General features: G+C 35.4%; 48 protein-coding genes, 1 tRNA gene, 4 pseudogenes and 1 riboswitch. Of the genes and pseudogenes, 11 read left to right on the top strand and 42 right to left on the bottom strand.

Features of this window, described 5'->3' with window-relative positions:
* Positions 1-654 precede the first annotated feature (654 nt).
* A complete protein-coding gene (locus JOC48_RS18210; RefSeq protein WP_204501848.1) occupies positions 655-906 on the bottom strand; it encodes a hypothetical protein in 252 nt (83 codons plus the stop codon).
* Positions 907-1,243: 337 nt separating this feature from the next.
* Here JOC48_RS18210 and JOC48_RS18215 point away from each other — a divergent pair.
* Positions 1,244-1,822, top strand: a pseudogene (locus JOC48_RS18215) (transposase); the annotation flags it as partial.
* A gap of 557 nt (positions 1,823-2,379) precedes the next feature.
* On the opposite strand, the gene JOC48_RS18220 reads toward JOC48_RS18215, so the two are convergent.
* The 4 genes and pseudogenes from JOC48_RS18220 to JOC48_RS18235 form a co-directional block, all read right to left on the bottom strand.
* Positions 2,380-3,624, bottom strand: coding sequence for a hypothetical protein (locus tag JOC48_RS18220; protein ID WP_204501850.1), 1,245 nt, complete (start codon positions 3,622-3,624; stop codon positions 2,380-2,382).
* Positions 3,625-3,955: 331 nt separating this feature from the next.
* Positions 3,956-4,201, bottom strand: a complete 246-nt coding sequence (locus tag JOC48_RS18225) for an N-acetylneuraminate synthase family protein (RefSeq protein WP_338024347.1) — start codon at positions 4,199-4,201, stop codon at positions 3,956-3,958.
* A 461-nt stretch (positions 4,202-4,662) separates the two neighbouring features.
* Positions 4,663-5,581: pseudogene (locus JOC48_RS21800) on the bottom strand (IS4 family transposase); the annotation flags it as partial.
* Between the two features lie 106 nt (positions 5,582-5,687).
* Positions 5,688-5,900 (bottom strand): annotated as a pseudogene (locus JOC48_RS18235) (transposase domain-containing protein); the annotation flags it as partial.
* Between the two features lie 88 nt (positions 5,901-5,988).
* Between JOC48_RS18235 and JOC48_RS18240 the strand changes: the two are divergent.
* A complete protein-coding gene (locus JOC48_RS18240) occupies positions 5,989-6,162 on the top strand; it encodes a transposase domain-containing protein (RefSeq protein WP_338024348.1) in 174 nt (57 codons plus the stop codon).
* Between the two features lie 667 nt (positions 6,163-6,829).
* Here the strand turns inward: JOC48_RS18240 and JOC48_RS18245 are convergent.
* From JOC48_RS18245 to JOC48_RS21390, 7 genes are all read right to left on the bottom strand, one after another.
* Positions 6,830-8,002: a polysaccharide pyruvyl transferase family protein gene (locus JOC48_RS18245; RefSeq protein WP_204501852.1), complete on the bottom strand. Its 1,173-nt coding sequence runs from the start codon at positions 8,000-8,002 to the stop codon at positions 6,830-6,832.
* A 522-nt stretch (positions 8,003-8,524) separates the two neighbouring features.
* Positions 8,525-9,214, bottom strand: a complete 690-nt coding sequence (locus JOC48_RS18250; RefSeq protein WP_204501853.1) for an acylneuraminate cytidylyltransferase family protein — start codon at positions 9,212-9,214, stop codon at positions 8,525-8,527.
* Positions 9,215-9,226: 12 nt separating this feature from the next.
* Positions 9,227-10,375 carry a UDP-N-acetylglucosamine 2-epimerase gene (neuC, locus tag JOC48_RS18255; protein WP_275580776.1) on the bottom strand — a complete coding sequence of 383 codons (1,149 nt, stop codon included), beginning with the start codon at positions 10,373-10,375 and terminating at the stop codon, positions 9,227-9,229.
* A 2-nt stretch (positions 10,376-10,377) separates the two neighbouring features.
* Positions 10,378-11,424 carry an N-acetylneuraminate synthase gene (gene neuB, locus JOC48_RS18260; protein WP_338024346.1) on the bottom strand — a complete coding sequence of 349 codons (1,047 nt, stop codon included), beginning with the start codon at positions 11,422-11,424 and terminating at the stop codon, positions 10,378-10,380.
* 1,266 nt (positions 11,425-12,690) lie between these two features.
* Complete coding sequence (locus tag JOC48_RS18265; protein ID WP_275580777.1) at positions 12,691-13,029, bottom strand: ArsR/SmtB family transcription factor; 339 nt, start codon at positions 13,027-13,029, stop codon at positions 12,691-12,693.
* Between the two features lie 26 nt (positions 13,030-13,055).
* Positions 13,056-13,811, bottom strand: a complete 756-nt coding sequence (locus JOC48_RS18270; RefSeq protein WP_204501854.1) for an MFS transporter — start codon at positions 13,809-13,811, stop codon at positions 13,056-13,058.
* Positions 13,812-13,862: 51 nt separating this feature from the next.
* Complete coding sequence (locus JOC48_RS21390) at positions 13,863-13,964, bottom strand: lysine N(6)-hydroxylase/L-ornithine N(5)-oxygenase family protein (protein WP_239584472.1); 102 nt, start codon at positions 13,962-13,964, stop codon at positions 13,863-13,865.
* Positions 13,965-14,475: 511 nt separating this feature from the next.
* On the opposite strand from JOC48_RS21390, the gene JOC48_RS18275 reads away from it, so the two are divergent.
* Positions 14,476-14,820 carry an ArsR/SmtB family transcription factor gene (locus tag JOC48_RS18275; protein ID WP_420829231.1) on the top strand — a complete coding sequence of 115 codons (345 nt, stop codon included), beginning with the start codon at positions 14,476-14,478 and terminating at the stop codon, positions 14,818-14,820.
* Positions 14,821-14,973: 153 nt separating this feature from the next.
* Here JOC48_RS18275 and JOC48_RS18280 read toward each other — a convergent pair whose 3' ends face one another.
* From JOC48_RS18280 to JOC48_RS18290, 3 genes are all read right to left on the bottom strand, one after another.
* On the bottom strand, positions 14,974-16,437 hold the full coding sequence (locus JOC48_RS18280) for an NADP-dependent isocitrate dehydrogenase (RefSeq protein ID WP_204501855.1): 1,464 nt from the start codon (positions 16,435-16,437) through the stop codon (positions 14,974-14,976).
* A 199-nt stretch (positions 16,438-16,636) separates the two neighbouring features.
* Complete coding sequence (locus JOC48_RS18285; protein WP_204501894.1) at positions 16,637-16,714, bottom strand: YjcZ family sporulation protein; 78 nt, start codon at positions 16,712-16,714, stop codon at positions 16,637-16,639.
* A 77-nt stretch (positions 16,715-16,791) separates the two neighbouring features.
* A complete protein-coding gene (locus JOC48_RS18290) occupies positions 16,792-16,869 on the bottom strand; it encodes a YjcZ family sporulation protein (RefSeq protein WP_204501894.1) in 78 nt (25 codons plus the stop codon).
* A 52-nt stretch (positions 16,870-16,921) separates the two neighbouring features.
* Here JOC48_RS18290 and JOC48_RS18295 point away from each other — a divergent pair, with 52 nt between their 5' ends.
* Positions 16,922-17,236: a hypothetical protein gene (locus tag JOC48_RS18295; protein ID WP_204501856.1), complete on the top strand. Its 315-nt coding sequence runs from the start codon at positions 16,922-16,924 to the stop codon at positions 17,234-17,236.
* Between the two features lie 9 nt (positions 17,237-17,245).
* On the opposite strand, the gene JOC48_RS18300 is transcribed toward JOC48_RS18295, so the two are convergent.
* The 10 genes from JOC48_RS18300 to JOC48_RS18345 form a co-directional block, all read right to left on the bottom strand.
* A complete protein-coding gene (locus tag JOC48_RS18300) occupies positions 17,246-18,298 on the bottom strand; it encodes a lactonase family protein (RefSeq protein WP_204501857.1) in 1,053 nt (350 codons plus the stop codon).
* 159 nt (positions 18,299-18,457) lie between these two features.
* Entirely contained in the window at positions 18,458-18,646 is a 189-nt protein-coding gene (locus tag JOC48_RS18305) for a hypothetical protein (protein WP_204501858.1), read from the bottom strand.
* A gap of 131 nt (positions 18,647-18,777) precedes the next feature.
* Positions 18,778-20,703 carry an ATP-dependent DNA helicase gene (locus JOC48_RS18310; protein ID WP_204501859.1) on the bottom strand — a complete coding sequence of 642 codons (1,926 nt, stop codon included), beginning with the start codon at positions 20,701-20,703 and terminating at the stop codon, positions 18,778-18,780.
* Positions 20,704-20,981: 278 nt separating this feature from the next.
* Complete coding sequence (gene nasC / locus JOC48_RS18315; protein WP_204501860.1) at positions 20,982-23,114, bottom strand: assimilatory nitrate reductase catalytic subunit NasC; 2,133 nt, start codon at positions 23,112-23,114, stop codon at positions 20,982-20,984.
* 173 nt (positions 23,115-23,287) lie between these two features.
* A complete protein-coding gene (gene nirB, locus JOC48_RS18320) occupies positions 23,288-25,657 on the bottom strand; it encodes a nitrite reductase large subunit NirB (protein WP_204501861.1) in 2,370 nt (789 codons plus the stop codon).
* A 173-nt stretch (positions 25,658-25,830) separates the two neighbouring features.
* Positions 25,831-26,400, bottom strand: a complete 570-nt coding sequence (locus JOC48_RS18325) for an RNA polymerase sigma factor (RefSeq protein WP_204501862.1) — start codon at positions 26,398-26,400, stop codon at positions 25,831-25,833.
* A 16-nt stretch (positions 26,401-26,416) separates the two neighbouring features.
* Positions 26,417-28,390 carry a DUF6449 domain-containing protein gene (locus tag JOC48_RS18330; RefSeq protein ID WP_204501863.1) on the bottom strand — a complete coding sequence of 658 codons (1,974 nt, stop codon included), beginning with the start codon at positions 28,388-28,390 and terminating at the stop codon, positions 26,417-26,419.
* Positions 28,365-29,276 carry an ABC transporter ATP-binding protein gene (locus JOC48_RS18335; protein WP_204501864.1) on the bottom strand — a complete coding sequence of 304 codons (912 nt, stop codon included), beginning with the start codon at positions 29,274-29,276 and terminating at the stop codon, positions 28,365-28,367. Before JOC48_RS18335 ends, JOC48_RS18330 begins: the two co-directional genes overlap by 26 nt.
* Positions 29,269-29,658 (bottom strand): GntR family transcriptional regulator, encoded by a 390-nt coding sequence (locus JOC48_RS18340; RefSeq protein WP_204501865.1) that lies wholly within the window; start codon positions 29,656-29,658, stop codon positions 29,269-29,271. Before JOC48_RS18340 ends, JOC48_RS18335 begins: the two co-directional genes overlap by 8 nt.
* A 205-nt stretch (positions 29,659-29,863) precedes the next feature.
* A complete protein-coding gene (locus JOC48_RS18345) occupies positions 29,864-30,106 on the bottom strand; it encodes a stage VI sporulation protein F (RefSeq protein ID WP_204501866.1) in 243 nt (80 codons plus the stop codon).
* 200 nt (positions 30,107-30,306) lie between these two features.
* Here JOC48_RS18345 and JOC48_RS18350 point away from each other — a divergent pair, with 200 nt between their 5' ends.
* A complete protein-coding gene (locus JOC48_RS18350; protein WP_239584473.1) occupies positions 30,307-30,408 on the top strand; it encodes a YjcZ family sporulation protein in 102 nt (33 codons plus the stop codon).
* Positions 30,409-30,537: 129 nt separating this feature from the next.
* On the opposite strand, the gene JOC48_RS18355 is transcribed toward JOC48_RS18350, so the two are convergent.
* From JOC48_RS18355 to JOC48_RS18375, 5 genes are all read right to left on the bottom strand, one after another.
* A complete protein-coding gene (locus JOC48_RS18355) occupies positions 30,538-31,143 on the bottom strand; it encodes an alpha/beta hydrolase (RefSeq protein WP_204501868.1) in 606 nt (201 codons plus the stop codon).
* Between the two features lie 152 nt (positions 31,144-31,295).
* Positions 31,296-32,180: a 50S ribosomal protein L11 methyltransferase gene (locus JOC48_RS18360; protein WP_204501869.1), complete on the bottom strand. Its 885-nt coding sequence runs from the start codon at positions 32,178-32,180 to the stop codon at positions 31,296-31,298.
* A gap of 6 nt (positions 32,181-32,186) precedes the next feature.
* Positions 32,187-33,515, bottom strand: a complete 1,329-nt coding sequence (locus JOC48_RS18365; protein ID WP_204501870.1) for a DUF4129 domain-containing protein — start codon at positions 33,513-33,515, stop codon at positions 32,187-32,189.
* Positions 33,508-34,650 (bottom strand): DUF58 domain-containing protein, encoded by a 1,143-nt coding sequence (locus tag JOC48_RS18370; protein WP_204501871.1) that lies wholly within the window; start codon positions 34,648-34,650, stop codon positions 33,508-33,510. Before JOC48_RS18370 ends, JOC48_RS18365 begins: the two co-directional genes overlap by 8 nt.
* Positions 34,650-35,615, bottom strand: coding sequence for an AAA family ATPase (locus tag JOC48_RS18375; protein ID WP_204501872.1), 966 nt, complete (start codon positions 35,613-35,615; stop codon positions 34,650-34,652). Before JOC48_RS18375 ends, JOC48_RS18370 begins: the two co-directional genes overlap by 1 nt.
* A gap of 191 nt (positions 35,616-35,806) precedes the next feature.
* On the opposite strand from JOC48_RS18375, the gene JOC48_RS18380 reads away from it, so the two are divergent.
* A complete protein-coding gene (locus JOC48_RS18380) occupies positions 35,807-36,130 on the top strand; it encodes a hypothetical protein (protein WP_204501873.1) in 324 nt (107 codons plus the stop codon).
* A gap of 105 nt (positions 36,131-36,235) precedes the next feature.
* Positions 36,236-36,859, top strand: coding sequence for an NAD(P)-binding protein (locus JOC48_RS18385; protein WP_204501874.1), 624 nt, complete (start codon positions 36,236-36,238; stop codon positions 36,857-36,859).
* Between the two features lie 98 nt (positions 36,860-36,957).
* Here JOC48_RS18385 and JOC48_RS18390 read toward each other — a convergent pair whose 3' ends face one another.
* From JOC48_RS18390 to JOC48_RS18420, 7 genes are all read right to left on the bottom strand, one after another.
* Positions 36,958-38,016: an anthranilate phosphoribosyltransferase gene (locus JOC48_RS18390; protein ID WP_204501875.1), complete on the bottom strand. Its 1,059-nt coding sequence runs from the start codon at positions 38,014-38,016 to the stop codon at positions 36,958-36,960.
* On the bottom strand, positions 38,000-38,758 hold the full coding sequence (locus tag JOC48_RS18395; protein WP_204501876.1) for a sirohydrochlorin chelatase: 759 nt from the start codon (positions 38,756-38,758) through the stop codon (positions 38,000-38,002). The genes JOC48_RS18390 and JOC48_RS18395 overlap by 17 nt, the downstream gene beginning before the upstream one ends.
* Before the next feature lie 14 nt (positions 38,759-38,772).
* A complete protein-coding gene (gene cobA, locus JOC48_RS18400; RefSeq protein ID WP_204501877.1) occupies positions 38,773-39,558 on the bottom strand; it encodes a uroporphyrinogen-III C-methyltransferase in 786 nt (261 codons plus the stop codon).
* Between the two features lie 241 nt (positions 39,559-39,799).
* Positions 39,800-40,117: a nitrite reductase small subunit NirD gene (gene nirD / locus JOC48_RS18405; RefSeq protein WP_204501878.1), complete on the bottom strand. Its 318-nt coding sequence runs from the start codon at positions 40,115-40,117 to the stop codon at positions 39,800-39,802.
* Between the two features lie 41 nt (positions 40,118-40,158).
* Positions 40,159-42,570 (bottom strand): nitrite reductase large subunit NirB, encoded by a 2,412-nt coding sequence (nirB, locus tag JOC48_RS18410; protein ID WP_204501879.1) that lies wholly within the window; start codon positions 42,568-42,570, stop codon positions 40,159-40,161.
* Positions 42,571-43,000: 430 nt separating this feature from the next.
* Positions 43,001-45,670 carry an EAL domain-containing protein gene (locus tag JOC48_RS18415; RefSeq protein WP_204501880.1) on the bottom strand — a complete coding sequence of 890 codons (2,670 nt, stop codon included), beginning with the start codon at positions 45,668-45,670 and terminating at the stop codon, positions 43,001-43,003.
* Between the two features lie 135 nt (positions 45,671-45,805).
* A riboswitch (cyclic di-GMP riboswitch) is annotated at positions 45,806-45,893 on the bottom strand.
* 98 nt (positions 45,894-45,991) lie between these two features.
* Positions 45,992-48,142 (bottom strand): type IA DNA topoisomerase, encoded by a 2,151-nt coding sequence (locus tag JOC48_RS18420; protein ID WP_204501881.1) that lies wholly within the window; start codon positions 48,140-48,142, stop codon positions 45,992-45,994.
* Positions 48,143-48,290: 148 nt separating this feature from the next.
* Here JOC48_RS18420 and JOC48_RS18425 point away from each other — a divergent pair, with 148 nt between their 5' ends.
* Positions 48,291-48,446: a hypothetical protein gene (locus tag JOC48_RS18425; RefSeq protein ID WP_204501882.1), complete on the top strand. Its 156-nt coding sequence runs from the start codon at positions 48,291-48,293 to the stop codon at positions 48,444-48,446.
* 170 nt (positions 48,447-48,616) lie between these two features.
* Here the strand turns inward: JOC48_RS18425 and JOC48_RS18430 are convergent, their stop codons facing one another.
* Positions 48,617-48,826 carry a hypothetical protein gene (locus JOC48_RS18430; RefSeq protein WP_204501883.1) on the bottom strand — a complete coding sequence of 70 codons (210 nt, stop codon included), beginning with the start codon at positions 48,824-48,826 and terminating at the stop codon, positions 48,617-48,619.
* Between the two features lie 209 nt (positions 48,827-49,035).
* On the opposite strand from JOC48_RS18430, the gene JOC48_RS18435 reads away from it, so the two are divergent.
* Entirely contained in the window at positions 49,036-49,191 is a 156-nt protein-coding gene (locus JOC48_RS18435) for a hypothetical protein (RefSeq protein ID WP_204501884.1), read from the top strand.
* Between the two features lie 70 nt (positions 49,192-49,261).
* Here the strand turns inward: JOC48_RS18435 and selA are convergent, their stop codons facing one another.
* The 4 genes and pseudogenes from selA to JOC48_RS18455 all read right to left on the bottom strand — a co-directional run bounded on the left by selA (position 49,262) and on the right by JOC48_RS18455 (position 53,427).
* Complete coding sequence (selA, locus tag JOC48_RS18440; protein ID WP_204501885.1) at positions 49,262-50,668, bottom strand: L-seryl-tRNA(Sec) selenium transferase; 1,407 nt, start codon at positions 50,666-50,668, stop codon at positions 49,262-49,264.
* Between the two features lie 82 nt (positions 50,669-50,750).
* Positions 50,751-50,936, bottom strand: a pseudogene (locus JOC48_RS21710) (Rdx family protein); the annotation flags it as partial.
* 253 nt (positions 50,937-51,189) lie between these two features.
* Positions 51,190-53,070, bottom strand: a complete 1,881-nt coding sequence (selB, locus tag JOC48_RS18450) for a selenocysteine-specific translation elongation factor (RefSeq protein ID WP_204501886.1) — start codon at positions 53,068-53,070, stop codon at positions 51,190-51,192.
* Positions 53,071-53,274: 204 nt separating this feature from the next.
* The gene (locus JOC48_RS18455; protein ID WP_204501887.1) at positions 53,275-53,427 is read right to left on the bottom strand and encodes a YfhD family protein; all 153 of its coding nucleotides are present in this window, start codon (positions 53,425-53,427) and stop codon (positions 53,275-53,277) included.
* A gap of 168 nt (positions 53,428-53,595) precedes the next feature.
* Between JOC48_RS18455 and JOC48_RS18460 the strand changes: the two genes are divergently transcribed.
* Both JOC48_RS18460 and JOC48_RS18465 read left to right on the top strand, forming a co-directional pair.
* Positions 53,596-53,692 (top strand) — tRNA-Sec (locus JOC48_RS18460).
* 200 nt (positions 53,693-53,892) lie between these two features.
* The gene (locus JOC48_RS18465) at positions 53,893-54,864 is read left to right on the top strand and encodes a tyrosine-type recombinase/integrase (protein ID WP_204501888.1); all 972 of its coding nucleotides are present in this window, start codon (positions 53,893-53,895) and stop codon (positions 54,862-54,864) included.
* Positions 54,865-55,256 lie beyond the last annotated feature (392 nt).

A 55,256-nucleotide genomic window follows, 5' to 3' on the forward strand; every position in this document is an offset into this window, starting at 1 on the left:
AAGCTATCGTATGAAGACCCGCGAATCTATATTTGAGGAACAAACTGTACAAAATTAATTAGCAAAAAGTGTTCAATTTTACTTGACGGTCACAAATGCTTCTTTTCTTTCGGCCCTTCTTATTTACAAAGACGTAAGAAGCTATTTTATTGTCTGTAAAATCAAATATTGATAGATGGACAGATTTCTATGCGAGAACGACATAGTTTAGGTAAGGAAATCTAATATGGAAATTATGACTAAAGAGGACCTAAAGAAAACAGAAGAGTACTTTTATTTGGCTGGATACAATCAATGGTATCCGTTCCTGGTGGAACTAAATACAAAACTTTTGAATGTCTATGGAAAAGAACCGTTCCCCCATACTTGGATTGAACAGGATTTTTGTGAGGGGTCAAAAAAATAATCATGAAGTATTTCAAAAACAACTCTAATTAACAACATCATGATAAAGTAAAGTCCTACAGTTTATTAAACTAGTTGTAACCTGTAGGGTTTTATAATGGTTGGTAAATATTCATTTTGTAGCTCTTTATAGCATTCAGAAATATACTTCGTATATTTTCGGTTCCTATCTTTTCGTTCTATCCTGCCACAATGATATAATTCTTCGCAAAAATCAACTGTATTCTGCATGTTCAGATACTGTTCATGTTATATATTTCCTGTAGCTAGTCTGGCTTTTTTCACCATACTAAGCCAGCTGTAAAGTTTTTCCGATGAATACACTTCCTCTTCATCAATTACACGTGTATTACCAGAATAAGCCCGCTTGATCATTAAAATCCTTTCATAGATAGTATCATGACAACAATCAAGATTTTTCATTTCATCTTCAAATAGTGAAATAAAGTCACTAATTGAGATTTTAGATAAAACTTTGTTTCCTACGGAATTATTTTCCACTACGATCCCTCTTCAAATGTTATTATCAGGTCTAATATAAAAAGCTACCCGAAATAAAAAGTCAGAATAATCTTTTGGTCGGAATAAGGTTATTATATGGATTACCTATCCATCTAAACAAGTTCCAGAGGTGAAAGCTCATAACATTTTATAAAATAAAGTCTATTAAATAAAGAATTCGACTAGTCAAGTTGAGTTCTTTTTTTCGTACACTAAATTTATGAAAAATACAACAACTACTACCTCAACCTAGAAAACTGAAGAATTAGAGACTTAATTAGAGTTACTTGAATAGCAAAATGCGGAACTGACAACTAAAAATAAAGTCGTATGATAACAATTCCGCCTAAGCCAGCAATGTCAGTTTGGAGCTTCGAGTGATAAAAAATCCATACCAAATAGAATTATCACGATTTAACGAAGCTGAAGTTACTGAAAATTCTACTGTTGAAAAATCAACTATCGAAACAATCACATATAAAAGAAAGAAAACACAAGTTCATCATGAGCCTAACCTTGAAAACCTGTCTACGGAAAAAAGTTGAGTACCGATTATCTGAAGAGGATCAGGTTTGCTCGTGTTGCGGTGGGCCATTACATGAAATGAGTACGGAAGTACGCCGTGAACTCAAAGTTATTCCTGCCCAAGTGAAGGTAGTAGAATATGTGAATTATGTATATAGTTGTCGCCATTGTGAACGTCACAAAATGGAAACAACTAATGGTACAGCAGATATGCAAGTTTCTGTCTATCCAGGAAGTATAGCATCTCCGTCAACAATGGTGTATATTATGAATCAAAAATATGTAGAGAGCATGCCACTGTATCGACAAGAGAAAACAACTAGCTCATCTTGGCGTAACGTTGTCACAATTGGGGATGATCTATGGTGCGAATATATGGCTTACACTTATTTAAAATTGGATGTATGACCATCTAATAAAGCAAGATATTTTGCATGCGTATGAAACAGTATTCGCTAAATATTATAACTTCCTTTAATTCCTCATGATCTATCCTTTGGACAGAATATACATCTTTGCATTTTAAAAATTCCTTAACTTTTCGATGATACTGTTCAATAGCAAGATTGGAATAACCTTTCTTGGCAAGATGTTTTTCAAAAATATTGATTTGCATTTCTTTTATGTACTTAAACACATAAACAAAATTGGCTTTTCATAATACCTAAAAAGTGGCGAGATTCAAGCGCCATTATATATATATTGTTTTTGACACATCAAAAGAAAATAGCATGAATCCATTTAAGTAACTTTCTTATTTATTTGAAAAGCAGTCCAACATTGATTCGAAAGATGATAGTGAAATAGATCAGCTTCTACTTTGGTCACCGATAAATCCAGAAGAATGGCGCGTTTCAAATCAATCTAAATAAATGATATATCAAATCCCCATCTGATAACAGTTGGGGATTATTTCACACTTACTTACTTACCTACTCTAGATTTAAATTATTTATCTAAATATGGGTCGACATATATTTCTTCCATTAATTCAACATATTTTTCTGGAGTTAAATTTAGTACCGATTCAAGTGTTTTGTCTGCGGTAAATTGCTTCATTTCCCAAAGATTTTTTAAAAAATTAAATTGTGTAACAAATTCATGTACAGCAAATGAAAACCATAATCTACGGTTTTCTTTTCGTTGCTCATGATAACCATTATAATGGGGTGTATTTGAAAGATATAAGTTATTGTGGAAAACCTTTACAAATTTCGGATTGAAATGGAGAATATCAAATAAGGCATTAGGAAGTTGATTTGGACTACCATTTAATAAAAATTGTTTAGGTGACCTAATCACTCTGCCTTTATGAGCAGATTTCAATTTATTCTGAAAACTATACATAATAGTTTTAAAACACATAAAGTCTAATTCATCAAAAAAGTCAGTATTATCCAGCTTACTTAATTTCTTTGCCTTAAAGGCATTATAATACGAAACATCCGTTCTATTACCAAACCCTTTGCTTGGTAAGTGGTTATCTCCTGTATAATTGAACCTAACCACAATATCAAAAGAATTAATCTCATCTGATAAATCCTCCTCTACAGGTGCAGGTCCAACAATAGCTACGGATTTACCATTTACATAATTAAAAAATGCCTGATCTTGCTCTGAAAAATGCGTCTTACTCAATTTATTTGTTCGTTTTTTATCTCCATTTAATATAGAATAGAAAATTTCCATTCTATTTAAAAATGACTTTTCTAGTGAACTTTTCTTTAAACTTAGAAGAGTATTATTGGCATTATCCAGATCACCTTGATCAATATATAATTTAAAGGATTGTATTAATGTTTCATCGTTCTTTGTATTACCTAACGCTTGATATGCACTTTGAATAGCTTTCGTTCGTGCTATATTAGCAACCTTAAATAAACCGCTGTTAATACATAAGAACATCAAATGGTTCCATCTAGATGAAGGCAATAATTTTGCGTCTAGTCTTAATGTACTTTTAACAAGAGTGTTAGAATAATTAATGTTATAGTTTTTAAAATTATGCCTCTCTTCAATCGATTTTAGTAGAATATTCATATAATTTTCTGGTAAACCCTTGTAGTTTTCTAAGTTACTGTTTAATATATCATTTAACATCGAGATTCCTGACTGAAAGGCTTCTTCAGTCCCCATTTTCACTTTACTTACTAGATTTTTAAATAACATTCTTCTATTTATTCTGCTTTCCAAGAATATCTCTCCCCATACTTTAGTTTTGTGAACTTCCACATTACTTCGCTTTCACATTAGCAGGGTATCCCGATTGGAAATTACTAAGAAAAATAACGTGGAAATATCCGTTCTACTTTGCAAAAAAATACCTGTTTTTTGCTAGAATAGTGTACTCTTTTAAATTAGTTCTTTGTATTTTTTCAATATCTAAGATTACTTCTTTCTTATAGGCTAAAGATTTATTTGTAACAATTAAATCTTTTTAAAATTCTCATTCCATCAGGTTCTAATGATGCAGCATGATTATGCCCTTCCAAGTTTTTCTAAAGTATAGTTTCTTTCGATTGTATTAGGACCCTAATATATAAGCATCTACACCTACTGCAATTCCTAAATGGTGACCTGAAAACCCTATTTCTTTAACTCTTGTTCCAAGCTTCTCTTTTATACTAGTAATTTCTAAAAAAGCTATATCTTCAAAAGGAACAGGGTAACCTGATGTACAACTATAGATAATTAAGGCTTTGTTACGCCCTTTATCTTGAAAGAAGTCAACAATCCTTTCTTTTTCGTGTGTTGTCATTCCAAAGGAAATGTTGAATTCTCCATGATAGTGGGTCTCATAATCAACTTAACAAATGATTATTACATGCAGATAGGATTTTAATTTGTTCTAACTCTAATGAAGCTATTTCCTTAACAGATGTTAATTCCCCTACAGAGGTACTATTACTAATAACAAACTTCCCACACCACTATTCCTTTTTATCTGAATTCTCTTAGTTTCTAAAATATATTAAATTCCTACTCTAATAATTTAAATATGTTTCAACTAATGCTGTTGTTACAATTTATGAGGAGGTTTGATAAAAAAGGCATTTTAACTAGATCAAGTTTTTAAAGATTAAAAGGCTTTGAAGTAGAAACAACAAAAACCATAGCAAGATTGCAAAACAAAAAATGATACCACAATAGAAATAGGCAAACAAGTAGAAGTAGATTTAATAATCATTACAGCAAAAGAGATTTTGTTGTTTTGAAAAGACTTCAATATCTCAACTTTTGGACAATTAGTGTACAGTCTGTAATTAAAATCGCTAACCACTCACTTTTTTTATTGCGATTGAGAACAAAGACAACTTTAATAGGCACACCATTCGCTTGGGTGATATGGAATAGAACGAAGTATGATTTTTTACCAGTGGTTAGGTTCGCTAAACAGTAAAGTTCTTTAAAGCTCACACGTTTATCATTCACGATATACCGTTGCTTTAAGTTCTTTACCATACCAATGACATCAAATACTTGATCCTAAATATTTTTAAAGAGAGGCTGATAAGTGTACCAAGAATCCATCAGCACATAAGAAGCATCAATACATTCATGGCACGATCGACCATACCAGGTATTTGTTCTGGTGCAGTTTGTAGCGTTTCTACTCTGCGTTTATAGCCTGAGCTACGTATATCAACTTTTGATGAAATGCTGTTAATTTGGATTTTCTTTGAGCTTTATAAAAAAAGTCCACAAGGATGAAAGTTGCACCATCTGACCAACCAAGCATAAGCATACGAAATCTTTATAAAAACGTATTTTTTTAATCCGTAGTCAAAACAACGGACAGTAATTCAACTGATTTACTACGACTTCTATCATACGAAGAATCATCTAATATCAGTACTTTAGGGCGATCAGAATTCGTGATCTTTGTTACTTTTCCAATGGTATGAGCGTTAATGAACAGTAAAAACCTTCTCTATCCAAAGGTAGACTGATTAAAGAAACGATAGACCGCATCCTTCGCTGGAAAATCAGTAGATTTTTTACTATTAAACGTTTGATACCATTTTTTATTTTCAAAGATCAAACAAAAAATGAGTTGGAAAAGATAGGCACAAGAAAAACCGACAGACTTTGTGATACCTGCATTTCTGAGATGTTTAAACACATGTAACTCTTTTGATGTAAGCGTCAAACAATGCCCACATGGTCACCCGTATAAATCGTAAGCGTAAAATAGTCCACACCTTACCTTAGATGTGGACTAATGTTATGATTTATTTAGTTTTATTAGGAACGTGTTATTCTGCTGGAATATTTGATGACCAAGGAAGCAGCTGCTCTAGTTCACTTTTATTATTCGTATCCAGGTTGGGTAGCTTCTCAAATAAATAAGTAAGGTATTGAAATGGATTTAATCCATTTTCCTTCGCTGTCTCTGTCTCTATCACACTAAAGATAATAGCACTTGATTTAGCTCCTTTTGAGGTATTAGCGAAAAGCCAATTTTTTCTTTTACGTATTTAAGAACATAAAAGAAAGAATTTCTTATTTAGCAATGCAGTAAAAGGTGCTAAATATAGTGCCATTGTATATAATATTATCCAGACAGCTAAAGAGAATGGACTTCAGCCATTCGGGTTTCTTAAATATCTATTTGAACAGCTTCCAAATATTGATACTTCAAATGTGGAGGCAGTTGATAAATTACTACCTTGGTTTTCAGCTATTCCTGATCATTGTCAAAGTCCAGTGTTTATAGCACATGAAAAGTGAACCACATGACAACTTAAAATTGAGCCACTTCAAGTTTGTGAATTTTACTTACCGTAAAAATTAATTGGATTTATATGGAGAGGCGGGCATGATATCCTGGTTGGAGTGCGAAATTCTTTCCTCCTGCACGCTTTCGCAAAGAAGTCATGCCCGTAGAGGCTCCATGTCAATCCTACGCAGTAATAAAAATACCTCCCCAAAGTTTGTGAATTCCCTCAAATTTTAGGTGGTTCAAAATTAGTTGCGAAATGGTTCAATTTTCAATTGCGAAATACAGTCCAGTTTCTAAGTCTTAATAACAGTATACTTTAGCCCACATATACTTCAAAGGTGTGGGCGTTTTGACGCTTAAAGGTTGAAGAAAGTTCATTTGGTAGTTGATTATTTTGGTCATTATTCGCTATCACATAGGAGACACTTCTTCTGTATATGGTAGCGTTTCCTAGTCAATAACACTATAGCAAATGTTGAGGATTTTTTTTATGCATATTTCACTTGTCAATGACCATATTATACGGAAACAGGCCTTACAGCTTGTTAAACTGAACACTTTTTTCTATGTGCAAAAGTTGAGTTATTGTTATTTGCTGTTTGAAGCATTCACCATTTTGCACAATAATGTAAACACAAATATTAATTGAATTCAAATCATTTTACTTTATTAAACTTATCCTAAACCATTTTCCTCTGTCCATTCCTTAATCTTTTTGTAAAAATCAGTACTTTCATTTTTCACATTTTCATTTATCATTTTATACCTTAATTTAATATCTTCTTTATTTATAATAGTATATTTCACTTGTTCACTTAATTCTTTTTGAAATCCTTTTTTATTTATTTCAATAACTCTATCGGATAAATTTAATTCTTTATACAAATCAATAATTTTTTTATAACTACTGAGAGCTATTGTAGGAATGTTTTGAGCAATAGAACACACATTACTATGAAACCTCATACCCAATATAAGTTCACATTCCTTATAAAGCCCAAATATATACTCCTCAGAACCCGATCCAGTCAAACAAGGTGCTATAACAATTCTAGTCCTTCTATATCTATCATCTATTTGTTCCAGCAAATTATTAATTGCATTTAAATCACTATATATATGAGGAAATAATATGATTTGATAATCACTGTTTATTTTTAAAAAAGTATTCAACTCTTCGGAAATACTATTAATGAAATCATTATATTCAATTCCATCTTTTAATTCTTTATTAAACCTAATATCCTTCATATCAGACACAATATTAATTCCAATGGACTTTAGACTATTATTTAACTCTGGAAAGTCAAACTTCTTTGTTTCCAAGAAAAAGGCTCCATCTGGAACCCTATATATTTTATCAGAATATCTGTCTCCATATAATTTTTTAATAGTTTCATATGAGCCATCATTTCTTACACTTACTAAATACTTATTATCATTCGTTATAATTTCTAGAAAAGATTTAAATTTGCTAATTGCACTCTCGCTAGCACCTTTAGCTATATCACAACCTACCCCATTGAACAGAATAGGTGTATCTATTTTATTTAGAGACTCACTTCTTATATTTATTGTCGTGCCTGTATAAGAGTAATCCCATTTCAATTCAAAAAAATTACCACCACCAATGATTACTAGATCATAGCTATTACATAAGTCTATAAATTCCGAGCTATTAAAATTTCTAATATTCCAAGACTGATAAAATTCCCTAATTTCAATTTCATCATATTCTATTGCACAGTAAAATATTTCCTTTAATCTATTCCTGAAACCATTATGATTAGCATTATCACCAATATTCCCATTAAAACTCGCTATATGCAAAGCTCTTATATTTTTCATATTCTCATCCTTTGAATTTTCCTTTTTAAGATATATTAAATTTAAGATTGAAAATTTCTAAAACAACTATAATTACAACTAAAATTTGGTCACAAATTTATCAGAGTGTCCATCTGTTACAGAATTCTACAGTAAATAATTAAAACTCCCATATAAAGAGCATAATAATATTTTGAATGAATATTTGTATAATTCTTAACATACTCTACTCTTCTTTTAGTATCTGGGAAAGCTTTTTCAGGGGCTACACAGTAATGTGATAAACAAATTTTTGCTTTACTATTTTTGTTGTAAAAATTTTCAGCCTTCTCCACATTTGGTAATGGTGTCAGTTAAAAATGATCACAATTATTACCACCATAAATAACTCACTGAAAATTCATAATAGAAAACTCTTCTTCAAGTTTAAGGTAAAAAGTAAAAACGTAACTTATTATAAATTTCCGTTATAGCCTAACGGTAGCGGTAAAGTAAAGCACTTGAGAGGATAGAAATTGCAAGGTTAATTAGGTAAAACTCTTTTTATTTAATCAGTAATTTAAATAATTCTAAATCTATTGGCTCATCTATATCTAAATCATAAGAACGATCCATTATATAAGCCAATTTATTATCATTTAGACTTGTATTACTACTAAACTTTTCATTTAATTTATTTATATAAATTGCTCCATTTACTTTATAATACACAGGAAAATCTTGCCTTCTAATGGTACTATTTATGTTAATCAAATTGCCAAGTATTTCATCATTATTAATTGTCCTAATCAAACTAGGATGATCTTTTACCTCTGAAACACTTACTAAACTATCAACATTCTTATTAATAATTTTTTCAATTGCACCATCTATATGCCAATATTTTCTCAAAGGTTGCGTAGGTTGTAATAAAACAACATAATCGTAATCATTTCCATTTTGAGTCAACTTGTTAATTGTATAAATTATTGCATCTATTGTTTTAGAATTATCACTTGCTAAAGATTTTGGTCTTAAGAACGGAACAGCTACCCCGCATTCTTTTGAGACATTTGCAATCTCCTGGTCATCTGTAGAAACAATTACCGTATCCAAGTATTTTGATTGCTTTGCCTCATCTATAGTATATTGGATAAGTGGTTTTCCATCTACAAGAGTTAAGTTCTTTTTAGGGATACCCTTACTTCCACCTCTTGCTGGAATTATAGCCATAAATGTTTTTCCAAAATACATAGTATTACCACCTTAACATTCAACATCAATAAAGCTTTTCTGTATTTCCAAATCCCAAATGGCTTGATCTTCTAAAATTTCAATAAATTTCTCATCACTTTTCCCATCACCAAAAACTTTCGTAGATTTTATATTCAATCCATTAATTTTATTAATAGCATTTAGTATCTCTGTTTTGCTATCACTTACATGAATAATGTTGTTTACACTATTTACATTATACCTGTGTTTTTGCCTATTACCTATATCTATAGACGGACGCCCATATACACCAGCTTCTCTTATACCCGCACTAGAATTTCCTATCATAAAATCACAGTGTTTTAATAAGGTTAAAAAATGTTCAAACCTCAAGGATGGGTATAATTTGAAATGATTATTTCTTTCAAATCTTTTATATTCACTTAATATTACTTTGCTTCCTTCATCATTATTAGGATATATCACTATATAATTTTTCTCTGATTCTAAAAGGGCATCTACTAAACTTTTAATATTTACTTGTAATTTATCAATCTCAGTCGTTACGGGGTGATACATTAAAATTGCATAATTTTCAAATAAAATATCATACCGTTTCTTAGTGTCATTCAATTCAGGTAAATTATCTGAAATCATTATATCTATATCAGGAGAACCAATTATAAACACGTTTCCTTCATTCTCACCTAATTGCATAATTCTCCTTTTAGCCTCTTCGTTACTTACTAAATGCACATGAGAAAATTTTGTAATTGCATGCCTGATAGACTCATCAATTGTTCCTGAAACTTCTCCTCCCTCAATATGAGCAACTTTTATATTATTAAACGCTCCTACAATAGCTCCAGCTAATGCCTCTAACCTATCTCCATGAACCACAACCATATCTGGTTTTAGCTCATTAACATAATTACTTAATCCTAATATTGTATAACTAAAAGCAGAATCCATATGAGAATCGTTTTTTTGATTAACAAAATGATAGATATTTTTAAAGTTATCTTTCTCTAATTCTTTCCATGTAGAACCATACTTTGACAGCATATGCATTCCTGTTACAAAGATATAGAGTTCAAGCTTTTTGCTATTTTCAACCTTTTTCATTAGAGATTTAATCTTTCCGTAGTCCGCTCTTGTACCTGTTAAAAAAAGAATTTTCTTCATTTTTTTACGCTCCATTTTCATCTCTCGATGTCATTCCAGCTTAAATGTTCGTCATTCGAAATGTCTTTAATTACTTTTTTACCGATTATTGACTTATAATGTTCTGCCTTTATTTCCCCTATACCAGGTCTTTTCACCCATATATTTTCTTCAGAAAGAATCTCACCAGCTTTAATATCTTGGATTGCAACAACAGTTGCAAATGCAAAATTAATAGTTACTTGCTCCTCTTTAGTAGGTTCTTTTTTCCCACCTCTCATTTGAGCAATCTCACTACTTCCTTCTATTAAGTCTTTAAGCTCCTTAGGATCCATCGAGCATAAGATGTCTGGACCTGTTCTGTTCTTGGAATCTGTAAAATGTCTTTCTAATATTGATGCTCCTAAAGCAGTAGCAGCAAGACATGCATTATTATTAGCTGTATGATCAGACAAACCAATCACTGCATTAGGAAACGTATCCTGTAATTCCTGCATTCCCCCTAATCTTACTAAAGATGGTGGGGTTGGATATAAATTAGTACAATGAAGTAATGCGAACTGGATATTGTAATTTTCTAATATTTCAACTGTCTTATTAATGCTACTAATATCATTCATACCAGTTGAAACAATCATTGGCTTACCATAAGAAGCAATATGCTCAATTAAAGGATAATTATTGCATTCCCCTGATCCTACTTTATAAGCTGATACACCCATTCTTTCTAAGCGATTAGCAGCCTTTCTTGAGAATGGAGTACTTAAATAAATCATACCCTTAGACTCGACATAGTCTTTTAGAGCAATTTCATCCTTTTCATTTAATGCACACTTAGACATAACATCATATATTGAGACATCCGTATTTCCTGGGATAACTCTCTTTGCCTCTTTACTCATTTCATCTTCAATTACATGCGTTTGGTGTTTAATGATTTCTGCACCTGAACTATATGCAGCATCAACCATTTCCTTAGCAACCTCTAAACTACCTTCATGATTAATGCCAATCTCGGCTATAACTAAAGGGGCATATTCCTCACCAATTTTTCTGTTACCGATTTGTATATATGGTTTATTCACTACATTCACCTCATAAAATCTTTTAAAAAAGAAGCTACTTACTAGACTATTAGAAATTGTTTTCTTTCTAAAAACAGTCATCGTAAATGATATAACCAAATTTAAACAATAGTGTAATAACCTGATTATTACTCATGGTAGAAAAATACCATTTTTTTCAATTGAAATGTTTTACTATGGCGTTACGAGCTTTATCATCTACTGTTAACGTATCCAAATAGATATCCTATATATCGCTGGTGAATCATAATCTACATCTTGGGAGTATGTTTTTCTTTGAAATTTGACCGGAAGTTTTCAATTCTTTTTAAATTCAATTTTTAGAAGTTGTAGAAGCCATTCGTTCAAAACTAGTAGTGGTTAAATGGTACGCTGTATAGACTTGCTCTGTCATATTATCCTATTAGAAAATGAAAAATTTGTTCATCTATGTTATAGCTATTAGGAAAAATAGGCTAGCCTATTTTTCCTAATAGCTATATTTTCCAGATTACTACAACCTCTAGAATTACCCAGCCCGATGACTTAAAATGCATTCTTTACACCAGGTAATGATAAATCGCACCCGGAGTGGTATAACGTTTTTTTGATATTGAGATTTAATGAAGAGGCTGTGAACAGTCGTTCCTTTACTACTATACTAGAAAGGAATTAATTTGGAGGCTACTTGGTTGTCATTTATCACAGATGTTGGGTTCTTATCACAGTATTTGGGAAGGAAAACTAATACATTAATTGGGGACGCAGTAAAATAACCTTTTATCACTTTTGGTAATATAAATACACTCATTTTCACGATACCACTGGTCTTCAGTTATATGTCTTCTCTTCTTGGTCTAGAAGAGAGAATCCACTTACTTAACGAGGATAACTAAGAGAAAAACTAGGAAAGCCCTGCTAGGAGTTTACACCTTCAAGCTCATTATCTATTCTTAGGAGATTATTGATTATATCTCACTCTCTAAAATGTAGGTACTCATTATAAAGCTGTTAAAACAAATCCATATTTAAAAAGTGAGATTAAATACAAACTATACGGAAAAATACTTCTACACCTCAACTTTCTATAACCTTACAGAACCACTTTTAGACACGTTTCTCCTTCAATCATTAAATCATCCATTATTTTGAATTACAAAATTCAGCTTTTTTTTAAAAAACACAAGCGTTCTTCAAACATTTATCAACTAGTGGAGGGCTAACATTTATCTTCATAAAAAAAGCCATCCCAAAAGAATGACTTTTCAAAATTTATTAACTTAAAACTTAACAACAATTCTTAGGAATACTCGCATCCTTCCTAAACAAACAACAAAGCTCTTCTGAAAGTAAATGATTCACCGCTTCTTCATTTAATGAATAGTAACTCCATGTTCCGCTTGTATCTTTGTTTAATAAATTCGCATCAACGAGTATTTTTAAATGATAGGACAATTTGGATTGAGGCATATCCATAATCTCCGTTAAATCACATACACAGATACTATTCACCTTCACAATTTCATTCATAATACGTAACCTCTGCTTATCAGCAAGAGCCTTAAATTTTTTCTCATATATTTCAAAAGTCTTTTCAAAGGAAACATCTTCCATTTTCATACTCATTCATCACACCTCCTACATTAATGTTATCAAATTCCAACCTCATCATCAATTATTTTTGATTTATCTAAATAATTCTTTATTCTTCTATCTTCAAAAATCCACCAAACAAATAAACAAATAAAAATAAAAGCTCCGCCAAAATAGGTGATATATAAGCCATGGTTTAATTCAATTAGTATATAGCTAATAAATGGACCTAAAGCAGCACCGAGATCTAATGAAACAGAATGATACGTCATGACTGTTTGGGTATCTGTTTTAGCCGCCATATCAGCAGCAATCGAATCTATCAGGGTAGTTAAAGCTGTCGCAGCTAATAAAGTAATGAACGGGAATGTAACCCAAATCATGATTGGCAATTTCCACGTGATACCGATAAACCCCAACGATGCAATACAAAGCGAGATCAAAAAAGGAGGCAACCGACCTTTGGGGCCATCTGACCAACTCCCAAACATTCTGGCTAAAAAAGGCTCCCAGGACCAACGCATGGCTTGCAAGAAGCCTGCTAAAGAAGTCGCACCGATTAGTAATGAAAATACATAAAAATGTTTGGAAAAATGAAATTCAATCGCAAAACTGATCGTAGATGTTAACGTACCTTGAATAAGCATTGCTATTAATGCACCACTAATAAGAACTTGTAAGATTTCCTTTCGAAAAATTAATCTTTGATATTTTTGCTTAGAATTAAGAGTACTTTTCGTATGAATATTTCCTTTTGAAATGAACCCCAATAGACAGGCAAGGCTATATATAGCATAGAGTCTCCTGCCAGACATAAAGCGGTAATGATTGACACAAAAATTACCTGTTGATTTGGATTTTTACCTTTAGTGTTCATAATTATCATTATACAATAGTTGATGATACTCAGCGTGTACAGCTAATGAAATTCTATAAGGTCCAGCCCCAATAATTAGCAAATCTAACAAACATATTGCCTCCTGAACGTAAATTAAATCCAAAAAAATTGATTTATATTATAGGGTGTGTAAAAATGACGAACGATCCTAAGGCTTGCATTTTGCTCTGCTATTTTTATAAATATAGTATCAATCACAACAAGTGAGACACCCACATTCTTGTTGTTCACTCACAGAAGGTCGTTTCCGTTTAAACAAGCTAACGAATCTTTTAGCTATTGATTTCTTTTTCGTTTGTATTGGTTCATAAAATGTACGATTTTGTTCCTCCCTCCTTAATTCTTGGATTTTTTCTAACTCATAAGAATTAAACAACATCATAGATCACTCCTAATATCAATTATTTTTGATTTATAACCTATCATTAATCAACTTTTTTTGATTAAGTTCATTATAAATCAGTTTCTGGAAATGTCAACTACTTAATCAAATTATTTTGATATTATAAAAGATTTAGACATAAAACCTATATAATCCAATAATGAAACCGTCGATTGGGAATAATAGTGAATGATTTTCAATGAAATGGGTGAAAAACGTGGTTAATAAGATGAAGGAACAAGAAGCTTATTTGGAGCAATTATTTGAGAAATATGAAATCAAATTTAAGGCGGTAGCTGACAAACAGCGTTTGCAGATTATGCATGTATTAACAACGAACGGTTCCATGTCGGTTGGTGATTTAATGCCAAAAATGGATATGGCACAATCAAAGCTTTCTTATCATCTTAAGATATTACTGGATGCTGATTTAATTTTAAAGGAAACACAGGGAACATGGAGCTATTATAGTATTAATATTAACAGCGTTAATCATTTATTATCAGAGGAACTATGCTGTTTATTTAGACCAGCTAATAAATAATATTTCTTTCATAAAAATGTTTTGCGCGTTTATTTCAGTGAATTTTTTTACTGATGATAGCAGGTTCAACCTGAAACAGAAAAAAAACCTTACGTATAAAGCTTAAAAGAGAAGGGATGTCAAAACTGAAATTTTGACATCCTCCACTATTACTTATTGACCTTGTCCCAGTGAATAGCCCAATTCATCATTAAAGCGATAGAGATTTTCAATTTTTATAAAATCTAAACCAGCTTGTTGAACTCGATCTAGCAGCCCAATAATATCTTGATTGGTTATAGCCTCTTGTTCCTTATTTATTTGGAAGCGGCAGCGCCAGTGGTCAGTAGCGAATGTTTCAGGAAAGCCTTGCGGATATACTTTTACTCCACGGTTAGTAATGACAGCTAATTCGAATTCTGGACCTGCAATGGATTCTAACTTTTGTCCGATTTCATCAGGGGTTAATTGATCATCAAATAAAAACACATCTACACCATCCAATTGACGAACAACACCTTGCTTTTTCCGGTCTTTAGCCAATGGGGCCAGTTTATATTGATCTTGTCTGGATGGTTGCCCATTTTCATATGTTACTGGCTTGAAGGTTGTAGGAGTTTGTCCAAGCCTTTCAATGACAGCCTCTGCAAACGCCATTGTTCCGACGGAGGCACCGCCTTTTGCAATATCCCCTGTGTTAACGCCGTCTTCTAACGTTTTAAGCCATGCATTATGAATTTTGGTTGCTATTTCTGCTTGACCAATATGAACCAACATCATAATCGCACCATGAATTAAACCGGATGGATTGGCAATTCCTTTACCAGCAATGTCTGGTGCACTTCCGTGAATGGCTTCAAACATAGCGACATTGTCCCCTATATTGGCTGAACCAGCAAGTCCAACACTTCCGGTTATTTGTGCAGCTACGTCAGATGCAATATCACCGTATAGGTTTGGCATGACAACTACATCAAAGTCTTGTGGCGTATCTGCCAGCTTTGCCATTCCAATATCAATGATCCAATGCTCTGTTTCGATATCAGGATACTCTTCTGCAATCTCATCAAAAACTTTATGGAAAAGTCCATCTGTCAGCTTCATGATATTATCTTTCGTAAAGCATGTAACCTTTTTTCGATTATTTTTTTTTGCGTATTCAAAAGCATACCGAACAATTTTTTCCGTACCAGGTCGTGTAATTAATTTTAAACATTGAACGACTTCAGGGGTTTGCTGATGTTCAATTCCTCCATATAAATCCTCTTCGTTTTCACGAATAATAACAAGGTCCATATCAGGGTGTTTTGTTTTGACAAACGGATCATAAGACACATTTGGTCTTACGTTAGCATACAAGCCCAATGTCTTACGGATCGTTACATTTAAGCTTTTGTAGCCTCCACCTTGTGGAGTAGTAATTGGCCCTTTAAAAAATACTTTATTACGCCGTAGTGATTCCCATGCCTCATCTGGAACACCAGAAGTATTACCTGATAAATAAACCTTCTCTCCAACATCAATAAATTCAGGTTCAATCCTTGCTCCTGCATGTTCCAATACCTTGAGGGTGGCATCCATAATTTCAGGTCCAATTCCATCTCCTCTGGCAACCGTAATCGTAGTTTTTTGTTCCATGACTGATATCTTCCTTTCTTATGTTGATCTAGCGGTAGTATTAGTTAATATTGCCTTATTACATGTCCGTTATATACTCTTTTAAATAATATTCACTTTATAGTCTGTAACCAAACTCAATATTTAATTAAAAATAATAAATTTTTCCATGAAGAAAGGCTATCCTATTTCGGATAGCCTTCAATTTATTCCATCTATATTAGTAAGTTACATACGAGGTTCCAACAATTATTAATAGAATGAACAACACAACAATTAACGCAAAGTTGTTATACATGTGAACACCCCCTGAGGTTCTCACGTTCTTCTTACTTCAACATACCTAGACTAAGATTCTCTTTTAAACACTTTTCCTTAGTAAGTCACGTAAGAAGTACCCACGATAATTAGAAGAATGAACAACACGACGATTAACGCAAAATTGTTATACATTCAAAACACCTCCTGATGTGTTACACTAACATTCTATGGAGAGGACGCTCACTTGTTTGGGCACGAATCTAATTTTGGTAAAAATCATCATATTACAGATTTGATTCACTTTATCTATACTTCCGTTCGTGAACCTCATCATATTACAGATTTGATTCACTTTAAATGCATTTCCGAGCGTGAACTGAATCATATTACGTTTTTGATTCACTTTATCTATATTTCCGTTCGTGAACTGAATCATATTACAGTTTTGATTCACTTTAACTGCATCTCCACTCGGGAACTGAATCAAAAATCAGTAACGGAACACATTTCCATTCATGAAAAAGAGGATGAGCGCATATTTGGCTCATCCTCTCCCTGATTCCCTTAATTAAACATTTAAAAACTTAACACAAACCGCCTCAGGGGCAGGAACGTCTTTTTGAAGAAGCGAGAGTTTTCCGGTAGCTTCATCTCTTTCAAATAAAACTAATGAATTTGATTTTTGGTTAGCAGCAACGACAAACTTTCCTGTTGGATCAAGCGCAAAGTCTCGAGGCCAATTACCTTCTGTTGAAGCCCACTCTACAAAGGAAAGCTTACCCGTACTTTCATCGACACTAAAAATCGCTATGCTATTATGACCGCGATTTCCTGCATAAACAAACTTTCCATCTGGAGAAAGATGAATCGCACTTCCATCATTTGTTTCTGTAAAATCTGATGGAATCGTCGGGATAGACTGTACTTCTGAAAAGCTTCCATCCTGTTCATTATAATGTAAGACTAAAACCTCAGAACTGAGCTCCGTCATGACATAGGCATACTTTCCATTTGGATGAAAAGCAATATGTCTAGGACCGCTACCTGGTTTTGTTTCAAATGTATGTACTTTCGTTAATTTCCCATTATCAACCGCATAGGTAATAACATTGTCACTACCCAAATCGATGGCTATTATATATTTCTCATCTGGCGTAAAGCCTGAAAAGTGCATATGTGGTTTTTCTTGTCTATCGTGCGGACCATTCCCTTCATGTTCCATAACAGAAACCGCAGGATTAAGTGAACCATCTTCATTCGTAAGGTAAGACTCAACTTTCGTCGTATGATAGTTAGCTGTCACTACATTACTATTATCACTGCTGACACTTACATGACATGGAGGCGACCCTTCAGAAGTTTGACTATTTAGTAACGTTAACTCCCCTGTTTGCTCATTTAACGAAAAGGCAGTTACTCCTCCTTTTTCACCTTCCTTCGCAACAGCATATAGAAATTGGTTATCCTTGCTCACCGTCAAGTAAGTAGGGTTATTTAATTCTGCTGCTACGTTAATATCTGTTATTTCACGTTTTTCTTTATCAAGGGTAAATGTATAAACCCCTTTACTTTCCGCTTTCGTATAGGAACCAACAAAACCGATTACTTTGTTATTAGCCATGTATCAATGCTCCTTCTTATCTATGATTGGTTACATTATATCAAAAGATATGGGCCTTATCTATGAACAGGCCCATATCTTTCCAAATGGCTTTTCTATTCCTTCTTATGGAAACAGTAGACCATTAAGGCCTACTGTAAAAGCATTTCTTCAACAAAATTAAAATGGAAGATTTTGTTGTTGTTGGTTTTGCTGTTGTTGTCCTTGTTGATTCTGGTTACCACCAAATGGAATAAATTGTTGTGCCATATTTCCCATTCCTTTACCTCTTGTCATGCTGTAGTAGGCTGCTGCGCCAATCCCTACAGATGCTAAGATAGGAAGAACTCGTCCTCTTTGGTTATTCATGCTCACTCACCTCCTGAAAGGATGGTCAATTTTAATTTTTCCTAAGTGAGCAAAATTACTAAAGTAACATATTGGATAGAATAATTATTCCTAAAGGAGCGTAATTGTGACAACACCACAAATGGAAGCTACTATTTCCAGGTAACACTAGTTTGCAATAATGGTTCGATTGTTTTTCGATAGTGAAGCTGTTGTTCTTCTGTCAGCCACAAATGTACAACTCCATAATCCTGACTGCCTCGAATTAACCTCCCTACTCCTTGTCTTAATCGCAATAACATATAGGGATTATCCACCTCGTTTATTGGATCCTTTGCGTGTTTTCGCTTTGCTTGAAAAACTGGATCATGCGGCGGAAATGGTAAAGCAGTGATAAACACTTGAGTTAATGCTTCACCAGGTACATCTAATCCTTCCCAAAGATGATAGGAGCATAAGACAGATTCCTTATCCTGCTGAAAAGCTTGGATCGTTTCACTAATTTCGCGATCACCTTCGTATAGGATAGAAAAATCCCATTCCCATTGGTTCGCCCAACTTCGAAATTGATTCATTTCGTCAACTGTACTAAAGAGAAGAAGAGAAGCACCTTGATTCTCTAATAAAGCTGTTCTTACCTCTTCCCACTTTTGTTCCTCAGTAACTTGGGTATAACCAATTACTTTCATTTGATTTTCGTAATCAAACGGGGACTGTACAGTAAATGAATCATATGTTTCAATCCCTAGACTATGGGCCAAATAACGGAAGTCACCATTTTGAGATAAAGTTGCTGAAGAAAATATAAAAGGAAGAGATTGTGAAAACACTTCCTCACGCAAAACATCTTCAACTAACCTAGGCATAATGACAAAAGAAGTCTGTGATTCATCTTGCTCAAGCCAAAAAATACCTTGATCATCTTTTAATAAAATAGATAAACCGTACGTGAAATACTCTAAATATTCTTCAATAATTTTGATATGGTACGAATCAATCGTAAACATTTCCGAATCAAAAACTAATTGATCTAACAAATGCTGGACTTTTGTATATAACTGTTTTACCATGTCCATCATTTCTGAGGATTTACTTACTTCTTTTCGATTTGATCCTTTTACAGAAACTGCACTGTTGCTCAAATAGGTAAACCAATCGTCTTGAAGGTTGATAATATCTTCAATTAAATAAAGTGATTCCTCTCGAACATCTTGACTCATATAGCTCGTTAGAATCGTTTGTAACGTTTCAGCATGGAATCGGTACGTTAATGCTTTTTGTGCTGCAAATTCCAACAAATGTCCTTCATCAAACACAACACAGCTTGATTCAGGTAGTAAAGGCATCTGACCTTCTCTTTTTCTAGAGTCTTTTGTCCAAACATGCTCCATATAAAAATCATGAGAGCAAATAATTAAATCCTCCGCATGACGATAATATTCACGATGCAGCGTTTGAGCGCTTCGGTGCCTCCATTCACATGTCGAGCACTGCTGTAATGGGTCCCAAGCAATGGATTCCCATTTTTCATTGGATAGCCACGGATATTCTTTACGATCTCCATAAGCTTCAAATGATTTCATCGATTTCCCTTGATCAAACACAAAGGCAGGAATATCATCATATACTCTTGCAATATCTTCATCATTTGTTTTATCCATTAAAGGATCTAACTTTTTCAGGCACACATACTGTTCACGTGCTTTTGCCAGCCTTACATCGATAGAAAGTCCAAGTGCTTGTTCAAGTTTTTCTATATCTCCACTCTTTTTGACTAGCTGCTCGATTAAGGTTTCGTCTGCACAGGAAATGATTGCTGGTTTTCTTTTATTTCTCGCATAGCAAATCGCGTACAATAAATAGACAAACGTTTTTCCTGTTCCAACTCCCGCTTCCGCAAAAATCGTGGATTTGTTTTTAAATGCTTTTTCTATTTGGTAAGCCATATAAATTTGTTCGTCCCTAAGCTCATATCCTTTTTCAGGTAATATGTCATAGAAAACATCCCCGATATAATCCCCTAATCGATCAAAGAAATTTTTTGTTCTCGAGACTGTAAATGGAAGTGATTTAGTCATATTAATTGTTTTCTCCTTTTTAAAACGTACTAACCTTAGATTATGCAGTATTTTTAATGATAACAGAAAAACAGTTGATTTGGTGAATAAATCCAATTTTTCATTGTGACGATTTTGGGATAAGTCTTTTAGGAAACTTGGTTTGTTTCATGTCCCTTCGTTTTGCTTTTAGCAGCGGAGCCTGTTTCTTAATAAAGTATTAGCACCAATAAAAAAAGATGTCCCCATAAAAGTCTTAAAAGGGACATCTTTTATTTTCTTTATACTCAGTTACTACTTTAAATCGGATTAATCCTGACTGCACTCACCTTAAAGCCCGGCATTCGGCAGTATGGATCTAATTGATTTGCTACTAATCGATTCACATTTTGTGAGTCTGTCCAGTGAAACGGAACAAATACAGTGTCCTTCCGGATAGTTTCGGATAGCTTACTCCGAACGATAATATGTCCATATTTGGACTCTATTTTTACAAGTACATCTTCCTTTAACCCGTAATCATTTGCCGTTTGTGGATGAACTTCCATAAATGCCTCAACATTTCTAGCTGCCAAGGAAGGACTTTTCCTTGTCTGCTCTCCTGTTAAATAGTGAGACATGACCCGACCCGTCGTTAAAAAGAGTGGGTAATCGCGATCAGGTTTAGGCTTTGGTTCTTCAGAATGATTAGGGAACAAAGCCATTTTCGCTTTTCCATCTTCATGAGCAAAATGATCCGTAAACAATCGGTCTGTTCCTGGCTCATTTAATGTTGGGCAAGGCCACAATATGCCTTGTTCTTTGCGTAATCGTTCATACGTTATCCCATAATAATCTGCAATTCCGCCTCGGCTCGCGATTCGAAGCTCCTCAAATATTTCTTCTGCCGATTGGTAGTTAAAAAACTTATTTTTTCCTAAAGCACTTGCAATTTCACATAGTATTTGCCAATCGTGCTTTACTTGACCAGGAAGAGGAAAGCTTGCTTCTCGTAGTGTTACTCGCCCTTCTACGTTAGTCATGGTGCCTTCATCCTCCAAATAGGAGGAAGCTGGTAATATTACATCTGCATACTTAGCCGTGTCTGACATAAACAAATCGACAACAACTAGAAACTTTAATTGCTTTAAGGCATTCTTGACAAAGTTTGCGTTCGGATTTGAAACGGTAGGGTTTGAACACATCACAAACATTCCAGTTATTTCACCGTGATTAACCTTTTCAAACATCTCATAGGCCGATACGCCTTTTCGTGGTAAGTCTTTTTCATTGATGCCCCAAACATCAGCAATATATTGTCGGTGCTCTGGATTTTCGATGGAGCGATAACCCGGAAGCTGATCAGCTTTTTGTCCATGCTCTCTAGCACCTTGTCCATTTCCCTGACCTGTGACCGCACCATACCCAGAATTCGGTTTACCGATTTTACCTGTTGCTAATAAAATATTTAAAAAGCACCGAACAGCAGCAGTTCCGTCGATTTGTTGTTCAATTCCTCTTGCTGTAAAAATCATCCCTGATTCCTCTTGACCAAATACCGTTGCTGCTTGCATTAACTGCTCGAACGGTACACCTGTAATTTCCGAAGTATCCTCCAAATCAATGGAAGAAACATAGTTCATTACTTCTTCAAAACCAGTCGTTCGAGCTTCAATAAAGTCTTGATCAATTAAGTTCTTTTCAATCATCACCTTAAGCAGACCATTTGCTAATGCTACATCTGTACCAGGTTTATTTTTCAAGTGTAAATCAGCAATCTTTGTCGTTGCTGTTTCACGAGGGTCGATAGCGATAATATAACAACCATTTTCTTTCGCTCGTTCAAAATACGGCATAATCGTTGGCTGACATTCTGCAATATTCGTTCCGGCTAGAATGATACAACGCGTATGTGGAATTTCTTGTATTGTATTTGTAAAGCCTCGATCCATGCCAAACGTTTGATTTGCTCCGGTAGCTGCTGCCCCCATGCATAGTCGCCCGTTATAATCAATATGCTTTGTTCTCAAAGCTACACGAGCAAATTTTCCTAATAAATATGCTTCTTCATTTGTGATCGAAGCACTTCCATATACCGATAACGCATCATGCCCATCTGTTTGTTGAATTTCTAAAAAATTCTCTTTTATCTTTTCAAGAGCTCTGTCCCATGATACAGCTACAAATTCTCCGTCAATCTTCATTAACGGTTGTTTAATACGGTCACGATGTAATGCATGTTGATGTGCATTCATTCCTTTTATGCAAAGGCGACCTTCTGATGTTGGATTATCTTTTCCAACTGTTTTATACATTTTTCTTGTAACATTTGTTTGTTCAATTAATTGCATTTTGCACTGCATACTGCAATAAGGACATTGACTATCGTATATTTTTTCGGATTGTACTTCCTGTTGTTTCGTTCGAAAGTATTTCAGCATCAAATCCGTCAAGTGAACTCCCCCTTTTTTGCCTGGTTGATTAGTTCTTCACTAATATTGCGTGTTCAAAAAGTTGGTAAATTAGAAGCAAGCAGGTCGAGGCGGCGAAGCTTCTGAGGACCGGAGTGTAGGCTTTCCCTACATGAGGACCAGAAGAACGAGCCAACGAAGAGATGCGCCGCTTATCATTTGACGACTTTTTGAACAACCTCTAATAAATTCTTTCGTTGCATTAAATCCTTTTGTAAGCTATCTACTAAATAATGGAGATACTCTTCATTAAATAGGACTTCTCTTATATGAACTAATGTCACTTTATCAATCCATTGCCATGTTCGCTCTAAAAAGTTTGCTGACTCTCGATAATATTGAATAAATCCTAGTACAAACCGTATTGCTTCCTCTTTCGTCTCTGCTACACATAAAAGCTGACCAGACCTTGCATTTCTTCCACTACTGCCACCAACATAAATCTCCCATCCTCTGTTGATTTTAATCATTCCAATATCTTTCGTTGTTGAACCAGCTCCATTATGCATACAAGCAGAGATACCCATCCGAATTCGATACGGAGCCTTCATAAATTCCGTTCTTTTTTCTAATGATTCAGCCATTTCAACTGCTGGTTGTTTATCGCATTCACACAAATGATCATTATTCGTTGTTTTCACACTATGAACACTATTTGCAGAAACAGAGTGTAGCTGCATATTTAAATCAGCCCATACCGGTGAAAGTTGCTCCTTCTTCAGTCCCTGTAAGTGAATTCGTTGATCACTAGTAATAGCAAGGTGAGAAAGATCGTATTTGTCTGCAACGTCCGCAATTTTCCGTAAGTCACGCGGTTTTACGATTCCGCCATACAGCTGCGGCACAATCGAATAGGTTCCATCCTTACGAAATAAAGCATTCATCTTCTCATTTAAATATAAAGTTTGCTGACTTTGATCATATTCCGGATAAATCATTCCCAAATAATATTCTAGTGCTGGCCTACAGGTTGAACAGCCCTGGTCATTTTTCCATCCAAGAGTGTCCATAATTTCCGGAAGGCTTGTCAATTTCTGCATTTGAATTTCTGCTACAATCGCATCCTCTGTTAGCGTTGTGCAGCTACAAAAAGTTGTTTGTTTGGTCGATTCATTGAAATAGTCACTATAGATATATTCTAAAAGCTCACCTACAACTGGTTTACAACCTCCACATGAACTAGATGCCTTCGTACAGGATTGGACCTCCTTAACCGTTTTAAGGTCGTGTTCCAATACATTGTCAATAATGACTCCCTTAGATACATTGTTACACGTACAAACAAACTCGTTTCTTGGCAAGGTAGCAGCATAAGACTCCCTTGGATCAATTGGCTTTAATAGATCTGATTTTTCTTTATCTGGAATAAATTTCCGCTTTACAATTAATTCAAGCAGTTGTGGTCCCTGTTTTGTATCGCCATATAAAACCGCACCAACTGCTTTATTATCCTTAAAAAATATTTTTTTGTAAGTGGATGTTATTTCATCATGCATATGAATCGTCTTTGTATTGTCATCTGCCTCAAACTGACCAACAGAAAAGACATCAACGCCAGATATTTTCAATTGTGTAGAAAGAACGGACCCTTCATATCCGCTTGTATTTGTCTTGCATAAATGATTTGCCAGGACAGCACCCTGCTCATACAGAGGCTTAACTAATCCATAAACAACTCCCTTATGCTCTGCACACTCTCCGATAGCATAAATATCTGGAACGTTTGTCTCTAAAAAATCGTTAACGACAATTCCACGATTTGTCTCAATTTCAGCCGTGTTTGCTAGTTCCGTATTTGGCTTTACTCCAACAGCCATTACAATGAGATCAGCTTCAGCAAATGTTCCATCTTCAAACCTTATTCCTTCTACCCGTTTATCACCAATAATCTCTTTCGATACCTTTTCTAATAGAAAATTCATTCCTTGTCTTTCTAATTCGTTTTGCAGCATTTTTGCAGCTGTTTGATCTAGCTGTTTATTCATTAATAAATCAGTCAAGTGAACAACGTCCACACGCATTCCAAGATTCAGTAGTCCTCTAGCTGCCTCTAATCCTAAGAGTCCACCGCCAATCACGATTGCTTTTTTATGATGCTTGGCAGCGTCTATCATTTTTTGGCAGTCTTCAATCGTTCGGAAAGAAATAACGCCTTCCTTATCAACACCTGGTAAAGGAAGCATAATCGGATTTGACCCTGTCGCCAAAATCAATTTATCGTAAGTAACCTCTGTTCCTTTGTTTGTTTTCACCTTTTTATTTTGTTTGTCAATATCTATTACCGTTTCCCCTGTATAAAGTTGAATATGGTTTTCTTCATACCAATTTCTATCATTAATCGTTATATCTTCAAGGGAAGTATCTCCTTGAAGAACAGAAGATAACTTTATTCGACTATAATTAACATGCGGTTCACTGCCGAAAATGGTTATATCATACAGTGTCGAATTGTTTTTAAGGATATTCTCTATACACCTTAATCCCGCCATCCCATTTCCTACTAATACAAGTTTTTGTTTACGCATGTTTGAAAACCCCCCGTGGCTTTAACTAAAGCATTCAAATATAAGGTTATCATGTAACTAACGGAAGTGTCATAGGGTATGTAAGGAAATATGACATTATTTTTATGAAAATTCAGAAAGAAGAACAAAAAGCCGTCTTTGTATATACGACAAAGACGGCTTTTAAGTACCAATTAGGCACTAATGACATCCATTTTCTCCGATTCAATACTTTGCTGCTTTTGTAATTGTTGTTTCATTGCTTTTTTCGCTCGGTATAATCTAGTTTTTACTGCTGAAAGAGAAATGTTCAATTCGTTTGCTATTTCATATTCCTTTAGGTCTTTTTGAAATCTGAGAACAAAAACGTGTCGAAGCTTCGGACTTAACTGAATGGCTTCTTGGTATATTTCTTCTTTTCTCAACTTCATTTCCATTTCATTATCTACTTCTAATAACGGAAATAGACTTTCCTCATTTGTAAACAGGATACTATCCAAAGGGATATGGAAGCTTCGTTTTTCTTTTCTTAATAGATCAATTGCAGTTCGACTGGCAATAGTAGATAGCCAAGCACCCATTTTATGTTGATCTTTTAATCGATGTAAATTTTTATATGCTTTCACAAATGTCTCTTGAACAACATCTTCTGCCAAATAAAAATCTCTGGTAACATTCCAGGCAACGCTAAAAATTCGTTCGTAATAGAGTTGAAAGATTTGATTAAAATCACTATTAGTTTCATCTATTTGAATGTCTTCCATAACTATTCCCCCTTCATCACTTATTAAAATATTCTAAAACAAAGTCTGGAATGACATCATCGGATGCAAAATGTTGAATATGGGGATAATCATCACCTTCAAAGAAATAACCGATCACATACCGCTCCCCGGGCTTTTGACCACCAGTACTATTTAAAATTGCTTCGATTTTATCCTTTTCTTCAACAACTAGCACATCGTCACTACTCTCACTTATCTGCACCATTCGGTCATAATAGTGCCTGTTATCATTTTCACTGAGTCGTTGTACAGCCACTTTCGTTATATCATCTGCAGTTACTACTGCATCCTCATTAAAATTATTGGCTCTTAACCATTGCTCTACATTTTCAAAGCTTTGTTTAAACTGTACATGTAACTCTCGATTTTCCGCTGTTAAAATGCGAATTCTAGACATGTGATGACGAGGGTAAACGATATCGTCATACGATTCAGCGTAAATATCTGCCTTTAACCCCTCAACCAGCGACATCAATTGTTCAGGCTCTACAATTACCACCTCACCAGAAACAGCCACATCAGGAGAAATGGTAACTTTTGAAACATCGTTACTATTTACATGCAGAAGCTCTGTTTGTGTTTCTTTATGTTCCTTTGATTCGTATATTGGCTTCAAGTAGTTTTCTATTACTTTTTGATCTTTAACTGAATATTCTCTAACAATCATTTTTCCATTCGATAATTCGTATGCTATTGTCATCCGCTCATTTCTATAACCGCTGTAGTCGATTCTGCTCGTATGCTCGATTAACTGCTGATGTAAAGCACGGACAGCTTCAATATTTTTCTTTTCAGATAAATAGTTTGGATAGTTCATTTCATACAATTCCTTCGCATAACTATACCGATGCGGACTTTCGTTTAAGTAAATACGATCCACAGCTTCTGCTTCAGGTATTCTATTTTCATAACCAGTAATATCGATAGAAATAATAAAATAAATAATCACGGCAGCAACAGAATAATAGAGATATCCTTTCCAATTACCGAATACACGCCACGTTTTTTCCAGAACCATTTCGGCGACCAGATATCCGATCATCGACCCCAAAATATAACCAACTAAAATCCAGGAAAACTGATGTTGTGTTTCACCAAAATAAAATCCACCCAACAAAGTTGCACAAAATGTCACACCATATTTAAATACTGGCTTGAGTTTAGAAAAAACAAGCGCTTGTGTTGCAGCTTCCAGCTTTCTGTTTTTATAAAGTTGAATCGACATATAATAGAATACAACCGAAATACAAAGATAAATGATCGCTTTTAAAAATGTAAAATCTCGATGAAATAGCTCAATTAAGTCGGTAATAGGTGAAAACTCAGTTACTCTTGTAGACAGATAATAATCTTCTGAAAATCCAATCAACACATAGTCTAAGTTGACTAGAAGTAACAATACAATTCCAGCTGGAAAAAGCAAGAGTATATAAGTAAGTACACCTTGAACTGCTGATATTCCAGTTACCATTCCAACGAGAATACCCGTCAAAAAAATAGTTAATGTAACAACTGTAGTAACTCCAAGCCAATATCCTAAATCAGCTGGGACAAAGTAGTCCTCCAGATCAATGGCTGCATTCATAAATAATAGAATAACTGCTATAAGTAACTGGGGAATAATAAGCATTGCCACACCAGTTATCAAATGGTGATGAAACATTCTTTCCCGTTTTAATGGGAGGCTATGCACAAAGTCTGTTGCACTTTTTACTTGCATATAACGAAACAAGAAAATGGAAAGTATTACTGGTACAATAAATATCGCTAATACTTGAATTTCTAAATGAAAAGAAAATAATGTTTCACTATCTGGATAATATGACCGATTATCATTTGTGACACGCATCATAATTTCTAGTGGCACCGCAAAAATTAAAGCAACAAAATAAATAACGCCAATCCAACCAACATTCCGCAAATCTTGTTTCATCAATTCTTTTTTATACGAGGATGTTTTCAACTGCATAACCTACACCTCCCATTTCATAGATAAATATTTCTTCTAATGTAAGCGGTAATACATCATAGATAACTGGGTTATATTGTTTTATTACTTGTTCAATTTCTGACTCTTTTCCCTTGACGATACATAATACTACACTTCCTCGTTGCTCTTGATGCAAAAGATTTAAGCTTGCAAACAATGCTTCAGGCACCTCATTTTTAAAAGCAACTTGAACTTTGTGTACATCTGATTTTAAGTCATCTAAATCTTTTTCAAGAATGAACGATCCTCTATGCAAAATTCCTACATAATCGCAAATATCTTCGACTTCACGTAGATTATGGGACGATACAATCACGGTCATGTCTCGTTCTGCCACATCCTGTATAATTAAATTTTTTACTTTATTTCGTATCACAGGATCTAAACCATCAAATGGCTCATCAAGGATAAGAACATCTGGCATCGCACATAGGGATAACCAGAAAGCTACTTGTCGCTGCATTCCTTTGGAAAATCGTTGAACTTTTTTATTCACATCTAAACCGAGCAGCGTTTGTAACGCTTTAAACCTCTCTTGATTCCAATTTGGATATACATCTTGATAAAATTTAGCCATTTGTAAAACGGTATATTGTGAAAAGAAAAATACCACGTCCGGTATAAAAACTACTCTACTTTTCAGCACTGGATTTTCAAAGATTGGTTGTTCATCAATCGATACCGTACCACTGTCCTGTTTCAAAATACCTGCTAAGATTTTCAAAAGTGTTGTTTTGCCAGCGCCGTTGGATCCAAGTAATCCATAGATTGATCCACGTCGAATTTCAAAGGTTACATCATGAAGTACATGCTCTGATACCTTTCCAGCATCAAATGTTTTTGTCACATTTGAGAAGCTAATCATCCTTTTCTCCCCCTTTAACACCGTCTTCTGCTTCTTCAATAATGGAATAAAGGTCTTTTGTTGACATCCCTAAAAATATTGCTTCTGCAATTAATTTCTTTAGCTCCTCTTTCATTTTTTCCAGCTCCTCCGAACTATCCAATTTTGTAACAGGATGGACAAAACTTCCTTTTCCTTTTATCGAGTATATAAAGCCTTGAGCTTCCAATTCTCTATAAGCTTTTTGTATCGTATTTGGATTGATGGTTAGTTGTTGCGCTAAAGTCCTAACCGATGGCAGCTTTTCATCTTGTTGAAGAACATCATTGATAATTAGTTCTTTAAATTTATCAACAAGCTGCTCATAGATTGGCTTCCTACTTCTCAAATCTAAATCGAACATTACAACCCCCCTCAATGAAACTGTATCAAGTGTACTACGTGTATTAACTGTACTAATATATGTAATACAGTTATAGTATATTCGTTTTTGTTTACTTTTGGAAGAGGAAAATGCAAATTTTTTCATTCGCTTATTTCCTTAGGAAGCAAACGGAACAAAAAAAGGTGTAGAAAAATTTTTCTACACCTTTTTTCAAAGCACCCTATTATTTCATCATTTTCTTTACAGTAGATTCATTTACTTTTTTATTGATGATCATTTCGACTATTTTATCCTCTGTTTGTTTATTTACCCTTTTTCCAGCGAGACTGCTTACTTGCTTTACTAAATTTCTAACGGTTTTTTCATCTTGAAGATCTTTACCATTCAGTGAATTAGCAAGTTGCATTACCTTTCTCATATCTACACCAGTCTTCTTTTCTATATTTTTAAGAAAATCTTGATTCAATTTTTCTCCCTCCTTCTACATTCAGCATATGTGAGAAGGAGAAGATAGTTTGGATGAATGTCACCCTTTGATAGTTTGATTCAGTTGGTATTGTGATAGACTGTCTGAGACATTCATTGAATTTTGTCCAAATAATAACAATAGCCTTTTCCTTTTTCTATTTTAGCCATAGCATAAAGGAACGAAAGGGGGTGAAAGATTTGAGTGGAGGTTATGTCGGCGGAAACAGCTTTGTTTTGATCGTCGTTCTATTTATCCTATTAATCATCGTAGGAACCTCTTTCTACGGTGGTGGTTATTAAGTGATTTTGTTAAAAATTTAACGAAAGGCACCTACTGCTTGCTCATGGTGAAAACTCCTCCAAGGACGGTACAAAAGGAAGGGACCTGCACCCCCCTTCCTTTTTCATTACATAGGAAAACTTACCTTTTTAAAAAACTTTATCATACCATTCCTTAGCAGCTTCCACTTCTGTTCTTGTTAATTGATGTCCATTGTTTTCCCAATGAACCTCTACTTCGGCTCCTTTATTCGTCAATATAGACTCTAAGTCAATTGTTTCCTGCTCAGTACATAGTGGGTCATTATGTCCTGCAGAAATAAATACTGGTGTACCATCTAAATCAGGTAATTCCATTCCTCTTCTCGGAACCATCGGGTGGTGGAGAATAGCAGCCTTTAGTGACTTTTCATAGTGAAACAGCAAACTACCTGCTATATTTGCCCCATTGGAATACCCAATTGCTACGATGTTATCACGATCAAAATCATATTGTTTAGAGGCATCATCTAAAAATTCATGTAATTCTTTCGTACGATTAACTAGATCTTCCTCATCGAATACCCCTTCAGCCAATCGACGGAAAAAGCGAGGCATTCCGTTTTCAGATACGTTACCACGTACACTTAAGACAGAAGCTGTTGCATCAATTAAGTTGGCTAACGGTAGCAAATCTTGCTCAGTCCCCCCAGTACCATGTAACAATAGCAATGTTGGTTTGGTTTGGTCTGTACCTTGATTAAATATATGCTTCATGATTACCCTCCTCACGTTAAACGCAGCATGTTCTATTCATAGATTACCTTAAGATTTTCCATCTATACTACTATACTTATCTCGAATTCGAGATAAGTATAGTACGTTTCATTTTTCTTGTCAATGGAATCAATCCTTTAACAACCTTATTCTTAACGACTAAATAATAACGTCACCCATTCATTTGTCTGAAGCTGATCTTGTATGGAAAAACCTTCATTTGTAAAAGTATGAATTACCTTATCGACATTCCATTCAACGACACCAGAAATTAAAAAATGATTACTTTTCTCGAGAAGTCGATGTTTTTCAATGATCTTGATCGTCTCATCAGCACCAATATTGATGAAAATCCAATCAAACATACTAGTTATTTGGAAGTCACCTGCGATTAGATCTGCTTGTTCAATTTCAATAGCCGTATCCAGATTGTTCAACTCCGCGTTATGTTGAATTTCCCTTTCTACTGGCTCAAGATCAACGGCAACAACCTTCTTAGCTCCCTTCAAGGAGGCTCCAATACTCAGTAAACCAGAACCTGTCCCTAAATCCAGAACGGTTTTCCCTTCATAACTATTATTTAAAAGGAGACGAAGACAGTCTTGTGTCGTTTCGTGCAAGCCTGTCCCAAAAGAGACTTGTGGTTCAAACTTTAAAATATTTTTATTGGGAAAATCGCTCTCTTTCCCAGAGTAACAAAGCACCCATCCATTTCCTAAATCGATATCCTCAAAAATCGTTTGATCCCATGTGTTATCATCCAATTGATTATGCTGGATATCTTTCTGAGAAACATTTAACACTTGCCTGATTTTTTCAAAATACGCCTCAATCGATTTATTCGTCAAAGATTCTTCCATATAGATGCTAATAACAGCACAATCGGTTTGGAGCTCTTCATAAGAATATCCGTTCGCTGTTTTAAAAACTCGTATGGATGGCTCATAGGAAAATTGATGAAACCCAGCTATATTTAATTGCTCCATAGCTACATCTACTTTATCTAGTGGCAAGTGAACTACAAATTCATGCAGCATTTCTATCTAACCCTTTCCTTTGTTTTCAATTAACGAGATAAAACTTTCCACTTGTACACCCTGCCCTTCTTGGTGAGAGTAACGTACTTGTTCATAAGCATTTTTCAACTGTTCAAGCTCCGTTTTACGTTCTGGAATTGCTTTTTCGAATACTTCCAATGTTTCACGAACTGTTAAATGAGAACTAACCGTAATTCCATGCTTTCCTTGTATTTTAACCAGCTTCTTATAAATATAACGAACTTTTTGTTCAGTAGTCATCCTATTCCACTTTGGGCTCTTAGGAAACAGTTGGCTCACCCATTCTTTTGCACGATCCTTTTGCTTTTCTCGAAACTGCTTCCAGTCCATTAAACTTTCCTTGTCATCTGTATAGGATTGATGTGTTGTAACTTGGTCCTTTTCTCCCAACACTTGGTTTAGCACAAGTCGTAACCACCGATAACCTTTTGCAAGCAATTGACGTGACCGTTTAAATAAGAAAACGAACAACCATAAAATCGCACCGATTAATAAAAGGATAACAAAGACATACATGATACGTTCTAACCAAACAGCAAGAGCTGAAGGATCACTTTGTTCAGCTGCTGGCAAACTTGGCTGACCATTCGACCCTTGTTGTTCAGGAGTCGACTCTTCTCCCCCACCTAGGGTTAATAACCAAATAATCCCTCGAATTGTTTGTACAACCGTTTGATATACGACCGATTGAATAACATGTAAATTAGTTATAAAAACAACAAATAAAATCGTTGCCACAATATAAAATTGATTTTGTCGTTTCAAGCTATTAGATAGTGTTGGCTTGGCCTGCTTTGATAGTGTTGCAGCATTTAAATGTTCACTATTCGAAACAAATAAAGTAAATACTAACAAACAAAGTCCGAACCAATTAATCAAACTTAAATAGGAAGTAAGGGAATCCACATAACGAAATATGATATGGCTAGCCACATAGATTGGCAGTCCAACAACCCACAAATACGAGCTTGGGAATAGATCTATTCGATCTCGAAAAGCATATAACGTTCCTCTGTACGTAATAATAGAACCAATAAGAAAGGTCACTATAGTAAAATAAAGGTTAATAGATAAGGATAGTGCTTGAACTGCTGCTACAGCAATAGAGAATAGTAAATAGAGCCCTACTTTTTTATTCGACACAACGGTCCTAAACAATAATCCAGTACAAAATACGAAAACAAAGCTACTTAACCATTTCCACAAGCTTGAATCTGGAAGAACGAAAGCCCCAATAAATAATAATACAGGAAAATAAACAAGCAACTCCAGCAATCCTTGTGTTGTTTTTAACAGATGCACATGTTTACGCACCAATATCACCTGCTATCGTTTGTTCAGTTTCTTGATCTGCATCCTTCTCTAACCACAAAATTTCAACCGCGTTTCCTAACGCTTCTAATTTGTCAATATACTGTTGTGTTTGTTCCGTTAACATCGATGTAATGATTAGGATATCTCTATTTGTTACTTGGTTTTCCATGTCTTCTAATAAAAAATAATTAAAATTTCTACTGCGGTCCATTGTTATTTTTGCCATTGTATCTAACAAATACGTTAGTTGCTGTTGGCCATTTTTCGGTTCCACCCGAATGGAAGGTTGGACATTATCCGTTGGGTTGTTAAACGGCGCGACAAAATAACCATTACAGCCAAAACCAGTACTAACTCCATTAGCCAATGCATAATCTGCAATAGAAGCAGCATAAGAGATCCCTTTTTCTATTAACGATTCATCTTCAATCGGCATCCAAATATCCTCTGTTTGATCAAAATTGATATAAATCATTAAATGATGGTCTGCAGTAAAATCCTTTTTGTTTACTTGAAGATTTCCGGTCCGTGCAGTTGCCTTCCAGTTCACATGATTTAGTGGGTCACTATCGTTATATTCACGTACACCAGCATAAACAAATGGATCCTCAATAATCCACCTTCTCACAGTAATGTCACCTAACCAGCTATGCGATGGAAGAGGTATCTCATTTATTGGAACTATTTTTGGATAAACGGAAACGGCAGCAGAAGCCTGAACAGATTGAAACTTTTCTGAAAAACCAAACGGATCGCCTGTCGACAACGATACGGTTTGTAACGAATAGTACCCTCTTTGAAGACATGTAACGTAATGCCTTCTTGTAATTTTTTGAAACGGCATAAGTGTAAACAAGGTACGGTGAAATACTTCACTTTCCATTTCTGATACTTGATTCGACTGATCTCGCAACTTTAAATTGGCGTTTATTTTTGATTCGATTCGTAACCAGGGGAGCGGCAATACTTTATTGTTCACCAGTTCGTCAACCATCTCTATTTCTTCCCCTTCAAACGCTGAATCTTGGTTAAAGGAACGGGTATATTTTATTTTATGAAACCCCCACTTTCGATAGAGGTGACTCTGTAACACAATAAAAACCATTGTAACAACTATGATCCACCCAATACTCATTACCTGTTCAATTCCTTTGCAAATTCTTCTGTAGGAACATCAACATCATCAATAATTTGATGAAGGATATTTTCCGATTGATCTTTCGTACCGATTCGTTGCTTTAACTGAATCCGGTGAGCTAAAACTGGTACAGCCATTTCCTTGACATCATCCGGAATGACAAATTCCCTGCCTTGGATTGCAGCATATGCTTGTACTGCCTTTAGTAAAGCTTGACTACCACGCGGGCTAACACCTAACAATACATTAGGATGCATCCGTGTTTTTTCAACGATATCAACCATATAGGCCAGTAAATCTTCACTTACATGTACTTTTGAAAAAAGTCGTTGTGCAACAATTAAATCTTCTAAACTTATTACTGCTTCAATCGAATGTAAAGGATTATTCTCTTTAAACCTTTTTAAGATTTCCATACTCTCCTCTTTCGATGGATAACCTAAACTGACCTTTAATAAAAATCGATCAAGTTGGGCCTCTGGTAATGGAAAGGTACCTTGACTTTCCACTGGATTTTGTGTAGCAATAACCATAAACGGCTGCTCCAAATATCTCGTCTCTCCATCTATTGTTACTTGTTTTTCTTCCATACTTTCCAGCAAACTCGATTGCGTTCTCGGAGTTGCTCGATTTATTTCATCCCCTAACAAAACATTCGCAAAAATTGGACCAGGTCGAAATTGAAACACACCTTTATGTTGATTGTAAAAATTAACGCCCGTAATATCACTTGGAAGTAAATCTGGTGTAAACTGTACTCGGTTAAATGTGCAGGACAAGGATTTTGCTAAAGATTTTGCCAGCAGTGTTTTTCCAGTTCCAGGAACGTCCTCTAGTAAAACATGCCCAGAGGAAATCAAAGCTACAAGCAATTGATCAATAATTCTTTCCTTTCCAATAATCACTTGGTTAATATTCTTTTTTACTTTTTCAGCTAACAGTTGGATGTCTACTATTTCCATTTTTAATTCTCCTTTTTGTATGATTCCGCTTTCATATTTGTTATCATAGAAGGGATCCGTTATTTAACTAATAACCCTATATATCCATTTGACATAAATTCCCTAAAATCCTCTATTTTAATTAAATTTAAAGAATAGTAACTTACTTCGTTACTATTAAAATTATATAATCCATAAAGGAGCTGATTTCATTGTTCAGCGAACAAATTGCTATAAAGCTGGAAATTGTTGCAAGGCGGGCTTTAAACATAAAAAAGAAAGGCGGTATGGGAGGAGTTATTTCTGCTCAACATATAGAAAAAGAACACGGAGCATTTACTGTAATTTGTGCTGCTTTAGCCCCTTATTATCTTAATGCCACAGAAGAAGAACGTAAAACATTAAACGATATCATAGAAAGATATAAAGTCCTAAACGAAAATTGTAGCCCCGAAGAATATTTTAAAATAATAGATCGAGCCTCAGAAGAATTGAAAAATTTATTAAATCATCTTGGTGTTCAAGATGTAGAGTGACCATTTTTACACGTCTTTGATTTAATAATCATATGTTTTGTTCCAACCCATCACCTCAAGTAAAATGATAGTAATCAACAAAACACGGATGAGGAGTACAAAAAAATGGGATTAATTCCGACAATGATAGATTTACAGGGAAAGAGAGTGGTGGTAGTTGGTGGAGGAATAATTGCGGAAAGAAAAATAAACAATATCATCTCAGCAAAACCGAAGATTACCCTAATTAGTCCAAACATAACACCGAAGCTACAAACGTTAGTAGATCATGGACAAATTAAATGGCTAAAAAAGAACGTTTCTAGTCAAGATTTGAAAGAGGCATTCCTAATCATAGCCGCCACAAATAAGGAGGAAGTCAATCAACAAATTGTTGCAGAAGCACCTGATTATGCATTGATTAACGCAGCTAGTGATGCTGAAGCAGGAAATGTGCAATTCCCGATTTATTTACAACGGGGAAAGCTTTCCATTGCCATATCCACTAGTGGTGCTAGTCCCATATTAGCAAAAAAAATCAAGCAAAAACTTGAGAAAACATATGATGAATCCTATGAAAATTATTTAGACTTTTTATTTGAAGTTCGAACGATGATAAAAAACGCTAAGTTAGACCGAGAAGAGAAACAAACCTTACTAACGGAAGTCGTAACGAATGATTTCATGAATGCAGCGCAACAAACAAAATATATTTTATCCTTACAGCAAAAGCTAAAAAAGAGGGATTAAAAAAGGAAAAGCTTCCGATTACGTCAAATTCGTAAGGAAGCTTTTTTCTTCATTTAAAGGTTGTTCAAAAAAGTCCGGTAAAACTTTTTGAACACGCACTATTTGCTGTTTTTAATTAGTGACTGACTATTTCTCCATTTCTCTAATTGTTGGAAACCGACACCTTTATTCAATTGTTCCCTTGTTATTTCAATCCCTTCTTTAATCGTCGAAGCCGCTCCAAATAAATAATAACGAATACCAGTATTGAATAAAACTTGCTGATAATAATAGTTATAGGCTTCCAATTTTTCACCGTTTAAAATAGAGAGAATGATATCACACTGTTCTTTTGCACTCAGTTTTTTGTTTTTATCAAAATTTTTATCTAATACTCCATATTCTTCCGGCTTTACAATAAATGAATCTAGTGAATCGTCTGTCAATTGATACACGAAACTATTTCGATGAACCGGTAAATCCTCCGAGCCTTCTAGACCTTGAACAATATACACTCGATCATAAGAAAGGCCTTTAAAAATTGGATAAATCTTATTAATTGCTGTTCGATGAAAAGCCCCCATCATAATCGACTTTGCCTGAGAAATATTCAATAATTTTTCAGCTGTATTTAATAACGTTCGCACATGGATTTGCTCACGAATTGGCCGCATTTCTTGTAATATGGAGCAGAATTTTTCTGTCCAAGAAAAGCCTAAATTACATTCTTCTAGACGTTTCACTATCGAACTACTCTCTTCCTCCACAGAAACGCCTAATTCAAACAATATATCCTTAATAGATGTTCCATATTTTGGTGGAAGTGAGTCACTACTATGAAGAAACGCAGGGATACCATAGCTCGCTAATAAAATGGATGCGGGAATCGTAGCAACAAAAGAATTTCTACCGTTATAAGGACCTGCAAAATCAATCATCTTATCAGTAATCGCAGGTGAAACCTGTAGCTTTTCAGAATGCTCTTGAAAAACATGAATAAAGGCAAGTAACTCATCTGGTGATTCGGCTTTTATACGTTGAGCAACTAAATATGCTGCAATTTGGGCATCTGTTGCATTCCCATCAACGATCGTTTGCGCAACTTCTCTCGTTGTCTCATAATCCAAATCCTTTGATCCTCGTTTTCCCCTTGCTACTTCTTTAAGCCATTGTTGCATACTTCTCTCCCTCTCTGATCGCTTCAATTACTCTAGCTTTTAATTGTTCACATACATTACGATGACTTCCTAAATAATCGCAAACAATTACTTCCTGTTCTGGCGAGAGACGGAGTTGCTGTGCTGTTTGTTCTATCTCCTTCATTAGAATACCAGTAAACAATAAATAAGGTAGAACTACAATGCGATTAGCACCGGTTTCAACCGCCTCTATTAGTGCTTCCTCATACGTAGGACGGGCAGCTGCTAGGAAACAAATACGAACAGAGGATACCCGTGATTTATTTTTTAGAGTATCCGCTATTTTTTGTGTATCGATTTTCGCATCTGGATCACTGCTTCCTCTACCAACTAATAGTACATGAAGATCTTGTGAAATGGATGTTTTTTCTTTGATCCTCTCAACCAAAACATCAACCATTTTTTCTTGAACTCCAATTGGCTTGCCATAGCTGAATTCCACATTCTTATAATGTTTAGATGCTTGTTTTAATACATTTGGAATATCCTTTTTTGCATGTGCAGCTGTTAATAATAGAACAGGAACAACTGCTATTTTTTTCGCACCCTGTTCAATACAACGTTGTATCCCTTCATCAATGGTAGGTTTTGCAAGTTCAAGAAAGCAGTATTCTTGTATAGGGACATCTACAAGCTTCATTGTTTTCTCAACAAACTCAATGGCTTGATTTGCAGCTTTCTCCACACGACTACCATGACAAATATATAGAACAGCTTGCATACCATCACTCCAAATCAATAAGCTTCTTTTAATACAGCTTCAATCTGTTGCTGATTATTTATTGATTGTAATTGTAGCATTTTTTCTCTGAAACGAACAACCTCACCGACAACAATCATAGCGGGATTTTTGATTTCTGCTTCTTCAGCGACAGAAACAATTGTTTCAAGAGTGCCTACTACAGTTCGTTGGTCCTCCGTAGTACCTTGTTGAATAATCCCTACTGGGGTATGTTTGCTTTTACCGTGCGATATTAATTGATCACAAATAAATGGAAGATTACCAATCCCCATATAAATCGCTAACGTATCAACTGCATTCGCTAAGCTATCCCATTTAATATCCTTTGGCATCCCTTTTTTACAGTGACCAGTTATAACTGCAAAAGAGCTGCCTAGTTCACGATGTGTTAAAGGTATATCTGCATATGCTGGTGCAGCAATCCCGGCAGTAATACCTGGAACCACCTCATATTCCAGCCCATTTTCAGCCAATGCTTCTGCTTCTTCCGCTCCACGACCATATACGAAAGGATCTCCACCTTTAAGCCTTGTTACAACTTTCCCTTGTTTTGCAAATTTGATTAGCATATAGTTGATTGTTTCTTGCTTCATCATATGAAAATTCGGGAGTTTCCCACAAAAAATCAAATCCGCCCCTGGCTTTGCTTCTTTTAGCAAGTCTTTATTGACTAACCGATCATAAAGAATGACATCTGCCTGCTTGATACATTTCAATGCTTTAACTGTGATTAAATCTGGATCACCAGGACCTGCACCAACTAAAAATACTTTTCCCATGTGTGCCCTCCTTAGGCCTGTCCTCGAAATAGTTTTATAGATATCTGACCAACTAATTTCTCATTTATCATGATTAAAAAAGAACACCTAACCTAGTAACGGGCAAAAGAAATGGCTTGAAAAGAACATTTCACCAGATAACCAGGTCAGGTGACTGTAAAATTTTTAAGTTTCAGATTGATTCAGTCATTTCTGGATGTACATATTTTCGCTCTCTCTACTATTTAATGTTCAAACAATCTTATACCAAAACATATACTTGATCGTTCTCAATCTCAACTTTGAAGGTCTGCACACAACCCTCATCCGGTTCTTGAACATTCCCATCAATTACACTAATTTTCCAATCATGCATTGGGCAAAAAACATGCTCACCACTTACCATCCCTTCTGCAAGTACGCCACCTTTGTGTGGACAACTGTTTTCAATCGCATGTATCTTACCACTACCAAGCTTAAACACCGCGATTTCTTTTGAACCTACATTAACTGTTTTCCCTAATCTTTCCGGGAATTCAGAAAGCTTTCCAATTGGGACTCGTTGTACCATTTTTTCCATTTGTATAATTCCTCCCCACTATAGTAAGTGAACATCCTTTATTAGTTAGATCCTGTTGGAACATTCACCTTCTCATAAAGCTCTTTTAACAATGTCTCATTTTTAACTGCTTCACTCCATGGTTCTTGAACAGCAGCTAACGCCTCATCCATACGTTCGTTTAATTCGTCACGCGTTTCTTTGTCTGATAGTACTTCTCGAACATGCTCTATTCCAACTCGCTCTACCCATGCAGAGGTTCTTTCCAAATAGTTAGCAGATTCACGATAGTATTGTAGAAAAGCACCTACCATTTCAAGCACTTCTTCTTGTGTTTTGACCTTAAATAGGAGCTCAGCTTGACGTAAATCTGTTCCGCCGTTACCACCTACATGAACTTCCCAAGCACCATCAAGTCCTAACACGCCGACATCTTTAATACCACCTTCCGCACAGTTTCTTGGACATGCGGATACACCCATTTTAACTTTGTGAGGAGTATATAAGCCTTCAAACTTCTTCTCAATATCAATTCCCATTCCAATGGAATCTTGTGTTCCAAATCGACAGAAATTCTCTCCCACACATGTTTTTACCGTTCGAACAGACTTTGCATACGCATGACCTGAAGGCATATCTAAATCTGCCCAAATATTTGGAAGGTCTTCCTTTTTAACACCAAGTAAGTCGATCCGTTGCCCGCCAGTTACTTTAATCATGCCGACTTCATATTTATCAGCAACATCGGCAATTTTCCTTAGATCATTTGAATTGGTAACTCCACCGTACATTCTAGGTACAACGGAGTAAGTACCATTGTTTTGAATGTTTGCATGTAATCTTTCATTCACAAAGCGTGATTCACGCTCATCCTCATATTCTGAAGGATTAATCATTCCAAGATAGTAATTAATTGCTGGTTTACATTTGGAACAACCCTCTTCCGTTTTCCATCCCAACACATTCATTACTTCTCGAACATGTGTAAGTCCTTTTTCTTTGATTTCTTCTATTACCTCATCTCTTGATAGGGTAGTACAGCTACAAATGGTCTCTTTTTGATCTGCACTGTATTCATCACCAAGTGTACATTCTAGTAAATCTGATACTAATGATTTACATGTACCACATGAACGTGATGCATTCGTACACCCTTTTACTTGCTCTACGGTTGTTAGACCTTGATTGTTAATTGCTTCAACAATAGCCCCTTTCGATACACCATTACATCCACAAATTAACTCATCATCGCTCATTGATGCTACTAGATCAACGCCAGACTCTTCCGTTTGACCGGATTCCAGGTATTCCTCAACATCTGCACCTTTTTTAATAAGACTAAGTAGTTTGTTTCCGTCTTTAGTATCTCCAAATAAAACGGCACCTGTAATCTTACCTTCTTCTACTAGCACCTTTTGGTAGATGCCTCGCCAATCATCATACATTTTAATGGCTTTTGTAGATTCATCATCAAGGATTTTTCCTGTTGAGAAAACATCTACTCCAGATACTTTTAATTGTGTAGATAGTACAGAACCTTTATAACCTTCGTCTGCTTGATCACAAATGTGCTTTGCCAATGCTTGACCCTGCTCATACAATGGAGCAACTAGCCCATAAACCATTTGACGGTGCTCTGCACATTCTCCTACCGCATAAATATTTGGAACTTCTGTTTCCATATGATCATTGACAACAATTCCTCGATTTACCGGTATTTCATGTTCCTTCGCTAAAGCAACATTTGGTTTAATTCCGACTGCCATAACAACCAAATCTGCTTTAATTTTACTACCGTCTTTAAAACGTAGACCTGTAACATGGTTTCGACCAGTAATCTCTACTGTTTGCTTTTCTAGTAAAAAGTTCATCCCTTGCTTTTCTAATTCCTGCTTCAGTAGGTTACCTGCATCCCGATCCAGTTGACGTTCCATCAAGTAATCAGCAATATGAATAACATCTACTTCCATACCTAGGTTTAACAAGCCTCTTGCCGCTTCTAACCCTAGTAATCCTCCACCAATTACTGCTGCTTTTTTATACTTTTTGGAATAATCCATCATCATTTCACAATCTTTTATATCGCGAAATGCTGTAACCCCTTCTTTATCAGCTCCAGGTAAAGGAAGCATGAATGGATTAGAGCCAGTTGCAATAATTAATTTGTCATAAGGCTCCTTACGATCTTTATCAGTTAAGACAAATTGATTTTTCTTATCAATTTCTATAACGGTTTCTCCAGGGTACAAACGAATATTATTATCTTCATACCACTGCCATTCATTTAGCGTAATATCCTGAACATCTGTATCCCCTTGCAATACCTTTGATAATTGTATCCGGTTATAGTTTGGATATGGCTCAGTACCAAACACAGTAATATCAAATGCATCTGGCTTTCGTTTTAAAATTTCTTCAATTGCTCGTATACCTGCCATCCCGTTTCCTATTAAAACTATCTTTTGTTTTGGCATGTGGATTAACCCTCCAAGTGATTCTAATTTTCTGAAAATTAATGTTGTTATCATTGTACTCATAAGCTCTTATTAGATTCAAATGTCTTGTAAGAAAACTTCACAAACGAAAAACGACAATTTTTATAATGAAATCGCTTTATTCGATGTGTGATTATCTTACATGAAATCTTTTATTGTTATGGTGTAAGCGGATTCAATATTTTGATAAAATAACAGCATTACACAACGTGAAAATAGGACAAAAGGACTAGTGTGTTTCAAAGCCATTACGAGCGGTTCGGCAGCGAGTCAAGGTTATTCAAATGCGGTAACATTAGGAACAAAGCACACGAAAACAGCCATTAAATAAAATCCAAAAATAGGGCTGCCTGCTAGGTTGTATTTTTAAAACAAAAAAACAACTTGCTTAAAATGAGCAAATTGTTTTTTAATACATGGTAGTCCATTCTATTAATAATTGATTGACTTGTTTAGCGGGCAGTGGCTTACTAAAATAATATCCCTGTACGATATGACAGCTTAAAAGATGAAGTTTTTTATATTGTTCTTCAGTCTCCACTCCTTCGATCACTACACGAAGGTTTAAATCATTGGCTAATTTCACCAAGGAATGTAATATTGCTTGATTTTCAGTACCTTCATCTAGTGTATCAATAAACTCTTTTGCTATTTTTATTTCATCAATCGGTAATCTCGTTAAATAGGATAAAGATGAGTATCCAGTTCCAAAATCGTCTAATGCTATTTGAATACCAAGTGACTTTAATTCAAGCAGCTTTTCCATCGCTATATCCATATTATGAATAGCAATCAATTCTGTTATTTCAATAACTAGCTTTGTTGGATCAATCTTATACGTGTTAACTATATCTTTCACTTTTTTCGTCAAATCAGATTGATGATAAAATTGCTGTGGGGAAATATTTACCGATAACTTTAAGTGCAAACCTTGTTCCATCCATTCCTTTTGCTGTTTACACGCCTCCTCTAAAACCCATTCATTTACAGCGAAAATGATATCTGTAGCTTCTGCTAATGGAATAAATTCAGATGGTGAAATAATTCCTAGCGTAGGGTGATTCCATCGAACTAATGCCTCCATGCCAATAATTCGACCACTATTACTTTCCACTTGGGGTTGATAAAAAATTTCTAATTGGTTCTCTCGTATGACCGTATGGATATCCTTTTCGATCGTTAGTTTTCGAATCGATTTCCCTTCACTTAATGCAGTAAATACTCTGTAATGATTTTTCCCATGGTATTTAACTCGATACATTGCCAGATCAGCGTTTTTCATTAATTGCTCTGGATGATGAGCATCATCAGGATAAATAGAAATACCTATACTTGGAGTTAATGAAATTTTATGCTTGTTGATGTAAAATGGATGATTTAATAATTGAAAAACTTGTTCTGCTTGATCAATAGTATCATCTTTATCCTTTACACCTTTTAATAGAAAAGTAAACTCATCGCCACCATGCCGACCAACAACCTGATTCTTGTTTAATGCTTCCTTTAGACGTTTGCCAACCGCTTGAAGTAAAAGATCACCTACGTTATGTCCTAACGTATCATTGATAATCTTAAAATGATCTAAATCAAGAAATAGTACGGCAAGCATTTGCTTTTTTGCTTTGGCCTCTACAACGGCCTCCTCTAATAGCTGATCAAAATATCTTCGGTTTACTAAGCCTGTTAATGGATCATGATAGGCTAAATAGTTAATTTTTTCTTCATTCTTCTTGTTTTCTGTTATGTCCTTTGCAATACAAAAAACACCAGTAACTTTGTCATCAATGAAAATAGGAATATAGGTAATCTCCAAGTATTTTACTTCAGAAGGCGTTTCATTATAAGTTATTCGATTGGTTTGAGGATTCCCTTCTCTCGCCTTCAAAAAATGTCTCTTCACTTGGTTTACTACCGTTTTTGGCAAAATAGAAAAAATTGACATCTGCAAAAGCTCTTGCTCAGATCGTTTGGCAAACTCCACACACTTCGGGTTAACTAGCAAAAAATTCCCATCTAAGTCTAAAGAAAACACAGTATCCGTATGGTATTTAAAAATAGACTGATAGATTTGAGAAGTAGTTTGCAATTCTTCCGCTTGCTGCTTAAATTTATCAAGCAATTTCCTGCTTCCTATCATGACCATTACTTGCCTGAAGAGGATAAAGAAAATAGAAATGCTTGCCCCAATGACAATGGTATCCTCTCGATGAAATAACAAAATAACTAATAACCCAACAATATAGAGATAAGGTAGAACGATTTGAAACAGACTTAGATCTTCTTTCTTCCTATCCGATTTTATAATTGGTTTCAGTTTAAATTTTGACCGCTGATAGCCAGCATAACCAACGAGCAAATAGGAGAGAAAATAAATTGGATCAACCACACTCCAAGAGGAATAACCATCCGCTGTTTGTAAATATAGATAAAAAGCATCTGCTGTAACTTGTAAAAATAATCCGAGCACTAAAAACGACAAGCCGTTTCGCTTAAGAATAGTTGGAGAATCATAATAAATCGTAATCGTGAGCAATAAAAGAAACAAATCCCCAACAGGGTAGCTTATCGATACAAATTGATATAAATTAGAGGCATTCAATTCTTGCATTATTGGCTGGATAATAAAATATCCAAACAGGGTAATAGCTACCGTCATGATAATAATCATGTCCATTAAGTTTTGAAAGAAAGCTGCGTTTTCCTTTTCCTTAACTAATTTATAAATAAAGGCAATGGAAAACAAAACATAATGAAGTAAATAAAACAAGTCTGGTAATCCAGGGAAATGTACTTCCATATGTAACCATAATTCAAAAATGTCCCTTACCATTAGCCCTGTAAACGCAAATAAATAGCCTATAGAAAGGAGAAGCCAAAATAAGCGCTCTGCTACCGGACTTCGCTGATATGCTCCGAATAACCAAAAAGCCGCAAAGAGCGGTGCTAATGAATAGATGAATTCTCCCAAGTAAAATAGAAAACCATTTGTATCTTTAACTAGAAACAAATACGTATAGGAAAAAGCTATTAAAAAGAATAATACACAAAGGACGGCTAGTGTATTCCTTTTGTTATTCATCTGATTTTCCTCCATATCATTTTAATAGAAGGCTTGTTTTCTAACTGTTTGGTACTTTCTTTGCGCTATTTGATGTCAAATAAAAACTACCCTCACTAGAAAGGGTAGTTTACGCAAAATGAAGTAATCCTTCATTTGGGCAACTCGGCCGTCATAGCTAAAGTTAGCAGTAGACCCGTAGCTTTGCGTCTTCACCTTTCGGATGAATTTGCCATTATCCAGTATAGTTCTTTTTATTCATTTTAACATAATGACTAGTGAAAAAATACCGCTTTTATTGGAAAATATTTCATGTTTAACTCGATGACTTATTAAAATATTCTACTTTTTAAAATCCATCCTCCAGCTAAAATAGCGATTATTATCATTTTTTTCATAACGTAAATAGGCATTAAACTTTTTTCCATTTTTACTTGTCAGCCCTTTGACATAGACAACTCGATTTTTTAATAGAGATGTTACCATTGTCTTTGTTACTTTTTTCTTCATCGCACTTAGAAATTTATCATGCTTCCACACAACAAAACTACAGCCTTGTTTCCAATTACTACAACCAAATCCTTTCCGTCCCTCAATAACTATGTGTCCACACAACGGACAATTTCCAATGATATCGTTTGTTACACGAGTTACTTTTCCTTCTTGAAGTGCAACATCCTTCTCTTCCTTAATTTTTGTCACAGCCTGATTCGTAAAAGAATAGATAAACGGTAAAAAATCCTCCATATTACGTTTATTTTTCTCAATATCAGCGAGTGACTGTTCCAACTTTCCTGTAAACTCTAAGTCAAATAACTCCTGAACCGGAAACGTTTCTACTAATTTTTTTCCTAGTTCTGTACAAATGAGATGTTTCTTTTTATTTGTGATATAGCCAACTTGTTTTAACTTCTTAATCGTTTCTGCTCTTGTTGCAGGTGTACCAATACTAAAACCTGTTAATACCTGTTGCTCATCTTCGCTATCCTCTGCTGCATAGCTTTTACCGCACGTCTCCATCACGCGTAATAATGTTTTTTCGGTATGATGTTTTGGTGGTTTCGTTACATGATCCGTAACATCAAGATCTAACAAATCCACCTTTTCCTTTAATTGCACGTTCGGTAATAATGTATCCTTTGATTGAATGCCTTCAACCTTCTTCCATCCCTCCACAAGTTGCACTTTCCCTTTTGTAACAAATTCACCTGTTATAAATTTATCAGACAACTGCGTAATAAGTTTCGTTTCTTCATAAATGGCTACTGGCATAAACTGCATAATAAAACGGTTTTTTATCGCCTGATAGACGATAAGTTGGTCTGCTGATAATTGTTTAGGCTTTATGTAAGTCGGGATAATAGCACTGTGACTTTCGACCTTTGCATTATTGAAAACTCTTTTTGATTTAATAAACTTTACTTCATTCCTATATGGCAAATCAGCAGTGATACCTTCTAAGACTTTCGCAGCCTTTCCGACAAGGCTTTCATCTAGTGCCGTACTTGAAGTTCTAGGATATGTGATTAACTTTTTCTCATAAAGCGTCTGTGCCACTTTTAGCACTTTGTCGGATGTCCAGCCTTGATATTTGTTCGTAATATATCCTTGTAGATTTGATAAATTAAATAAAAACGGCGGAAACTCTTTTTTGCGGTCCACTTCCTTACTTATAATTGTTGCTGAATGAGTTTGTAATGCTTGTTCCAATTGGATTAGCTTGTCTTTATCGGAAAACCTTTCTTTTCCATTTATTGTATAAATCCCCTGATAGGAGTGCTTGTCTGCCGTCTGAAAATTAGCTACTAGTTTAAAGTAATCTTCTGGGACAAACTGTTCTATTTCTTTATCGCGGTCGTAAATAATTTTTAACGTTGGAAGTAATACTCGACCAATATTCAGTACTTTTCCTTTACCCTTCTGAAACTTTAGGGTTGCTACAGACGTTAAATTTATGCCAATGATCCAATCTGTCCATTGTCTCGTTTTTCCAGCATCATGTAACGGCTTGAATACGGAATTCGGCTTTATTTGATTCATTCCTCGTAAAATTTCCTCCGCAGTCCACTCATTCAGCAATAGTCGATAAACCAATTTATTCGTTTGAATATTTTCGATAATACTATCCCCAATTAATTGACCTTCTCGATCGTAATCACATGCAGAAATAATCATATCTACGTCACTTCTTGTTGCTAATGTTTTTATTGTTCTTAATTGTTTGGCAGCACCCGCATCTATTTGCCCCTTCTTTCGCGGATTGCTTTTCACTTTATATTGAAATTCACCTGGAATGAATGGAAAATAATCCATTCTCCACCTCGCCATTTTCGAGTTGTAGTCCTTTGCATCATATAATTCGAGCAAATGGCCAAATGCCCATGTGACTAGATAACCATTTCCTTCAAAAAAACCATCTCTTTTTGTCTTTATTTTTAAAGCATCTGCAATATTTTTTGCTACAGAAGGCTTTTCAGCTAAAATTAATTTCATACAAATTACTCCTATTCCGTACAGCATTTAGCATTCGTTTAGATACTGCCATTTAGTATAGCACGAATGCCATGATTAGAACACTTGTTCCTTTTGAATTATTTTAAAGAGCTCTAGGGAAACTAAAAACGATTGGAGGGATAAAAGGATGAAAAAACATAATCCACAAGAAAAAAAGGTTGCGCCAAATGTCGACCCAGATGAAGACTTTGGCGAGAAGGCAACGCAGTCAGAAATTGAACAAGGAGAGTATACAAAGGTTACAAGGCTATCCTACGATGAATATGAGCATAGTGAAGAATAGCTTGGATTGAAGAGCACTATAAAGGTGCTCTTCCTTCTTTCTTTACACGTTAGGAAAGTATAAAATTTTAGCGCTGAAGTAAATCGACGTAGTAAAATTTTTAAGAACTAAGCATAAGTGCAACTAGGCGATCGCCTGCGCCTAAAGGCTTGGCACTAGCCAAGTTTTCTTTACACCAAATTAAAGATCCAAATAAGTAATGTGATAAATACAACACATCCAATAATCAGTTGTTTAACTATATCGGAAAGTTCAAATGGGATATACCGGAGAGCAAAGTATGTGGATAAACCAGTAACAAGCATTAATAAAACTCCATAAATGAAGACACCTAATAAATTATCAATTGGAAGTTTGAGTGATTCTACGATATATGACATATTTCACACCTCTTGTGCTAATACAGTGAATTGAACATGAAGTCTACCATCCCCATAAACCTTCTATAAGTGCATGTCTATAAGGCAATTCTATAAACGAATAAGTATTTATAAGACCTCGTTCTATTATTATTCTACCAATAATATACTGATGAAAACTAGTCTAAATGTAAAAGAGAAAATCAATATAATGGAGGTTTGAGTTTAAAATGGACGAACCAGTTTACTTATTAACTTACAACGCCAGTAGTTATGAATGGTTTTACACAGAAGAGGAAATGTTCGCATTTATTAATGAAAATAACTTAACGAATTACGAAGCACTTTATATACCAGAAGCATTCGAGGTTACATTTGAAGAATAGCACAAATAAGTCGAAATTTCCACTATTCCCCCCCTGTCCACCCCACGCGGACAAATGTCCACGAGCGGGGTCAGACCCCTATGCTCGTAAATGCTTGTACTAGATCGTCCGTTTCTTCCTTTGTGATTGTGCGGAAGTCAATTAGGACGTTATTTTCTTTTACTCTTGTAATCACTGGTGTTGAGCCTTTTCTTAATTGATTTGCTAGTTCCTGGGCGGAAGATTGTTGATGCTTGATCGCTACAACGAAAGTTGAAACCTCTACCCCTGGCATTGTTCCACCACCGACTTGTGACGTATCCTCCAAAATCTCACAAGTGTAAACGGAAGTGACTGTTTGTAATTTAGCGATAAAGTATTCTACTAATTCCCTTATTTGTTCAATTGGTTTGATGATATCTCTCACTGTTGGCAATTTTTCAGCTGCCTGCTCATTGATATAAGCACGTAGTGTCGTCTCTAATCCTGCTAACGTCATTTTATCGACGCGTAACACTCTTGCAAGCTGATGCTTTTTAAGGACCTTTATCAATGATTCCTTTCCAACGATAATACCTGCTTGTGGTCCGCCTAAAAGCTTGTCACCGCTAAATGAAACGAGATCCACGCCGGATTCAATAACTTGTTTCACAACTGGTTCATCACCAATTCCACTCTGTTGAAAATCATACAAGGAACCACTACCCAAATCTTCGTAAAAAACGAGTTGTTCATGCTGGTTTGATAAATGAACAAGTTCATCTGTTGAAACGGATTTTGTAAAACCAATTGTCTTAAAATTACTCGTATGTACTTTTAAAATCATTCCTGTTTCTTCCGTTATCGCTTGCTCATAATCATATAAATGGGTTTTGTTTGTCGTCCCTACTTCTACTAAATTCGCACCACTTTCTTCCATAATCGCTGAAACTCGAAACGAACCTCCAATTTCTACTAATTGACCACGCGAAACAATAACCTCTTTCTCCTTTGCTAATGCACGTAAAATAAGAAAAACCGCTGCTGCATTATTATTGACAACCATTGCAGCCTCTGCCCCTGTTACTTCCTTTAATAAATCTTCTATAATGTCATGACGCGAACCACGTTTTCCCATTGATATATTGTATTCAAGGTTCGAGTAGCTCTCTGCCACCACTTTCACATGCTCTATCGCATCCTTACTCAGTCTAGAACGACCGAGATTTGTATGTAGAACCGTACCGGTACCATTAATTACTCTAGTAATTCTCTCTTTCTGAAAAGAATGAAGTTCATTTTCCACGCGCAACCAAATACTTTCTACGATCGATTGACTTTGATCATGCTTCAACGGATTGTTTCCATTTAAGAGTTGACTACGGATACTTGAAAGCACCTCTTGGATAATCTTTGTCACATATTTTTCGGAAAGATCAAACGTATCAACTAGTTTTTGAAATTTATCACTCTTTTGCAACTCATGGACTGGTGGTAGCTCTCTTAATAATTGCTTCATTATTTATCCTCCGTACCATTTAATAATTAACTGTTAGAAAAACGCTTAGGTTAATTACCTAAGCGTTTTGTCATCCTGCTTTCTATTTGGCTTCCATTTGAGAAATTATTTCATTAGCGACAGGATATTCGCCAGTATCTAGCTTTGAATAAAGCTTTTCACCGTTAACGGTAATTTCAAATGCGCCTCCAGAGCTTGGTATAAGCTCCAGTGTCTGAATGTCAGAACGAAAATGTGTAAATAACTGTTCCGCAAAACTTGCGGCTTTAGGTGCGTAATTTCACTGCATACAGAATTCAATCGAGACTTTGTAACTCATGTAGTAATACCCCTCTCTTTCCATTCTATAGTTTGCTCAAAAAATCACCAAATTAAAAGGCGAATCACTTCGTTCGTTTGTTTTCCGATCCTCAAAATGTCATCCGGCTTTACCTTCTTGTACGTTTGATGAATTTTTGAACACGCACTTCTACTATCATTGTATTAAAAAATGTTAAAAAAGGAAAAACATATACACTAAATCAGACCCATTGGCGTTGACTATCCATCCTTTTCGTATAGCCTAATTCATCTAATAGCTCTAGTAACGGAATTAAGTATTTACGAGATACATTCCATTGATCCTTCGCTTGCTTCAAATCAAACGACTGATCGGTTTTCTGCTTTAAATCACTTACCGCTTTTTCGACCGGTTCACGATGAATCAGTAATTCATCTGTCAGACGGTACAACTGCTTTGTCTGAATCAGAAATGTTTTTAATTCATTCCCTTGCTCTTGTGAAAGGGCCGAATCGGAAACATAATCCTCCCATTTATTCACGGTCAGTCCGTCTTGCTTAATTGCTTCTACGATGGATTCCATTCGTTTTGCCCATGCTTTCGGAAAATGGGCTTCAAACGTCTGCAGTGCAAGAAATTGCCCTTCTTGTTTTAATTGTTGATTTTCCAACAAAAATTTAACAGCATTGTCGATTACTTCTTTTGGAAATTTCTCGCTTATCGTTTGGACTAATTCTGCTTTATTCATGCCTTTTCGCATTGGATGCTTTTCATGATATGCCTGTAGATCATGGACAAGCTGATCTTTTATTTTTTCTAATTGAGTCCTTAAACTAAACGAGCCATTCGGTAAAGAAATGATTCGGTTATCTTCGTGCAAAATCGTTTCCACCTGTACCTGATCAAGGGAAGTCACTTGAATCAATTGGTTCATATCTAAAGGCTTTTCTGTCAAAGCATCAACGACTAAGTCTTCTGGTGTACCTTCTTTTTTCTGTTGTAGCATTTGAATCGTTTGTTGGCCAAAACGATATTTTTCTCCATTTGGATCTATGACCCAACCTCCACCGATTGTCTCTACTGGTGAAGGGCGCCTTAAAATAAAGCGATCTCCTCTTCGGACAACAATCGCCTCTTGCAAACGAATCTGACAAAGAACTTCTTCCTGTTCGTTCTTTATTTCATTCCGATCAAAAAACACAATCGTACCCATCACCTCTGAAGTACCAACGTGAACATTGACTGGTGCTCGCTGTTTCAGCGGATAACGCATTTCCTCTACAAATCGGATAGAGACATCGATTGTATTGGTAACAATAAAGTGATCAGAAGCAACTAATACATCGCCACGCTTAACTTCGTCTCGATCGATACCACTGATATTAATTGCTGTACGCTGACCTGCTGAAGCATGTTCGACGTCTTGATGATGGACTTGAATGTTTCTTGCTTTCACACGTTTCTGTGCAGGTAACACTTGTAAGGTATCGCTTTTCTGCACCATTCCTTCATAAATGGTGCCACGAACGATTGTCCCCAATCCTTGTACTGTAAAAACTTGATCAATTGGGAGACGAAACGAACCGTAACGATCCCGAAATCCGACATTTTTAAGGTTTTCAAATAATAGATCCTTTAACTTGTCTACACCTTTTCCAGATAAACTATCTACAAATACCATTGGTGCATCTACAAATGTCGTATCTTCTAACGTCTCGTAAATATCTTGTGCAACAAGGTCAAGAAGTTCCTCTTCGACCTGATCTACCTTTGTAATTGCGACGATGCATTGATCAATTCCTAAAAATTGAAGAATTTCGAGGTGTTCCTTTGTTTGCGGCATAACCCCTTCATCTGCAGCAATAACCAGTACGACGAGATCAATTCCTGCTACACCAGCAATCATTTGCCGAATAAAACGCTCGTGTCCTGGAACATCAACAATCGAGACATGTACACCTTCTTTTGTATGTAAAGGAGCATATCCCAATTCAATCGATATGCTGCGCTCCTTCTCCTCTTTTAATCGATCAGTCTCTACATTTGTTAGCGCCTTTGTTAGCGTCGTTTTCCCATGATCAATATGACCAGCCATTCCAATTGTATAATATCGTGCATCCATATTTATGATCCCTGCTTTCTCACAAACCTACTTACTTACACTTTAATCGGTGTTTGCTAAGAATATCAAGCAAGGTGAACTACAAAAGAAAAGGGTCAGACCCCTCAACTACAACATCATGTGATATTTTAATCATAAACACGAATTGTTGTAGTATAATGAGGGAGTCAAACCCTTATCGGACAGCCTCTTCTATAATGCCCCTTATTCTCGATCTTCACGTTCTTCATTGACACCAAATTCAACTTGTGGATCCTTTGACATATCCATATCGACGCCTGTTGCATCTTTCTGGTTAGCTGGAGTTTGTGGAAGCTTTGTTTTGTTTTTACGATGACGATGTTCATCTCGTCCCATTTTCATCCACCTCTTTTCATTTGGTTTCAAAATTAGTATGATGGATAATCCATTAAATCATGTGAGTACAATTGGATTAAAATATAACTTTTTTTACCAGGCCATCACACTTGCGATTATGGCATTGTTCGTTATAAACTAGAAAAGGCTTGAAAGAAAATGTAACATGGGGTTGGATGGGTGACTGGTGTCCCCCTGGGTCTTCAAAACCCTGAGGGAGGCGCGTGCCGTCTCCGGTGGGTTCGATTCCCACACAGTCCCGCCAAAACCAACGTTGATTTGACGGTGATTTTCGAGATTTTGCCGTTGATTTATACGATGATTTTTTCGATGATTTCACGCAAAAGTCCCACAGGGTTTCGTCATCATTTTTGAGTGGTTCTCGGGGGACCTATTCGATAAAACCTAGTGGTACCAAATGGAACTTTATGCTAACCTCTTACACTTTATAGGAGGTTATTTTTTATGCGTAAATTAGAACGGAAAGGTATTCGTAAAACTGCAAGAACACCGAAAACTGAAACGAATAACGTCATTAAACGCCAAACATTAAAGGATATGTTTCAGCGGTTTATGATTGACAAACGAACCGAGGCGTTAACTCAAACGACTATTGACGACTACGATAGGCATTTCGGTTATTTACTCGACTTTTTAGGCGGAGACTTAACGCAAAAAGAGATAACCACCGATGTATTTCGAGAGTATATTGGCTATATGCTCCATACAAAAAACCTTTCGCCTGTTACGACTAACGTCCGAATAAGAACAATAAGGGCATTTTTACGGCATTGTTTTGAACATGGATGGATTAACGAGCAAATACACGAATTTTTCAAGCCTGTTAAAACGGGTGAAATAAAAATCGAGGCTTTTACACCCGAGGAAATTAATGTACTATTGGAGCAAATTGACGAGACACGGTACATGGGATTTCGTAATAAAGTCATGATACTAACATTACTCGATACAATGGTGAGAATATCGGAACTTATTAAGATTCGACGTAAAAACGTTGATTTAAAAACAGGACACATCCAGCTAGAACCGCATGAGACCAAAATGAAACGTTATCGAGTGGTTCCCTTATCTAACAAGTCGATTCGGCTACTTTCAGAATACATGGAAGAAACGGAGGATTTCGAGGCTGAAACGTTATTCCTTACCTATGACGGCAGACCAATTAATGCTAACACGTTTCGCAAGAACCTAGTCGAATATAAAGAAGCGGCAGGAATAAATAAACGTGTGTCTCCGCATATTTTCCGCCATACAGGAGCATTATTTTATATCATGAACGGAGGAGACCCTTTCAGTTTGCAAGACATACTCGGACATACGGATATGTCGATGGTTCGTAGATATATTAAAATGACTAACGTTCACATAAAACGGCAACACAACACATTCTCTCCATTGAAAAACCTTAGCCGTTAATAAGTAAGCTACGCCGTCTATTTCGTCGCGGCTTATTAAACATATCTTTACTCTATCGTTCTTTATTATATCGCATCCCCTCTATACCCTATATGCGATTATCTTTAATAGATGCTTTAACGACAACCGTCTAAGTTCTTTAGAACTTGGGCGGTAATCTTTATATGTTATATTTCGGTATTCTTATATTTCTAGTGCCCTCTAATGGGGGTCTGTGTATAGTACCGCCTAATGGAACTATGCTTCATATCGGTAAATATCGAGGTTTGGAACTATTTTTCACCGTCCATGTTAACGATTATAAATGTCAATTAGAAAATGTACATTTTTGATCACTTTAGAATGTACATATTTGTTCACAAGCGAGTTGTATTTTCCCCCAACCGTAAGGT

The organism is Aquibacillus albus, assembly GCF_016908325.1.
GTDB classification, from domain to species: Bacteria; Bacillota; Bacilli; order Bacillales; family Amphibacillaceae; genus Aquibacillus_A; species Aquibacillus_A albus.

What these genes read in the sequence shown, in the direction of transcription:
- JOC48_RS18370 (WP_204501871.1), bottom strand. Translation starts at nt 34,650, where the DNA reads ATGAGTATTGGGTGGATCATAGTTGTTACAATGGTTTTTATTGTGTTA.
- nirB (WP_204501879.1), bottom strand. Translation starts at nt 42,570, where the DNA reads ATGCCAAAACAAAAGATAGTTTTAATAGGAAACGGGATGGCAGGTATA.
- JOC48_RS18305 (WP_204501858.1), bottom strand. Translation starts at nt 18,646, where the DNA reads ATGAATAACCAAAGAGGACGAGTTCTTCCTATCTTAGCATCTGTAGGG.
- selB (WP_204501886.1), bottom strand. Translation starts at nt 53,070, where the DNA reads ATGGATGCACGATATTATACAATTGGAATGGCTGGTCATATTGATCAT.
- JOC48_RS18330 (WP_204501863.1), bottom strand. Translation starts at nt 28,390, where the DNA reads ATGCAGTTGAAAACATCCTCGTATAAAAAAGAATTGATGAAACAAGAT.
- JOC48_RS18385 (WP_204501874.1), top strand. Translation starts at nt 36,236, where the DNA reads ATGGGATTAATTCCGACAATGATAGATTTACAGGGAAAGAGAGTGGTG.
- JOC48_RS18395 (WP_204501876.1), bottom strand. Translation starts at nt 38,758, where the DNA reads ATGCAAGCTGTTCTATATATTTGTCATGGTAGTCGTGTGGAGAAAGCT.
- JOC48_RS18415 (WP_204501880.1), bottom strand. Translation starts at nt 45,670, where the DNA reads ATGAATAACAAAAGGAATACACTAGCCGTCCTTTGTGTATTATTCTTT.
- JOC48_RS18270 (WP_204501854.1), bottom strand. Translation starts at nt 13,811, where the DNA reads ATGTCTGGCAGGAGACTCTATGCTATATATAGCCTTGCCTGTCTATTG.
- JOC48_RS18250 (WP_204501853.1), bottom strand. Translation starts at nt 9,214, where the DNA reads ATGTATTTTGGAAAAACATTTATGGCTATAATTCCAGCAAGAGGTGGA.
- JOC48_RS18310 (WP_204501859.1), bottom strand. Translation starts at nt 20,703, where the DNA reads ATGACTAAATCACTTCCATTTACAGTCTCGAGAACAAAAAATTTCTTT.
- JOC48_RS18430 (WP_204501883.1), bottom strand. Translation starts at nt 48,826, where the DNA reads ATGTCATATATCGTAGAATCACTCAAACTTCCAATTGATAATTTATTA.
- JOC48_RS18300 (WP_204501857.1), bottom strand. Translation starts at nt 18,298, where the DNA reads ATGGCTAATAACAAAGTAATCGGTTTTGTTGGTTCCTATACGAAAGCG.
- selA (WP_204501885.1), bottom strand. Translation starts at nt 50,668, where the DNA reads ATGAAGCAATTATTAAGAGAGCTACCACCAGTCCATGAGTTGCAAAAG.
- JOC48_RS18425 (WP_204501882.1), top strand. Translation starts at nt 48,291, where the DNA reads ATGAAAAAACATAATCCACAAGAAAAAAAGGTTGCGCCAAATGTCGAC.
- nirB (WP_204501861.1), bottom strand. Translation starts at nt 25,657, where the DNA reads ATGCGTAAACAAAAACTTGTATTAGTAGGAAATGGGATGGCGGGATTA.
- JOC48_RS18340 (WP_204501865.1), bottom strand. Translation starts at nt 29,658, where the DNA reads ATGTTCGATTTAGATTTGAGAAGTAGGAAGCCAATCTATGAGCAGCTT.
- JOC48_RS18420 (WP_204501881.1), bottom strand. Translation starts at nt 48,142, where the DNA reads ATGAAATTAATTTTAGCTGAAAAGCCTTCTGTAGCAAAAAATATTGCA.
- JOC48_RS18375 (WP_204501872.1), bottom strand. Translation starts at nt 35,615, where the DNA reads ATGGAAATAGTAGACATCCAACTGTTAGCTGAAAAAGTAAAAAAGAAT.
- JOC48_RS18290 (WP_204501894.1), bottom strand. Translation starts at nt 16,869, where the DNA reads ATGTATAACAATTTTGCGTTAATCGTCGTGTTGTTCATTCTTCTAATT.
- JOC48_RS18285 (WP_204501894.1), bottom strand. Translation starts at nt 16,714, where the DNA reads ATGTATAACAACTTTGCGTTAATTGTTGTGTTGTTCATTCTATTAATA.
- JOC48_RS18455 (WP_204501887.1), bottom strand. Translation starts at nt 53,427, where the DNA reads ATGGGACGAGATGAACATCGTCATCGTAAAAACAAAACAAAGCTTCCA.
- JOC48_RS18245 (WP_204501852.1), bottom strand. Translation starts at nt 8,002, where the DNA reads ATGAAAAATATAAGAGCTTTGCATATAGCGAGTTTTAATGGGAATATT.
- JOC48_RS18390 (WP_204501875.1), bottom strand. Translation starts at nt 38,016, where the DNA reads ATGCAACAATGGCTTAAAGAAGTAGCAAGGGGAAAACGAGGATCAAAG.
- JOC48_RS18435 (WP_204501884.1), top strand. Translation starts at nt 49,036, where the DNA reads ATGGACGAACCAGTTTACTTATTAACTTACAACGCCAGTAGTTATGAA.
- neuC (WP_275580776.1), bottom strand. Translation starts at nt 10,375, where the DNA reads ATGGAGCGTAAAAAAATGAAGAAAATTCTTTTTTTAACAGGTACAAGA.
- cobA (WP_204501877.1), bottom strand. Translation starts at nt 39,558, where the DNA reads ATGGGAAAAGTATTTTTAGTTGGTGCAGGTCCTGGTGATCCAGATTTA.
- JOC48_RS18355 (WP_204501868.1), bottom strand. Translation starts at nt 31,143, where the DNA reads ATGAAGCATATATTTAATCAAGGTACAGACCAAACCAAACCAACATTG.
- JOC48_RS18275 (WP_420829231.1), top strand. Translation starts at nt 14,476, where the DNA reads ATGAAATGGGTGAAAAACGTGGTTAATAAGATGAAGGAACAAGAAGCT.
- JOC48_RS18465 (WP_204501888.1), top strand. Translation starts at nt 53,893, where the DNA reads ATGCGTAAATTAGAACGGAAAGGTATTCGTAAAACTGCAAGAACACCG.
- nirD (WP_204501878.1), bottom strand. Translation starts at nt 40,117, where the DNA reads ATGGAAAAAATGGTACAACGAGTCCCAATTGGAAAGCTTTCTGAATTC.
- JOC48_RS18280 (WP_204501855.1), bottom strand. Translation starts at nt 16,437, where the DNA reads ATGGAACAAAAAACTACGATTACGGTTGCCAGAGGAGATGGAATTGGA.
- JOC48_RS18335 (WP_204501864.1), bottom strand. Translation starts at nt 29,276, where the DNA reads ATGATTAGCTTCTCAAATGTGACAAAAACATTTGATGCTGGAAAGGTA.
- JOC48_RS18265 (WP_275580777.1), bottom strand. Translation starts at nt 13,029, where the DNA reads ATGAGTATGAAAATGGAAGATGTTTCCTTTGAAAAGACTTTTGAAATA.
- JOC48_RS18325 (WP_204501862.1), bottom strand. Translation starts at nt 26,400, where the DNA reads ATGGAAGACATTCAAATAGATGAAACTAATAGTGATTTTAATCAAATC.
- JOC48_RS18360 (WP_204501869.1), bottom strand. Translation starts at nt 32,180, where the DNA reads ATGCTGCATGAATTTGTAGTTCACTTGCCACTAGATAAAGTAGATGTA.